Source organism: Lentilactobacillus kefiri, from assembly GCF_007989105.1.
Lineage (GTDB): Bacteria > Bacillota > Bacilli > Lactobacillales > Lactobacillaceae > Lentilactobacillus > Lentilactobacillus kefiri.
The window spans coordinates 1-57,671 of record NZ_BJVK01000001.1 but is presented as its reverse complement, the minus strand read 5'-3'; the positions used below and the strand labels follow the sequence as shown (position 1 = coordinate 57,671).

Genomic DNA, 57,671 nt, shown 5'->3' with positions numbered 1-57,671 from the left:
AGCAGGTTGATCTGGATCAGCCTTCAATTCCATGACTTCAGCTTCCAAAGCGATCATATCAAGTAATTCATCAATATTCTTACCGAATTTGGCAGAAATATTAACGAAGATTGTGTCACCACCAAGTTTTTCAGGAACCAAGCCATATTGCATCAATTGGTCGGTAACATGCTGTGGATTGGCATCCGGTTTATCAATCTTGTTGATCGCAACAATGATTGGTGTCTTGGCAGCTTTCGCATGGTTAATTGCTTCAATGGTTTGTGGCATGACACCATCATCAGCGGCAACAACCAAAATGGTAATGTCGGTAATGTTGGCACCACGGGCACGCATCTCAGTAAAGGCCGCATGTCCAGGAGTGTCCAAGAAGGTAATGACTTTGTCACCATGACGAACTTGATAAGCACCAATTGCTTGAGTAATTCCACCTGCTTCACCGGCAGTAATGTGTGAGTGACGCAAATGATCAAGCAAGGTTGTCTTACCATGGTCAACGTGTCCCATGATCGTCACAACTGGTGGCCGGGATACCAAATGATCGGTATTCTTCATTTCTTTTTCAAAAATCTTATCCAAGTTTGAAAGATCTTCATGGACTTTTTCTTTTGCTTCAATACCGTAATCGGCAGCTAAAATTTCAATCGTATCTTTATCAAGTGATTGGTTTTGGTTAACCATGACACCCAACATAAATAACTTCTTAACAATTTCAGCAGGCTCTCTGTGAAGCAGCTTTCCCAACTCTTGTGCATTCATGCCATCTTCATACTCAAGAACCTTTGGTAATGGACGATTCTTACGTTCAGGTGCACCATGATGCTCTACTTCACGTAATCGTTGATTCTTTTGCTTACGTTGCTTCTTGTTACGCTTCTTATTGGCTTTTCTTGAACCACCACGATTATTATTCCGGTTTAAGCTGCCGCCAAAACGACCGCTTCCCGTGTTGTGGTTTGAAAAACGGTTGGAGTTGTTATTCGAATGATTACTTGATGAATTGCTGCTTGTTGAGTGACTTGCAGCTGGACGTGAAGAAGCGTTATTCGAAGAGTGATTATTATGGTGTTCATTGTTTGAACTGTTATGGTTATTATTTGATTGATTCGAATTTCCTGAATGATTGAAATTATTCGAATGATTGTTATTAGAATGATTCCGTTGATTTGTTGAGTTGGTATTGTGAGCGGAATTCGTGTGATTGGTATTACTGTGATTTGCTGAATGATTGTTCTGGCTATTATGATTTTCAGAGTGATTGCTGTTGCTGCTGTTATTTGAATGAGCAGCTGGGCGACTCTGAGAATGATTTGCAGTCGTATGTTCAGCATGGTTTGAACTAGTTGTATGAGGTGTGTTTCCACCTGCATTGTGACTTGGCTTTGCGGCAGCATGCTGGCTGGCATTACTGTGGCCATTCGTCTGACTTGCAGATTTGCCACCCTTACTAAACATCGCTCTGATTTGACGCTCTTGATTTGCGTCTACTGTTGACATGTGATTTTTGATATCGAAGCCCTTTTTATTACCACGGTCAACGATTTGCTTACTGGAGACATTTAGTTCTTTAGCTAATTCATAAATTCGCTTTTTCCCCATATAATCACTCTCCTTTATTATTATCGGTTAATTCAACCAATTTTTTTGCCATACCCCGATCGGAAATCCCGATAATGGTTCGTTTCATTCCAATTGCATCACTAAGCACTGCTTTAGTGTAACTGGTATTTACGGGAATATGATAGTAATTCGACTTATCATTAAACTTTTTTTGAGTTGCTTTACCAGTATCCGTTGCAATAAACAGGAAGAAGATCTTACCGCTTCGAATTTCTGACAAGATCATGTCTTGTCCTGAAACAATTTTGCTGGCTCTGCGGGCTAAACCTAAGAAATTCAGAATAGCTTGATCATTGTCCATCTTCGAACAACTCTTTTCGGGCTTGCTTATGATCAACATAGGCAATTAAATCATCGTAAAAGTTGTCATCCAAAGTTGTTGAGAACACTTTTTCAAAAGTGTGTTCGGCTTTTGCTTTTTTTGCAATTTCAACATTAATTGAAATGTATGCGCCCCGACCTGATTTTTTACCGGTTTCATCAATCGACACATTGCCGTCTGAATCACGGACAATTCTAACTAACTCTTTTTTGGGTGCCATTTCACCAGTAACGATATCTTTACGCATTGGAATTTTTCTTTTTTTCAAAAAACCGCCTCCTAAAAATTAGTCGTTAGCATTCTCATCCGAATCATCAGTGTCCGGAGTATCCGGCTTAACATCTTGTTGTTCGTCAGTTGCCGAGTCATCAACATTTTCTGCGGAATCATCAGCTTGACTTTCGGTGTCTGAAGAATCGGCACTGTCATCGTCAGTCTCTGAAGCTGCCTTTTTATTGGCCAGAAATTCTTTTGCTTCGGTTTCTGATTTAATATCAATCTTAAAACCGGTCAATTTTGCAGCCAAACGAGCGTTTTGACCCTTCTTACCAATTGCCAATGACAGCTGATAATCAGGAACAATGACTGTACATGCACGATCGTTATCATCGTCGAAGATAACGTCAATTACTTCGGCAGGATTAAGTGAGTTGGCAATGTATGCTGCGTCGTCTTCATCCCATTCCACGATGTCCATGTTTTCGCCATGAAGTTCGTTAACAATCGTCTGAACTCGTTGACCTCTTGGACCAACTGCCGTACCGACGGGATCGATGTCGGAGTTGTTGGAACGAACCGCAACCTTGGCCCGATCGCCGGCTTCTCTGGCGATTGAAACAATTTCTACAGTACCATCATAAATCTCTGGAACTTCTTGTTCAAATAATCGTTTGAGCATCCCCGGAGCTGTCCGGCTAACGAAGACCTGTGGCCCCTTAGTCGCATTTTCAACCTTGGTAACGTAGACTTTGATTCGGTCTTGTGGTCGATAAACTTCATTCGGCATTTGATCCTTGGAACCCATAACAGCTTCCACTTTGCCTAAGTTGATGTAAACAAATCGGGTATCCTGACGCTCAACGGTACCAGTTACCAATTCATCCTCATACTTGGAGTATTCATCGAAAACATTTTCCCGTTCAGCTTCCCGAACCCGCTGCATAATAACTTGTTTAGCAGTTTGGGCAGCAATCCGACCAAAGTTCTTGGGGGTTACTTCAAACTTAATTTCATCGCCCAATTCGTAACCTTTGTTGATTTCAAGTGCCTGGTCCAATGATACTTGAAGTTGATCATCGGTGACATCGTCGACAACGGTTTTAACGGAATAAACGTGCATCTCGCCTTTTTTGTCATCAAATGAAACTTCGACGTTTTGGGCTTGACCGTAATTTCGCTTGTAAGCTGAAACTAATGCAGCTTCCAGGGCTTCGATTACAACTTCTTTTTTAATGCCCTTTTCTTCTTCAAGAGCGGATAACGCCCCTAAAAGTTCTTTACTCATTATTGTGTCTCCTTTACTAAAATTGAATTGCGAGCCGTGATTTGGCAATCAAATTTCGCGGTATTTCCAACGTATCATGCTTACCCCACTTATCATTTTGGAGGGTTAACACATCGTCGTCCAATGATTTCAATGTTCCTTCAAAAGTTTTGTTGCCATTTAAATTTTTATAGAGTGAAACATGAATATATTCACCGACTGCCTGTTTAAGTTCTTCATCATTTCTAAGTGGCCGTTCGGCACCTGGAGATGAAACTTCCAAAAAGTAGGCTTGCGGAATTGGATCAGGCTCCATGGCATCGAGCTTTTCACTCAACTCATCACTGACTAAAACACAGTCATCGATGGTAATGCCACCTTTTTTATCAATATATACCCGTAAATACCAGCTTTTATTTTCCTTTACAAATTCGACATCGAATAAGTAAAACGAATGTTTTTCTAAAATTGGTGCAACAACTTGTCTGACCGTTTCAACAACATTGCTCAAAGATAGGCCTCCTAAAATTTTCCATTAAAAAGAGCGAGCATCTCTGCTCACTCCCTTACAAGTTATTTAGTAAATTAACTATACCATATTGCTTAATATATTACAACCGTGATAAGTCTCAACAACCTTTTCATCGAAAGTCAGAGACTCATTACATCATATCAAACAAGCTTAATTGGTTCTCGTCGGGCAGCCCTTCCAGAACCTTGTTCTCGGTCATAAAGTCGATCAAAGTCTTGGATACTTTTCCACGTTTGGCCAAATCTTCTTTTGAAATAAATGGCTTATCCTCACGAGCTGCAACAATCTGCTTGGCAACGTTCAGTCCAAGTCCGGGAACGGAATTAAACGGTGCAATCAGGGTGTCACCATCAATCAGCCATTGACTGGCATCAGACTTATTCAAATCAACCATCTGGAATTTGAAGCCACGCTCCAGCATTTCGTTGGCGAGTTCCAAAACCGTTAACAGGTTTTTCTCCTTGGTAGATGCTTCCATTCCTTTATCATTAATTGCCCGCATGGCATTTTTAACAGCTTCTTTGCCGCGACACATTGAAACGATATCAAAGTCGTCAGCACGGACGGAGAAGTAAGAAGCGTAATAAACCATTGGGAAATAAACCTTGAAGTAGGCAATTCGAAGGGCCATTAAGATATAAGCAGCCGCATGGGCTCTAGGGAACATGTACTTGATTTTAAGACATGATTGAATATACCAGTCCGGAATCTTAGCTTTCTTCATTTCAGCCTGCCAGTCGTCGGGAATCCCTCGGCCATGACGAACACTTTCCATAATCTGGAAGGACAGTTCGGAATCAAGACCCCAATTGATCAAATCGGTCATGATGTTATCACGACATCCGATAACGTTGGCAATTGTTGCCGTCCCATTTTTAATCAACTCATCGGCATTTCCCATCCACACGTCGGTTCCATGTGACAATCCGGAAATCTGAAGCAGTTCTGAATAATTACTTGGATGAGTCTGTTCAAGCATCCCCCGGACAAATCTGGTACCAAATTCAGGTACCCCAAGGGTTCCAGTCTTTGATTGAATCTGATCTTCGGTAACACCCAATACTTTAGGACTGGAGAAAATCGACATGACACCCGGATCATCCATTGGAATGGTCTTTGGGTTAATGCCTGATAAATCTTGCAGCATCCGGATCATGGTTGGATCATCATGACCCAGAATATCAATTTTTAAAATATTATCATGGATCGAATGGAAGTCAAAGTGGGTTGTCTTCCAAGCAGCGTCCTGATCGTCAGCAGGATATTGAATGGGTGTGAAATCATAGATGTCCATATAATCTGGCACAACAATAATTCCGGCAGGATGTTGGCCGGTTGTCCGCTTAACACCTGTCGCACCCTTTGCCAGACGGTCTTCTTCTGCTTGACGGTATACTTGCCCCTTATCTCGTTCATAGGCCTTAACGTACCCGTAAGCGGTCTTGTCGGCAACGGTGCCAATTGTTCCGGCTCTGAATACGTTCTTTTCACCAAACAAAACCTTCGTGTAGTTATGGGCGATTGGCTGATAATCACCAGAGAAGTTCAAATCAATATCAGGCACTTTATTACCAGTGAATCCCAAGAAAGTTTCAAATGGGATATTATGGCCATCACCAATCATCTTTGTGCCACATTCCGGACACTTCTTATGAGGTAAATCATAGCCGGAGCTGTATTCACCTTTGGTAAAGAATTCGGTGTGCTGACACTTAGGACAGCGATAGTGTGGCGGTAATGGATTAACTTCGGTAATTCCGGTCAGAGTTGCAACCAGACTTGAACCAACAGAACCACGAGAACCTACCAAATACCCATCTTTGTTACTTTTGGCAACCAGCCGTTGGGCAATTAAATAAATAACTGAGAATCCGTTACCGATAATACTCTTTAACTCCGTCGCCAAACGGTCGGAAACAATCTTTGGCAGCGGATCACCATACCAGGCATGGGCGGTGTTCATTGTCCGAGTCTTAATTTCATCCTCGGCACCTTCCATCCGTGGTGTGTAGAGTTTATCCTTCAAAGGATGAACGTCGTCAATTTCATCGGCAATCTTGTTGGTGTTGGTAACAACAATTTCTTCAGCCTTTTCTTTGCCAAGGAATTCGAAGTCTCCCAGCATTTCATCAGTTGTCAGGAAATGTAAATCAGGTAGTTCCTGCCGGTTAAGTGGATTGGCACCACCTTGGGAATTAATTAAAATTTTACGATAAATATAATCCTGAGGATTGAGGTAATGAACGTCCCCCGTCGCAACAACGGGCTTTTTCAATTCATCACCAAGTTTAACCATGTTCGTTATGATTTTTTCCAGATTTTCATTATCGGCAATCAAGCCAGACTCAATTAACGGTGCATAAGCACGCTTGGGCTGAACTTCCAGATAATCATAGAAGCGCGCTTTTTGGCGAGCTTCATCCATTCCTTTTTGCATCATCGCAGTGAAAACTTCACCAGAGGAGCAAGCCGAACCAACGATAATTCCGTCACGGAACTTTTCCAGCTGGGTTCGTGGAACCCGTGGGACCCGATAGAAATAGTCAACGTTGGATAATGAAACGATCTTAAACATGTTTTTAAGGCCGGCCTGGGTCTTCGCCAATAAAATGGCATGAGATGGCCGAGCGTGCCGATAAGCATCGTTATCTGTCATGTGATCATTAAGTTCATCATGATAGACAATCCCATAACGATCTTCGGCATCCTTCAAGAATAAATAATTCAAATGTCCAGTGGTTTCAGCATCATAAATCGCTCTATGGTGATGTTCCAAGCTGACATCAAATTTCTTGGCAAGGGTGTTCAACCGATACCCTCTCAAGTTGGGATAAAGGAACCGGGCAAGCGTCAAAGTATCAATAATTGGATTTTGCATCTCGTGCATACCGTGACGAACATAACCAGTGTTCATGAATCCCATATCAAAGGTGACATTATGACCAACAACGATCGCATCGCCACAAAATTCACGGAATAGCTTAAAGACCTCTTCCTCGGATTTGGAACCATGAACCATTTCATCGGTGATAGAAGTCAGATTGGTTGTTCGGTCTGACAAATGAAAACCGGGGTCAATGAATTCCTCAAATTGGTCAATGACATTGCTGTTCTGCATTTTAACGGCAGAAAGTTCGATGACTCGATCGTAAATCGCAGACAAACCGGTTGTTTCAGTATCAAAGACAACGTACGTTGCATCCTTTAAAGGAATATGTTTGTCGTTATAAGTAATCGGCACCCCATCATCCACAAGATTGATTTCAACACCATAAAGCATCTTGATATCATTCTTTTCGCCGGCATGAAACGCATCGGGGAAGCCTTGAACACCTGCATGATCAGTAATGGCCAATGCTTTTTGGCCGAAACTTTTTGCCTGCTTGGCAAAATCAGCGATATTATTGGTGGCATCCATCTGACTCATCGTTGTGTGAAGATGAAGCTCAACTCGCTTTTTGTCTTCAGGTGCGGTATCTTTTCGGCTAACTTTTTTAATCGGATTAATGTCGTATGCATTCAAAGTTAATTCATGAGAATAGTTATCCTCTTGAACACTTCCGCGGACTTTAACCCAGTCGCCTTCATTGACACCCTCAAATAAGGCCTCTTCACCCTTGTTGGAGAACTTCTTAACCTGAATGGATGAAGTATAATCGGTAATTTTCAACATTAATAACTGGCGGCCGGAACGCAGTGAACGAATCTCTTTGTTAAAGACGTATCCGGAAACCACAACCGATCGCTCTTCTTCAACGATCTCTTCCATTTTCATAACTGGCAGATCGTCTTTTATTCGACGGCCAATCGTGGATTTACCGCCACCGTTTCCCCTCTTCGGGTGGGCTTTGGCATTTTCTTTGATGGCTTCGTTGGCCTTCTTAACCAACTGGGCGTTGGCGGCTTCGTTTTTCTTTTTTAATGCTTGAATATTTTGCTGTGATGAGCTTTCATCAACAATTGTGTGGATTGTAAAGTTCGGAAATCCTGCCCGTTGAAATGTGTCTTCAATTGGGCCTAAAGCAGTGTTGGTCATAAAATCTTTAACGATATCATTTTCAGCAATAAATTCCACCCGTGAGTCGACGATGGACGGATATTTATCCGCACAGAGTTCCTTCATCAGAGGAGAAGTTACCCCACTGTTGGGAACAACCCATTGCCAATACTGGCGGAGCAATTGCTCGGTGAATGTATTGTTGTCAGCCGTGATATTTAAAGAAACATCGGCAATCTCTTTGAAAGCAGACTCCAGCCGGGCATTAAAATCTTTAAACACTTCAAATGGCAAAATTCGAGGAAGTGAAATATCAAATTGCCATCGCTGACTTTGCTTATGAACTTCCAAGCGGTCAATTTTGGCACCTTGAAAATAAGGCAACTCCTTTGCCTGTGTCCATTGAAGCTGTTGAAGCAGCTTTTCAAATAATTGGCTTCGATCCAAACTCATTACAGTACCTCTTTTAAAAATAACGTTTTTACAACAACTGGCTGGACGCAAAACCCAAGTTTTGGTCCAACCAGTTTAGAAGCGACGAAAACATACGTCTATATTAATTAGTTACGACATCATTAGTCAAGATTCTTCAACATCTTTTTTATTGTTGCACTTACTTCATCAACTTTAGTTTCAACTGTTTCACCAGTTCGACGAACTTTGATTTCAACAATTCCGTCTTCAGCCTTTTTACCGATCGTTACTCTCAATGGAATTCCCATTAAATCAGAGTCGGCAAATTTAACTCCGGCACGTTCTTTACGATCGTCTACCAAGACTTGGAGGCCATCGTTGGTTAAAGTTGTTTCAATTTGAGTTGCCAAATCCATTTGAACAGCTTTCTTGGCATTTACCGGAATAATATGAACGTCAAATGGGGCAACGGCTTTTGGCCAAACCAAACCATTTTCATCGGCATTTTGCTCAGAAATGGCTGACAACAAACGACTGACTCCAATTCCATATGAACCCATGATAACTGGAACGGCACGACCGTTTTCATCAAGGACATTTGCCTTTAAACTCTTGGAATAACGGGTTCCCAGCTTAAAGATATGGGCAATTTCAATTCCACGAGTGAATTTCAAGGTTCCCTTGCCATCAGGAGACACTTCTCCCTCTTTGACAACAACAAAATCATCTACATCGTCAATTCTGAAATCTCTGCCTGAATTAACATTGACGTAATGGTAACCATCTTTATCAGCACCAACAACGCCATTCTTCATATTGGCAACTCGTTGGTCGGCAACAATTCTAACGTCCTCACCAACACCAACTGGACCAAGGGATCCAAAATCAGCGCCTAAGTATTTCTTTGCTTCGTCGTCAGTTGCCATATCAAGGAAATCGGCACCCAAGAAATTCTTGAGCTTAACGTCATTGACGTCATAATCTCCACGAACAAGGACCATAACCGGCTTCTTGTCGGCAATGTACAACATTGACTTGATTGTTTGAGTTTCAGGAACTTTCAAGAAATCAGCAACTTCAGCAATTGTCTTGGCATTTGGTGTTTCAACTTTCTTAAGTTCCTTCTCAGCCTCATCAGAGGGTTGGTCAGAAACCTTTGATTTTGCCATTTCCAAGTTTGCAAAGTAATCACTCTTGTCGGAATAAACAATTGTATCCTCACCGACAGCAGCCATTGCGGAGAATTCTTTTGAATCAGAACCTCCCATTGCGCCACCATTACCAATGATGACCCGGTACTTTAAACCAATTCGATCAAAAATATTCCGATATGCTTGTTCCATTGCTTTATACGTGGTATCCAAATCGTCTTCATTAGTTGCGAATGAATAAGCATCTTTCATGATAAATTCACGGCTTCGCAACAATCCATAGCGAGGACGGTTTTCATCTCGATACTTGTTTTGAATTTGGTACAAGACAAGTGGCAATTGCTTATATGATTTAATTGAATCACGAATCAAAGCAGTAAAAGTTTCTTCATGCGTTGGTCCCAAAATGAAATCAGTATCATGACGATTTTTAAATTTAAACAATTCGGGACCATATGTATCATAACGACCCGATTCTTTCCAAAGATCAGCAGGCAAAATATCAGGCATCAGCATTTCGTGAGCTGATGTTTTGACCATTTCCTGTCTGATAATGGCTTCGATCTTATTTAAAACACGAAAAGCCAGTGGCAGATATGCGTACATACCAGCTGAGACTTGGCGAATATAGCCGCCTCTAACCAACATTTTGTGACTAAGGGCTTCAGCGCCTTTAGGGGTTTCTTTCAACGTAGGGATCAACATCTGTGATTGCTTCATTTGTCAGGTTCTCCTTCAAAATTTACTTAATTAATGTAAAAAGTATCTCTCAATATCATTCCAGGTAACTAAAATCATCAGCAGCATCAAAAATGCAAAGCCAATCAATGTCACAATCGTTTCGGTTGTTTGAGAAACCGGCTTTCTTCGGATGGCTTCCAAAATATTCAAAATCAATTTACCACCATCAAGGCCTGGAATTGGAATCAAATTAATGATTGCCAGGTTAAGTGACAGGAATGCCAAGAAATTCAACACGCCGGCCAGACCCATCTTGGCTGCTTGTGACGTTGTGGCAAAGATGGCAACCGGACCACCCAAATCATTCAGACTAAAGTGACCACTCACCATACTCCAAAGCGCCGCAAATAACTGTTTGGCAACCGACCATGTCATGGTAAAACCGGAAAGAATTTTGGCTTTAAAACTTTTGTCCATGGTTTGTGTAATGCCAATAAATCCTGATGTTTGGCCACCAGACGTTTGGGCCTTTGGTTTCATAGACAGCGTCTTATCTTGTCCATCACGATCAACCTTCACCGAAATGTTCTTATTGGCTTTGGATCTGATTTGAACGGTCAAATCCTGCCAGTCGGTAATTTTATGACCGTCAACTTCAACAATTCGGTCACCGGACTTAACACCAGCTGTTTTAGCAACAGAGTCGGATGGCAATACATTCACCTTGTTGGTGTTGGAGGCAACGCCTCCTTGAACAAATCCTAATATTGTATATACCAAGATTGCCAAAATCAGGTTATTAAACACCCCGGCAACATTGGTTAACATTCTATGTGGTAATGATGCCGACTGGAATTGAACGTCCCGTGGTGCAATCTGCAGCTCAGTTCCATCCTTTTCAACAATTGTTGCGTCATGGTCTACCGGAAATGACTTAACTTGTGACTCATCACCGTTTTCATATCCTTTGATAGACAAATTGTCATCCAGATCGGTATCGGTAACGGTTAACGGAATCCCTTGGAACAGAGAATGCTTGTTGCTGGTATTAATCGAGGTAACAACGCCCTGATCATTTAACTGAAGTGTTACCGGCGTACCGGGCTTTAATTCATCTTCACCGTCGTCGGCCTCGCCTGCCATCCGGACATATCCGCCAAGTGGCAGCAGCCGCAAAGTAAAGGTGGTACTATTTTTTCGGTAATAAAAAACTTTGGGTCCCATTCCAACCGAAAACTCCCGGACTAAGATGCCCGAGTGTTTAGCAGTAATATAATGGCCAAACTCATGAAAGATCACAAGAATACCAAAAACGATGATGAAAACAATAATTGTAGTTATCAAGTGACTCTTTCCTCCTAAAAACTAAATAACGCCGACCAAATGAAGCATTGGCAAAACAAAGAGTAAACTGTCGAATCGGTCTAAAATTCCACCGTGTCCAGGGAGAATTTTGCCGGAATCTTTAACGCCGTAATAACGTTTCAAGGCCGATTCAATCAAATCGCCAAATTGACCAGCTATAGAGAGAATAATGGTAAATATGAACATTTGCAAAAGTGAATGCCCAGCGATTGGGTAAAAGGCAACAAAAATCGTACATAAGATTGTGGCTGCCAGTGAACCGCAAATGGATCCCTCCCAAGTCTTGTTGGGGCTAATTCTCGGCGCCAGCTTATGTTTGCCCAACATCCGACCAAAGATATAGGCACCACTATCAGTCACCCAAACAATAAACAGTGCGTACAGCAGAACAGTTAATCCGAGGCCTCGTGCAGCGATGAAATAATGAAATCCCATTCCAACGTACAGCATTCCCAATGTGATAACACCAGCATCATCGAATGTAAACAAGTTCCTGCTGAAAACCGTTTGAAGTAACAGCAGCAAAACAAAAATGAAGAACACAAAGTTTTGAGTAAGATGCCCTGGTAAAAAACTGGTCCATTTGGTAGGGAGAATTAGCGCACAGACTCCTAGATAAGCAATGATTGATTCTGGCGAAATTAATAACTTCTTTTTCATAACCAGAATTTCTGAAATTGCCACAATTCCAAGAGCTAAAGCCGCAATATCAATCCAAATTCCTCCCATGATAATGATTGGAATGAATATTAATAGTGCCACAATAGCTGTTATTACACGTTGTCTCAATTTGTTTCTCCCCTATTTACTAGTTTTAATCCCGCCAAATCGGCGGTCGCGATGCTGATACTCTAAAATCATTTTCTGAAAAACAGACTTGTCAAAATCAGGCCATAAAACATCGGTGAATACCAATTCACTATAAGCAATCTGCCACAACAAGAAATTGGAAATTCGTTCTTCACCGGAGGTTCGAATCAAAAGGTCCGGATCTGAAAGATCACCCAGAAAACCAGTCATCAAATTGTCAGAGATTGTTTGGTCATCAATCTTATCCACGTCGAGTTGCCCATCGGCAACCTGTTGACTAATTTTTTGAACTGCCATCCTGATGTCCAAACGACTACCATAATTTAACGCGAAGTTTAGAACCATTCCTGTGCATTGGGAGGTGTCCTTAATGGCATCGTTAACGGCTTTTTGCGTCTGAGCAGGCAATTGATCGATCAATCCCATGACTTTAACTTGCACATTGTTTTTAATCAAGTCTGGTACAAAATCGTTAAAGAACTTCACAGGTAATCCCATTAAATAGCTGACTTCATCGTGCGGCCGTTTCCAATTTTCGGTTGAAAACGCATAAAGGGTTAAGACTTTGACGCCTAAATCGCTGGCGACTTTGGTAATGGTCTTAACCGTCTCCATTCCACGCTTGTGTCCGGCAATTCTGGGCAAATGACGTTTCTGTGCCCAACGGCCATTTCCGTCCATAATGATTGCAACATGATCCGGAATGTTATTTTTATCCAGCTCATCTTCCAACCGTTGATTGTCTTGTGTGTTCTTAAACATTGTACACTCCTTAAATAAAGATTTTGGAACAACCGAACGCCAGATATCATCATCTGATACTCTGCGCATACCAAAATATCATTAAACACCAAATGGCTGGAACAAAACAAATGTTTTTTCCAGCCATAAAATGAAATTGATTACTAGTCAGACTCACCATTAGGACGTTCAACCATTCGCCATTCACCACGTTTGGCTTCGGCTAATGTGTTAAAGTACTTCAATAATTTGTTGGCGTCTTCCGGACTCTTTTGGCCCAATAGATTCAGTCCCTTACCAGTTGTTAATGGTTCAGACAAATCAGTAATTTCATTATCGTTTTCAATGGTTGCTTTTGAAAATGCAATAACCCAATCATTTTCAACCAATTGAGACACAATAAAGAATAAGTTAAAGCCGTCAGTTACATAAGCAGGCATTGCATACAATCCATCTTGAACGGGTTGTAAGTGGCCGCCGTTATAATCCAATACACCCAAATTATCTTCGGTTACCGGTTTATTGAGCTTGAATAACATCTTTCCAAATTCGTCAGTACCTGGTACAACTGCAACTTCATCATTATCTGCATTATTGTTATTGTTATTATTGTCTGCCATGATATTGTCCCTCTTTCTAACCATTCATAACTTCTTTTTCTTTATCGGATACAATTCCATCGACACCTTTAATAGAATCATCAGTTAATTTTTGAACTTGATCCTCATAACGATGCAATTCATCGTCGGTAATATCTTCGTTCTTATTGCTTCGCTTAAGCGTGTCCATTGCTTCTCGACGAACATTTCGAATGGCAACCTTACTCTTTTCACCGGTTGCTTTAACCTGCTTGGCAATTTCTTTACGACGGTCCTCAGTCAATGCAGGAACGGCCAAACGAATGGCAGTTCCTGCATTAGCTGGGCTAATGCCAAGATCTGCCTCGTAAATTGCTTTTTCAATGTCCTTAAGAGAACTCTTGTCGTAAGGGGTAATTAAAATAACTCGAGCTTCAGGAATACTGATTGAAGCAATCTGGTTTAATGGTGTTGGAGCACCATAATAATCAACCTTCACATCGGTCAGTAAACTGGCGTTTGCATGACCGGCACGGATACTGCCCATATCATGTTCCAGCACTTCACGAGTGTTCTTCATTTTTTCTTTTGCTTCACTTAAAACTGATTGTGCATCTGCCATAAATTATTTCTCCTTCACAGTTGTTCCGATATTCTCACCAGTAACGACTTTGCGAATGTTTCCAGGCTTGTTCAAGTTAAAGACAACCAATGGAATATGGTTATCCATTGACAATGAACTTGCTGTGGAATCCATAACTTTCAAGCCCTTTTCCAAAATATCCATATATGAAAGTGTATCAAATTTAACTGCATCTTTGTGGGTTCGTGGATCTGATGAATAAATGCCATCAACACCATTTTTAGCCATCAAAATTGCATCGGCACCGATTTCAGCAGCCCGTAATGCGGCTGTCGTGTCAGTTGAGAAATATGGATTACCGGTTCCGGCGGCAAAGATCACAACTCGTCCCTTTTCAAGATGGCGAACTGCCTTTCGTCGAATGTAAGGTTCAGCAATCTGACGCATTTCAATAGATGTTTGAACTCTTGTGGGAACTCCCAAATGTTCAAGGTTGTCCTGAAGGGCAAGACCATTCATTGTCGTTCCGAGCATTCCAATGTAGTCGGCTTGCGCACGTTCCATGCCCATTTCGGCACCGGCTTCACCACGCCACATATTACCACCGCCAACGACGATTCCGATCTGCACACCCAGTTTAAAAATATCCTTAATTTCTTGGGCGACGTCCTTAATTACAGGTGGATTGATACCAAAGCCTCGATCACCGGCTAATGCTTCTCCACTTAATTTTAAAATAATTCGATTGTACTTTACTTTAGACATCCAAGTGCCTCCCATAGTTAATCATTACTACAATTTTAGCATATTCCCATTGCAATCAACAAGAAAACAAGGATATTGAAGAATTCTTATCAAATATTCTTAACAACTTTTAAGGAGAATCGACAAAATTTCTTATAATCCAAATGCAATCACAAAAGAAGACCGGAACAAAACGGATTGTCTTGTTCTGGCCCTCAATTAAACTACTTTAATTGATCACGAACTTCGTCTTCAAAGCTTTCCTGCTTCTTTTCGATTCCTTCACCAACTTCGTAACGGACGAACTTGACGATTGAACCACCCTTTGAAGCAACGTACTTGGAAACAGTAACGTCTGGGTCTTTAACAAAGTCTTGATCTTCAAGGCAAATTTCTGCCAAGAACTTGTGCAAACGACCTTCAACCATCTTTTCAACAATCTTTTCTGGTTTACCTTCGTTAAGAGCTTCTTGAGTCAAAACTTCTTTTTCATGTGCCAAACGATCGGCAGGAACTTCGGCTTTGTTCAAGTATTCAGGATTAGTAGCTGCAACGTGCATTGCGATATCCTTTGCAGTTTCCTCATCGGCACCCTTTAATTGAACAAGAGAACCAATCAAACCACCATTATGGAGGTATGAACCAAATACTTCGTCGTCATTCTTTTCAATAACGGCAAAACGACGTAAAGTAACTTTTTCACCGGTAACTTGAGTTGTTTCAATCAAGTCATCCTTAACAGTGCCTTTGTCAGTCTTCAATGCTTGAGCAGCATCAACGTCGGCAGGTTTGTTAGTAACGATTGCATCACTAACGCGTTTAACAAGTTGCTTGAATGGGTCACTTGAAGCAACAAAGTCGGTTTCTGAGTTGATTTCAACAATTGCTGCAGTATTACCTTTAATAGCAATAGTGGTTAAACCATTAGCAGCAACGTGGTCGCTCTTCTTTTCAGCTTTGGCAACCCCTTTTTCACGCAATACTTCAATCGCCTTGTCAAAATCACCTTCGGTAGCAACAAGCGCCTTCTTAGCGTCCATCATGCCGACACCGGTCTTCTTACGTAAATCCATAACTTGAGATGCTGAAATTTTTGCCATCTTAGTGGCCTCCCTTTAATTGTGAATAAAAACTGACTCTACACCAAGGCCAAATTGGTCCAAAGCGATAGAGTCAGCCTAAGTGCTAATATTTATTTTTTAGAATCTTTGCTGCCTTTAACGGCGTTTGCAATATCTTCAATTGAATCTTCTTTTTTGGCTTTCTTGTCGCCATCTTTGCCTTCAAATGTCTTTTCGTTGACATCATCTTCACCCTGACGGCCTTCGATGATAGCGTCAGCCATCTTTGAAGTGATCAAACGAACGGCACGAATAGCATCATCGTTTGATGGGATAACAACATCGATTTGATCTGGGTCAGTGTTGGTATCAACCATAGCAACGATCGGAATGTTTAACTTCATTGCTTCGTGAACAGCAATTTGCTCTTTACGAGGGTCAACGATAAACATAACATCAGGAATCTTAGGCATATCTTCAATACCACCCAAGAATCGTTCCAACTTTTGTTCCTGCTTGATCAAAAGTGAAACTTCCTTCTTAGGAAGAATTTCAAAAGTGCCATCAGTTGACATCTTCTTAAGATCCTTCAAACGCTTAACACGTGATTGAATAGTTTCCCAGTTGGTTAAAGTACCACCAAGCCAACGGTTGTTGACGTAGTATTGGCCGGCACGGGTTGCTTCTTCAGCGATTGAATCCTGAGCCTGCTTCTTAGTACCAACGAACAAGACAACAGCGCCTTTAGCAGCTTCTTCTTTCATGAAGTTGTAGGCAACATCGATCAACTTAACAGTCTTTTGCAAGTCAATGATGTAAATACCATTACGTTCAGTAAAGATATATTGCTTCATCTTTGGGTTCCAACGACGAGTTTGGTGACCGAAATGTACTCCGGCTTCCAGTAATTGTTTCATAGAAATAACAGCCATGATATAGCCTCCGTATTGTTTTTTGTCCTCCCCAACGATCATCTGCTTTGAGAACCATCCCTGGCAACTCTCATTGCATCACGTTAGGTGTGTATTTAAAACACCTATAAAAGTATATAAGAAAAGCACCGGAAGCGCAAGCACAAATGTCTTTTTTCGGATTATTTTTGTCAAAATTGTTAAATTTTGAGAATCCATGTTAGAATGTTATTTCGTGGCGAGGAGGAATATATACATGATTAAAGCCATCGTTTTCGATGTCGACGATACTTTGTACGATATAAAGCCGTCATTTACTCAAGCTTTCGACGAAATATTTAATTTAAATATCAGTGAAGAACTAATGAATGAAATCTTCTCCAACTTCACCCAGCAGCGGCAGTTGGCCGTTGTTGAATCAAACTCCGACTCCGATCTGAAGTTATCCAAAGAAGAGATTGACTTTCACTCATTACATCATACATTTAAAAAGTTCGACCTCCCTGGTTTAACACAGGAAACTGCAAGTGCATTTACAAATGCCTTCATGTCTGCCAGCAATTCGATTCACCTTTTTGATGGACTGACAACCGTTTTTAATACCCTCACAACCAAGTTCAAGTTGGGAATTATCACGAACGGCAGTAACGATGTCCAGTTGGCAAAAATTATGAAATTAAAATTGCATCACTGGTTTAGCCGTGAACAAATTATTACATCAGAGGATGCCAAGGCCAAGAAACCTGATCCATTAATTTTTACTTTAATGAATCGGAAATTCAACTTACGTGGTAACGAGATGATGTACGTCGGCAGTTCCTACTTTGAAGATATTGTTCCTGCCAAGAAAGCCGGTTGGGAAACAGTTTGGTACAACAGCCATCAAAGTCCGATTGCCGATCCGCAAATCATTCCTGATCAAACTGTCACCACCCCGGATGAATTAAGAGATCTGTTGATGGATTTGGCAGCTCAGGTTGATTAACTAATTGATACAACAACAAAGAGGACTCAACTGAAATAATCAGTTGAGTCCTCTTTTAGTATTCAGAAAATATTGTTTTAAAGTTTTACCAACTTATCTGATTTACCGGTCTTAATTAATGATTTGTTTGCATCCATTGCAAAGTAAACCATGTTACGAACGGCACGTTTTGTGTAGAAGGCAATATGTGGGCTGACCAAAACGTTTTCACGCTTCATCAATCCTTTAAGTCTTTCGTCAGGGATCTTGTCAAAGCTGCCAAAGTCAGTGTTGAAAATACCAACTTCATCTTCATAAGTATCAATTGCAGCTCCACCGATCTTGCCTGAATCAAGACCACGAATCAAAGCATCAGTGTCAACAAGGGCACCACGAGCTGGATTAAGAAGGAAGACACCATCTTTCATTTGAGCGATGGTCTTGTCATTAATCATATGTTCGTTTTCTTTGGTTGCAGGTGCGTGTAATGAAATAACATCTGATTGAGCATAAAGTTCTTCAGGTGTATCAACATAGACGCCTTCCTTTTCAAGTTCTGGATTATGATAAATATCATAAGCAATAACTTTAGCACCAAAGCCTTTGTAAATGCGCATTGCAGCACGTCCGATACGGCCGGTTGCAAAGACACCAACAGTCATTTGGTTCAATTCATCAGCAATGTCTGGAGCCCAACGAAGGTCACCATTTGCTTGTTTACGGTCGAATGTGTTGGTCCGACGAAGTAATCTCATTAATTGAGTTACAGTAAATTCAGCAATTGCTTCTGGAGAATATGCGGGAACATTGGTAACTTGAATTCCGTTACGCTTTGCAGCGTCGACGTCAATGTTATCAACACCAACATTACGAAGTGAAAGGAACTTGATACCAAAGCTGCCTAACTTATCCAAAACAGCGGCAGTGTAAGGCTTTTGTTGATAGGTAACAACACCATCAGCACCTTTTGCTTGATCAACAGTTGATTCATCAAGTAATTCACCGGTTGAAGCAACTTCAACGTCGGGATTTTCTTCACTCCACTTATCTAAATAAGGTTTCTCATCGTCACGAATGCCATATGCAATAATTTTCACGAATATTACCTCCTAACAGAATACCTAAATTGTAACACTTTTTGATAATAATTTTCACTACTTTTCGTAGTTTGTTCAACAATTCACTCCATTTTAACGCCCTTTTCTGCCAGGCGATGGATCTTTTGTGCTCTGGTAAGCTGCTTAAATGCGTATTCCGCGCTCAGTGCATCGTGTTTGGTGGTATATTCCTGCTTGAATAATATTTTCACAGGAACGTGGGAACGGGTATATTTTGCACCCAGCCCTTTCACATGCTGGTGAAACCGTCTTTCAACATCCGTTGAGAATCCTGTATAAAGCGTATCGTCTTCGCATAATAAAACATACATATAATACCTATTTGTCTGTTCCATAAAGCATCTTCTTTACTTCATCAGTGTATTCATTGCCATCATACGTGATAATATCACGTTCGGCTTTCAACCCATTTGGCTTGCCGTCCTTGATTGCCTCAACCAAGACCATATTGGCGTTTTCACCCAATCGGGGTCTGACAAACTTTAGTCGTTTCGGCTCCAGCCGGTGCGTCCTTAACGCCACAAACAGATCAGTCAGCCGGTCAGGCCGGTAAACCATGAAAAGTTTGGCATTCATTTTCAACAAGCCGGCTGCGGAATTGACAATTTCATCCAAATTCGTCATGATTTCGTGCCTGGCAATTGCAAGATATTTGTTTGGGTTCTTTTCACTGGTTTCATAATTGACAAAATATGGTGGATTGCAGGCGACAATATCAACTGAATCCTTTTTAACATATTTGGATGCGTTTTTCAGATCGTCATTGACCACGTCGATTTGGGAACCCAACCCATTCAGTTCAATGCTTCGTTGAGCCATGTCTGCGAGCCTGGGCTGAATTTCGATCATGGTAATGTGAGCTGCCGTCTTTTCACTTAAAAACAGGCCAACCGCCCCATTGCCCGCACACATGTCAACGACTTGTTTTGTCTTGTGCCCCGTTGTTTGAACAAAATCAGCGAGGAGCACCGCATCAAGTGAAAAGGAGAAAACCTCTTTACTTTGAATTATTTGAATCCCTTTACTATATAATTGGTCGATTCTTTCATCGCCATGTAACTTTACTTGCATATCGCTATGTTCCTTCGTAATTAAGTTTGCCAAAACCTTCTATTTTAAGTTAATATAATTCTATCAGATAAGAAAGAAGGAAATGAATTGTTTTACTCATTCATGAGAGTCCTTGTCCGAATCTTAGTGTTCATCATCAACGGCAATGCCCGTTATGAACATAAGGAACGACTTCCAAAAGGTAATTATATCTTAGTTGGTCCCCATCGAACATGGTTTGACCCAATTTATTTTGCACTGGCAGGAAGTCCAAAAAAATTCAGTTTCATGGCCAAAAAAGAATTGTTTCAGAATCCAATCTTGCGTTGGATTTTATTACATGCAAATGCTTTTTCGGTAGACCGTAACAACCCCGGCCCATCGGCCATCAAAAAGCCTGTCAGAATCTTACGGAAACAAGATCTATCATTGATTCTCTTTCCGTCGGGAACCCGTCATTCCAGTCAACTCAAGAGCGGTGCGGCATTAATTGCGCAGCTGTCAGGCGTTCCGTTGGTTCCCGCAGTTTATCAGGGGCCACTCACCTTCAAACAGCTTTTCACAAGAAAACGGGTAACCGTTGCGTTCGGTGAACCAATTAAAATTGATCGAAAACAAAAGCTGACCGATGATTTTCAAAAACAGATTGAAACCGAAATGCAAAGTGCTTTTGACGCATTGGATTATGCGGTTAATCCCGACTTTAAGTACGTGGATGTCTCAAAAAAGAATAAATAATTTCAAAATAAAAAGCCTTAACAATTACTTGTTAGGACTTTTTATTTTGAAAACATTCTAGTTCTTACCACTTTGGTTTTGCATAGAATGCATCATTTGGTTCAATTTCTTTTGTGAAGGTTTTTGACCCATTTGTAGCATGAGTTGACGCAGTTGATCTTCGTTGAATGGTGGGTTTTCTTTCAGGTACTTTTCCATATACTTACGAGCACCGTAAAAACCACCAACCAAGCCTAAGATCAAGGCCAAAACAACAATTAAAATCCAAATCCAAGTTGCCAAGACAAGGCCTCCTTTATGATATCACTAAGTAATTCTACACAATAATTGAATAGAATTAAAGGGCTAATCGATAAATAGCCCTGTTAAGCGCACAAATCCGGTTGATTAGTCATCCCGAAGTCCCTTGTGGCGTTGAACTTCCTTGACCTTTGCAGGGGTAACTTCATTCCCCTCTTTGTCATAAACCTTCATCATTTCAATTTGCTTTTTAAAGTTTTCACGGAAATGGGCAACATATTTTTTACGTAATTTGGCTTGTTCCAGCTTCTCAACTTCGGTTAAACCCTCAGCTTTGGCTTTGTGGGCCAATTCATTGATTCTTGGGATGAGCTCTTTAAAGACATCATCGCCAATTTTAGATTGCAATTCTTTCTTTTCCTGTTCGTTCATTGAAATCCCTCCAATAATTTTTATTATAACGCATTTATTCAAAATAATGCGAACGTGTGTTTGAAAAGTTAACCGGGTTATGATACGATAAAGTCATTAAACAAGGACTTATGAGGTGTCTAAAATGTCAAAAAAGACGAATGATCCCCAAAGTAAACAATATCAAATATTACATTACATCTGGGAAAGAGTAAATGAACAAGGATATCCACCAACGGTTCGAGAAATTGGTGAAGCTGTTCATCTGTCCTCAACATCCACCGTACATGGTCATATTTCCCGCCTCGAGCGGAAGGGATACATTGTTAAAGATCCCTCAAAGCCACGGGCACTGGAAGTTACTGAAAGCGGACTGGATGTCTTGGGCATGCAGCCACAACAGAAACAAATTCCCGTCCTGGGAACTGTTACCGCTGGTGAGCCGATCCTGGCTGTTCAGGAAGCAACTGACTACTTCCCACTGCCACCTGCATTGGCACACAGTGATCAACCACTGTTCATGCTGCAAATTCGTGGTGAAAGTATGATCAACGCCGGGATCCTTGATGGTGACTACGTTGTTGTCCGAAAACAGTCAAGTGCCGACAATGGCGATATCGTCATCGCAATGACCGATGAAAACGAAGCAACCTGTAAACGGTTCTTCAAAGAAAGCGATCATTACCGACTCCAACCGGAAAATGATACCATGGCACCTATTATATTAACCAAAGTTAGTATTCTGGGGAAAGTTGTCAGTCTTTACAGAAGTGATATTTCATAATATGTTTACTGAATGTTTGACCAGCAGATTTGTTGGTCAAACTTTTTTTATGCCTGCTGATCTTTATAAACCAGCTGATCAGCCTTTCTACCGAGCAACACGAACCGGCTGTGATCATTGGCAGCATCAAATGTAACATTGCCACCGTTAATTGGCAAACCATCAGCATACATTTTTTCATATTCCGGAACTGAAAGTTTGATCCGATCAGATAAGACGCTATCAACTTGGCTGGCTAATCGGCGTGAATCCATTGTTTCAGCAATTGTAGCGCTATAAAACTCGCCCTGGGCACCCGAACCATAGCTGAAGAGCCCAATTCTGTCATTCGCATGCAGATCGGTGGAATTTGATAAAAGTGACAATAAGCTTAGATAAAGCGAACCGGTATATAAATTCCCGACATGGGCATTGTACTGCTTGGATTGATCAAAAGCTTTTAATAATTTTTGTGAATGCGGACTGTCATCAACGACTGTTCTCAAGGCTTTTAACCCCATCTTTGTAAATGGCAAGTGATAGACCAATGCTGAAAAATCGGTCAAAGAACGGCCAAATTTATCACAGTAATCTTTGAAAGTCTTATTGAAGAAATCAATGTAAATATCTGTCGAATAATGACCGTCGACAATGGCCTCCCGTTTATAAAATGGGCGCCAAAAGTCCATAATATTTTCAGAATGAAAGGCGCTTTGGTTATCCAAAACCAGAATTCTAGGATCAACGCTGAGCAACATTGCGATTGCACCACCACCCTGGGTCACTTCACCCGGCGTTTTAATCCCATATCTGGCAATGTCGGCTGCCAACACCAATACCTTACTGTCCGGGTGCATGGCGATGTGATCAGCTGCCATCTGGACGCCTGCCGTTCCACCATAACAAGCCTGTTTGATTTCAAACGAACGGGCACTGCTGGAAATGCCAAGCAGCGACTGCACGTAAATAGCTGCTGATTTGGAATTGTCGACACCGGTTTCAGTACCGAACACGACCATGTCAATTGACTGCTTGTCTTCATCAGTTAATATTTTCTCCGCCGCATTCGCCGCCATCGTCACAACGTCTTGGGTTGGTGGAATGACCGCTTGTTGTTTTTGGCCGATTCCGATCAGATATTTATTCGGATCTTCTCCTCGGGCGTTGGCCAAATCAACCATATCCAAATAATAATTTGAAGTAAAAAAGCCAATCTTGTCAATTCCAATTTTCATAATAATCTCCTTTAAGAAAGAATGAGACTGAATATTTGAAATCAATATCCAGTCTCATTATGTATGCAGCTTATTGTTAATGATTATTTATTCGTGAAATGAATTTGGTAAACATCATTACCATTCATTGACTGAATAACTAAACCTTCCATCAGTTCACCGGCGTATACAAAGCCTTCGTGTTGATGTCCGGTAGAGATAAATGTCCATTGAACGACTTGGTTGCCACTCATTGCGGAACCAAATACTCTGGCACCTGTTAACGTTCCAACTGAATTGTCAGATAGGACAACTTCTTGGTTCCCTAAATTTCCATTTACATTAATAGTTAACATTAAAATTCTCCTAGTTATTTCCTTTGTACAACATAATAATATAGCATAATTGCAATGCAAATGCGAATTAGTTATAGTAAGTTTAAATATAAATTAAAACATTTGGAGATGATTATTTTGAAGATTAATATCCATCGTTCAGCAACCAACAAAGTATTTGCCGGTGTCATCGGCGGCCTCTCTGAACACTTTCAATGGAATCCAACCCTGGCACGGGTTATCTTTGTCATCTTGGCATTCACCCCATTTTTCCCGGGGATCATTGCTTACCTAATTCTCTGGATTTTGATGAAAGACCCAGCGTAAATTTAGCTTCACGTCTTTCGCAGGGACTTTCGGCTCATCCAGTAAATGATTCCAAGGGCCCCGAAAAAGAACCCGAAGAACAGCAGGAAACATTCCAAAAAGAATGTGTCCGGCAGCATATTGATAACGGGATCCGAGCTTGGATCAAAAATCCAATCCTGATTTCTAAACAGAATCTCATGAAACGCGATAAAGACCTGTTCAAAATTAACGAACATTAATGCGACAATCACTAACGAAACTGTCACGATCACCTTAATCGGTGTGATCAACAGCCAAGTTAGTGATTTTTTATTTAGTTGATGAAGCAGATAACCACTGACAGGCACCAACACAATGCCCACAACGTTATTCAGCATAATCAGGCTTTTAACGTCGCGAAAATGTTGGAGCCCCTTATCTGAGCTGGCAAAGAAATGAAATTTCAATGACGAGACCCACGGCAGCTGCAGGTACTGAATGATTCTGACATAGTCCTGATGCATTTGCGAAGGTCGCAATCCAGTGGCTTTCGTCAATTTCAACGCGTGAATATTGATATCAAACAGCCAAATACTGTTAACCGTCAAAAAGATTGCCAACGCCAGGCAGGCCAGAAATATCATAACGCCATACATACTTTGTTTCCCAAGTAATTTCAATCTTAAAGCCGCCAATCATCCAGGGAATCAATTTGGTAAGTTGGTTGTATCGTTTCCTTAGCCACCTGCTCCTTGGTTGATAATCCGGTATAAACCAGCAGTGTATCGACGTCAGCATTAATCCCTGCCTTAATATCGGTGTTGTAGTTATCGCCAACCATCAAAACATCACTTTTTTCCAAACCAATTTTCTTAATCGCACTGTCAATAATCCGCGCCTTGGGTTTGCCAATCATGATTGGCTCGGTTTGAGTCGCATATTCAACAAACTTCACGACGGAACCGGCACCAGGCATCATTCCGCGCTCTTTGGGAATGTTTGTATCCGGATTGGTACCAATAAACGTTGAACCGCTTCGAACGGCTAATACGGCCTCTGAGAGCTTCTCGTAGGTTAAGTCGGAATCAAGTCCCACCACAACGTAGTCAGGATGGTCAGCATCCAAGCGATAATGATTTGCGAGAATCACTTGCTTCAAGCCGATTTCACCAACAATATAAACCGATGGTGACTCAACATGCTTATGTTCATTCATGAAATCGACAGTCGCCATTCCCGATGTATAAACGTTTTCAGGTTTTACATGGATGTCATGATTATCAGCAAGATTTTTGACCACGTCACGTGGCAGCTGAGTGGAATTGTTGGTTACAAACAAAAATGGGATTTCCGCCTGCTGCAGCCGTTCGATGAACCGCTTGGCAGCCGGGATCCGTTTTTTGCCGGCATAAACTGTTCCATCAAGATCGATGAAATATCCTTTATATTTTTTCATCAAGTCAATCCTTCTAATTAATTTTTACTCTCACGAATAATGAAATGGTGTTTTTCGGACTTTTCTTCGGCTTTGACCACCATGTGCTTGCGCTTTTCGATGGACGGCCTGTGAGAACTAACCTTTTTCTCTTCAAAAGCATGGTTTCGACGATTACGATGATTGGATCGATTGTGCGAGTTTCGCTTTCGATTCGAACGGTGATTGCTGCGATTATTCCGAGATTTTCGAATAACCGGCCGTGCCTCCAAGTTATGGATGACAAAGTAAGCAGCCCCAAAGTTGACATCTTCCAGAATATAATCGTTCAGTGAAGAGATGAACGGACCAGATGTTTCAGTTCGATCATCATTAAAGAATCCTCGTAGGCGCAACTTACCATATCCCCAGTCACCAATGATGTAATCATATTGGCTAAGAGCTGGATTGTAACGGCGAACAAACTCGTTAAAATCAAAACCATCAGTATGGTCGGTATCCAACTCATATTTATGATCATTGATCAAGAACTCGGTTTCTGAAACTTTGGTAATGCGTGCCAGCGGTTTACGCTTGGCATCCTGTTCCGCAACCAAATCGTCTAAAGTTTTTCTATCCACAATAGCCCTCCTTTCACTGTGTTAATGGGTAATGTTTGGCGAGGTAATCACCAAAAACATCCCGTAAATTTTCATCATACAAAATTTCATTATGGCCAATAATACTTAATGTTGGAAAGAATGGAATGAAAAGATAGTGGTCAGGCATTGCAACCTGATAAGTTTTGGCAGGTGAAACCAATTCTTCATGGAAGAATAGTTGGCCGGCATCCTGATCAAACCTCAGCCCTTCAAAATGCAGCTGGCCGAAGTACTTTCCACGAAAGCCCATTCCTTTTTGTGGGAACTTGGTCAAGAAGTTCTTATTCTTTTCCATTTCTTTAATCAGCCGCCAAAGGTTATATCCATCCAATGTGACCCGCATAACGTGCATGGCATGTGGGAGCATTTGATGCAGCTGATTGCGGTCGACAATTCCGGCTGGTAAATCGGTTAAAAATAAACCGGAACTCAAAATACCAGCTTTTGTGCCAGCCTTTTCCATTATCGCATGCAAGCCCTCATTTACCAACCGGGAATGACCAACTAAATTGGTTGTCATCGGCGTCTTAATCCGGGCCAGCTTATTGCGAGCCAGCAGCTTTTCACCGTGTTCTTCATATTCTTTAATTTCGGCATCATCCCCCGGCTCAACCGGTAGCGTCGATGTTTTGACAACTTCTGCCTTGCTGGAAACAATCTGGTGGGAATCATTAAGCTCCAAAGTAATCTCACCGATATAGTGTCCCCATTTTTCTGCGGCGGCCAATAAGGAATTATTAATTTTTTCACCGTGAACCAACAAATGATGGGTGTGGGCACCGATAATGACGTCCAGTTTCGGAAACTTTCTGGCCAGTATGCGGTCTGTCGGCAAGCCGAGATGAGAAAGCAGCACACAAACATCGTACTTACCTTCATTATCAGCTAAGATTTTTGGCAAAACATTTTCAGGCTTCAGGGGCTGCCATCCAAGGATCGGATACGTCAATAGATATGGCGCCGTCAGCCCAATCAACAGGACGCGAGTCTTTTGAGGCGTTGTGATAATTTTGCTTGGCTTTGACCATTTAGGCAGCAGTTTTGTCGTATTATCCAAAATGTTACCCAAAATAACATCAAAGTTGGCATCGTCATACAGCTCATCCAACTGTTCATGACTATTTGTCAGGCCTTCATTGTTCCCAATTGTAACCGCGTCATAGTGAACCTGGTTAAGCAGTTCAACGTTCGCCTTCCCATTTGTGACCTCGGTTAAGGGGTGAACGCGGTCAACCGCATCCCCCAAATCGACTGTGATCACAGAAGAATTGGGCTGTTTTTCCAACTCTGCTCGTCGATCGGTAATAAATTTTCGAATACGCGGCCAATTTTCAAAATGAGAATGTAAATCATTGGTGTGTAATATTGTTAATTTCTCAGTCATCAAACCATCCAATCCGTTTAATTAATGTCGTTTTGCGAAATCCGTGGCCTTTCCTTCAACCATTTCTTCAATTTCAGCTTGAGAAAATGGGGTTCCAAAAGGTGGCTTTTTCTTAAGATAATCAGTTTCCGGAGTATCAACACCAACATTGATGTTCTCCTTGATTGGGACCGCATAGTGATGAATGTGGCCGTGTAAATTGATAATCTGTTTGACAATTCCCATCATCATTGGGTAGTGGGTCATATAATACTGACGATGATTCATTTTAATCAGGACGCCGACATCGTGAAATTCAAATTTCTGATGATTGCCAACGGGGTGATTATGCTTTTCCAAATATTTGAATAAAGCCCGTGAATCATGGTTGCCTTTGATTAAAACCAGGCGGCCATTTAATTGATCCAATACCTCAAAGATTTTTTCCAAAGCAACTTTTTCTGGTCGGGTATGCAAAATTGCAATATCCCCCAGATGATAGACGACATCGTTTTCACCAACTCGGCGATTCCAATTTTTAATAATGGTTTCGTTCATGTCCTCCACTGTTAAAAATGGCCGTGGAGCAAATTCGCTCATTCCCAGCAAGCGTTCATGAAAAAAATGCGTGTCAGCAGTAAAAAATTGCATGAACAGGTCTTCTTTCGTACATAAGTTATATCATTAATGATACCACCCAAGACAAATTTAGTAATTAGAAAGTATTCTCAAACCAATAAGAAAGCCAGGACAATAACGCCCTGGCAATTGATCATTCTTCTTCTATGTCTTTAACTTTATCGGTCAGGCTTTTAAATACAAATAACCCAATCAGCCAGATAACCGACCCTACCAGCGCAATCAAAGTATCAGTTTTAAGTGTTAAGACGAATGCGACAAAGACCATAAAGATCAAAACAAAGTAGTCAGTCAACGGGAAAAGTGGCATCTTAAATTTCAGCTTTTTCTCCCTGCCAGCCTTTTGGATGCTTCTTCGATATTTCAAATGAGCCAACACAATCATTCCCCACACAAACAGGAAACAAGTCGTTGCAACACTGGAAATAAATGAGAAGACATCCCCAGGCATCATAATACTCAGCAAAACAATCACCGCAATCACGGCTGTTGAAAACAGAATTGCGTTAAAGGGAATCTGTCTCCGAGATAGTGAGCCAACTTTCTGACTGAATTTCGATTTACCGTTATACGTCAGGGAAAACAACATTCTCCCCGTTGTAAACAGTGAACTGTTACATGCTGAGATAGCAGCGGTTAAAACCACAAAGTTGATAATCACCGCGGCCGATCGAATTCCAACACCGGCAAACACCTGAACAAAGGGGCTTGAAGTTGGCGATACATGCTGCCATGGGAAAATACTCATTAAGGCAAGCAATGAACCGATATAAAACAAGAGCACCCGGGTTGGGACTTCATTGATACTCTTTGGAATTGTCACCAAGGGATCCTGGGTTTCAGAGGCAGTCATCCCGATCATTTCAATTCCGGCAAAACTAAAGAGGACCATTTGAAATGATAAAACAAACCCTTTTGCTCCGGTGGCGAAGAAACCACCGTCAACAACGTTCATAAGTGACGCATGACCATATGGCGTCTTGTAGTGAATTGCAACCAGGACAATTCCAATCAAAATCAGGGCAACGATGGCGACGATTTTAATAATTGCCAGCCAAAATTCAGTCTCCCCAAACGCCGATACAGCCACAATGTTAATGATGAACAAAATCAATAGCAGGACTAGCCCCGTTAGCCAGATTGGGATGTTTGGAAACCAAAACTGGACGTATAATCCCGAGGCAGTCACTTCTGCCATGGCAATTGCGATCCAACACATCCAATAAGTCCAGCCGATCACAAAGCCCATTTTTTCACCTAAATATTTTTTAATGAAAAACACAAATGAATTACTTTCTACATCGGACACTAACAATTCACCAAGTGCTCTCATCAGCAGAAAACACGCTAAGCCGGCAATTCCATATGCCAATATAATCGAGGGTCCAGCCAAATGAATTGATTGGCCGGCACCCAGAAACAATCCAGTTCCAATTGTTCCACCAAGTGCAATTAATTGAACATGTCGATTTTTGAGGCCCCGGGACAGTTGATTGTCGTCTTCTTGTTTTTCCACACTGTGCCTCCATTTCTATTTAATCTCATTGTCATGATTCTAAAACAATGGCCGTGATTTGTTATCACGGCCGTTGATTGTGTTATAGATTATCGATCAGAAATTACTTTTGGTCCTTACGTAATCTTTCAATGTCTCGAACGATCATTAATTCCTCATTGGTTGGAATCAACAATGTCTTAACAGTTGAACCGGCAGCGGATAAATCACGTTCTTCGCCGCGAATATTATTCTTTTCAGGATCAACCTTAATACCAAAGTAACCCAACTTGTCAGTAACTTCCTGACGAATCATAATATCATTTTCACCAATTCCGGCGGTAAATACCAAAGCATCAATGCCACCCATTTCGGCAATGTAACTACCAATGTAACGAATGATTCGATTCTTGAAGATTTCACGGGCAAGCATTGCTCGGTGGTTGGTCTTCATAACGCCTTCAATTTCACGCATATCTGCAGAAACACCAGATACACCGACAAGACCTGACTTATGGTTCAAAATATCAACCATTTCATCCATGTCTTTAATGCCGGCCTTTTGCATGACATATTGTAATGCTGAAGGATCAACATCACCAGAACGAGTTGCCATTGTAATTCCGGCAACTGGTGAGAAGCCCATTGAAGTATCAAATGACTTGCCGTCTTTAATCGCGTCGATTGAAGCACCGGCACCCAAATGAAGAACAATTAACTTCAAGTCTTTTAATGGTTTGCCCAATAAAGCAGCTGCCCGAGCAGAAACATAACGGTAGCTGGTTCCGTGAGCACCATACTTACGAACTTGATACTTTTGGTAATATTCGTAAGGCAAACTGTACATGTAGTTGACTTCAGGAAGTGTGGTATGGAATGAAGTATCAAATACAGCGACACTAATCGTGTTAGGGAGAATCTTCTTGAACGCCTTGATTCCAAGTAATGCAGCAGGTTCATGAAGTGGTGCAAACTCAGTTAATGATTCAATCTTCTTGATAACATCATCATCGATGACAACTGAATCAGGAAAGAGTTCACCTCCGGCAACGATTCGGTGACCAACACCGGTAATTTCGTTGTAGTCCTTAATGATATCCAGGCTTAACAGTTTATCAAGAACAAGTTGAATAGCTTGTTCGTGGTTGTCAATATCTTCAGTATCTTTGAACTTTTTACCGTCGCCGTACTTGATAGAAACTTCTGATGCACCCAAACCAATTCTATCAATAGCACCGCTTGAAAGAACCTTTTCTTCGGGCATTTGGAACAATTTGTACTTCAAAGTAGAACTACCAGCGTTAATTGCAATTGATTTTCCCATAATAAGTAATGCTCCTCTGTTTTTTTAAAATACTAGATAAACAATTTTATAATAAATCCTCTTGTTCCCAATCATCAATTTCGGTTAGGAACTTGGTAAAGGCTTGTTGATCCTTAAATGATGGAAATTCTCCCAACATAACCGGATCAACCTGTTTGGCACCATTGCCGGAATTTTGCAGAATTAAAATGGCCTTTTGAGCGGCACTGTTTTGGAACAGTTCCTTCGGCAAATTCAGTAATCCCTGCAAATAAACTTTTCCCTGCATCCATTTAAGCAACTGTTTGGCTTCAGTCGTCTGAAACAGCTCACTTGGTACCAGAAAGAATCCAAAGCCGCCTTTTTTAACGTGCTTCATGCCAAACTCAATCAGCAAATGATGAACATAGGAATGTCCGGATTCGGAATGGGTCTCGAATCCTTTTGCATTTGCGTCAATCGGATAATAGCCGATCGGTAAGTCACTCACGACTGCATCGACAACGGGTGCCAAAACATTTTGAATGGCGTCCTCATGGAACAGCTCCGCATGAATTTTTTGCAGTTCAACGGAATCGGCTGCCAATTCAAACATCGCATCGTCATTTTCAATTCCGGAAATTGTTGGGGTAACCCCAATACTTGTCTCAAGTTGGTGGTAAATCGCCGTTAAAAGATTTGCGGTTCCCATAGCCGGATCAAGAATGGTTAATTCCTTTTTGCTGTGGAAAATTCCGGAAATGATGTAACCAATAACATTCGCAATTGTGTCCGGAGTTATTTGATAATTTGCTTGAATCTTATCAATTCTAATGGCCTTTAAAAATGCCATCTGAATTCCTTTACGAATCGTTTCGGCAGTATATTGATCGGCATCAAAGTCTGCATAAATATTAGTCAGCTTTTTTGCATCAGCTGAAGTCAATCCTTCAAAATCGTTATCATCACTCTGCATAAATGAGAGTGTATCGATTAACGAATCCAAATACGATTGATCTTCAGCTTTTTGAATTAGCTCAGATGAACTGTCCAAGATGCTAAAAAGCTGTTCGATCTTTCCTTCAGCCAGAACTCTCAACTCCTTTATCCAATAGTTGAACACTATTAAATACTACCAGATAAGTTGTTAATAATTCAAGTTAGATTGTCATTTTAAAACAAAAAGCAGCCACTATTCGTGACCACTTGTGCGTTTGAAATGAACATGTTTGTGGTGCTTTGCCTGAACCACTCGTTGACGCATCATTCGTTCCTGCTCAGTGATTTGCTGAATCGATCCCAGCTCTTGCTTGTATGCTGCAAGCTGAAAAATTAAGCAGGACAACAAAACACCGACAAAAATAACAGCCACCACTGTTAATGAGCCATTTTTATATTTATCGTTTTTTGAACGGTATTTTTGAATACGATGAACACTTCTGACCATTTTCAAATGTGACATCAGTCCGCAAACACCCCCTGTCTTTGCACCATCTCACTTGGCGGATATTGGGCAGCAACGGCATGTGGCCCTTGTATGAACCGGTTAATCGAATCATATCTTGATACTGCTCAACTTTGTACGGTTTATGATTTGTTCGACTATATAAAAGGCACCGGTTAAAATCACATTTTTGAATTTCAAATTCATATCGATCCGATTCCAGCAGACTTAAGTACGAATGAAAGTGAATGACATTCTGGCTGTTTACATTTCGGGTACAGGAAATCATCACCGTAATCATGCAAATTGCCAAGACGCTGATAACAACGCTGACCAGTCCTTCAATCAACAGATAGCCGGGCTTGCTTCGATGATCATTTTTCCATGATTTCAGCTTCATATCTTGCCCTCTCAGAAATCATCACCTGTTCACTGGCGTCGATCTTTTGATTCATTTGGTGAATCGCTTGAATATAAAACAAACTAAACGTGCAGATAATGGTTAGGCCGATCAATGAATCAACGATTGTAAAAGCCGGTACTTTAGTTTTTCTCAACGTGATAACCACTCCATCCCATCTGAACTTTCTGATAATATTTCACCCGGTTGTTTTGATCCAACCAGATAACCGTTGTTGGCGCCGAAAAACCGTCCTGATAAGCATAAAGATTTCTAACACGACTGACATGCATGGTGTTTGGAATTTTAAGGATTTCTACTTTATGGTTTTCATCGGTTGTCGGTTTCAGATACGAGGGTGCGAAAATAATTTTCTCGTCCTGAATGACAATGCGATATGAAATGTCATTGGCCTTGGCATTTAAAGTCATCCGAGTCCAGGTGCTTTGAAAAGAGTGCCAAAAAATTGTTTCGCTGGCATTTCCAGACTGGACAACTTTGATCAGCATAAGATTAATCATCAACACACCGATGACCACACCCAAATAGACAATTAGTTCAACAACAGTAAACCCGGTTCTACTTTTTAACTTCATTATGACTAATTTTTAATCCTTCATCTTTAGCCTGCTTAATCTGTTTGGCCGTCAAATAGCCGCCCTTTGCCAACTCCGGAAAGCTCACGGTCTTGGCCATTGGATGTTGACTGAAGTAGGCATCGATTTGGGCTTGGACAACTTCAGTCATTGCCGAAGAATGAACCGATTGCGCATGCTTTCTTTGATTTGAAAGATTTGGAATAATAATGAGAATCAGCAACGAGATAATAAATAGGACAATTGTCATTTCAATTAATGTAAAACCACTTCGCATCTTTTTAACCTGTTTTTTCATTTCAATACATTCCCTTCACTGAGTTATAAATTGGTATTAACAGTTGAAAATAGGTTGAAACAATCGTAATGCCAATGACGATAAACATTGCCGGCTGAATGAATCCGATCATCTTGTCGGTCGCAAGAATCATCTCGTCAAACATTAGCCGCGAATAGGCCGTCATTGAATTGGCCATTTCTGGAATCGTATTGCCGGAGCTCATGAATTTAACGATTTCATTTGGAATAAAATTATGTCGATCCACCAGGCCTTTGAACGATCGGCCTTCAAGTAACGTTGTGTGAAGTTTTTCTCCGAGCAAATGAATCAGAGAACCCGATTTAAATTCGGATAATATCGCATAAATTTCCTGAACACTGAGCCCATTTTTCAATAGCGTCGCCAAATTACTGGCCAAATAGTAGGCAATGTACTTTCTGACAAGTTTGCCGACAAATGGAAGCTTCACAATCATTTGAGCTTGAGTAATTGCATCTTTTCGGCTCCAGCAAATAACGGCGCCGATTAAACTGACGACAACTGGCACCGGCAGCCATTTGAGAATCCTGAGATACCCAGTCGATTGATAGTCCGCGCCGACATTCGGCATAAGCTCGCGAATCTGTGGAAAAACGTATAGTCGAATCATCAAAATAAGGACGCCTAGAATACAACAGAGAAATAACGGATAGATCAGCATCGCCTTAATCTTCTTTAATTGCTTTAATCGCAGCCGGTCAAACTTTGCCAACTCATTTAAAATCTCGCTTAGTTGACCGTGCTTTTCAGCAATCAGCAACTGATGATACGCTTGGGTTTCAATCAATGGCCGAACGCCTTCAGAAAAATCATTTCCACTTTTCAGAGAAGCAATGATTCTTCCAACTCCGCGGGCCAACTGATGATCAGTTTCGGCGATAAACTTCAATGCTTCAGTTAAGGAAAATCCGATCGACAATAGGTTTGCCAATGAATCAAAAAAAGCTGCCTGAATTTGGACCGGCCATTTTTTAACCGAGTTCGAATCGTTTTGCAGTTTCGGGTGTAACCAGCTTGTTTTCAACAGCTGTTGATAATCCATCCTGCCATTCACTCCAGTCATAAGATTTAAGATTTTCAAGTTCGAACAATTCATGCGCCATCAGCATGGCTCTTTGGCCACCATCAACGGTTGGAATTAAGCGTTGATAGGCAATTCCCGTCAGGGCTTGAGAAATAAAAGCGTCACTGATTCCAAGCTGCTTGAGCCTTTCAATGACTCCCAACGGATCTTGAGCATGAACTGTTGTATATACCAAATGTCCGCTCAGTGCGGCCTTAATTGCAGCTGAAGCGGTCATTGAATCGCGAATTTCACCGACAATAAAGACGTCCGGCCGATGACGCAACCCCACCTTAATCAGGTCAGTGTAATCCATCCCCGCATCATGATTGACCTGTAACTGCAGAAAACGGGGTTCTTTAATTTCAATTGGATCTTCGATGGTCATCACAAACTGGTCTGTCACCAGCTGTTTGACCAAATTGTAAATGGTCGTGGTCTTCCCTGAACCGGTTAAACCTGAAAAAACGATCAATCCCCGTTTACGACTCATTTCAGAAATGAACTGAATCTGGCCTTCATTAAAAAAGGCGGTCTGAACATCATCCAAGTGGTAAATAATCCGGATGACCAGTGATTCCAATCCATTAAAATTTCCCACGGAAGAAAGTCTTAAAAAGTATCGTTCATCCCCACGCGACCAATCCATCGATCCAATTTGCGGCCGCCGTTGTTCGCTTAATGCCATATCGGCAATGTATTTGCAATAATTCATCATTCGCCTTGCCTGCAGATAACTTAGCCGTTTCCAAGTGGTTACTTGGTGTTGATTTCGGATTTTTACCAAATACCCATCATTATCGGGCAAAAAGTAAATATCACTTGCCCGTTTATTAACAGCGTCGGTTAAAAGCAGATTGACATGTTGACTCATTTCCATTAATTTCACCTCACGCATATTACATACGAAGGGAAACTGGTCTTTTATTTTTTTAGACAAAAAAAGATGACTAATCAAAAGATTAGTCATCTCACTTAAAGGATTATTAATTTATTCCTCTGGTAATTTAGCTGCTTCATAAACGTCTTGAACATCGTCATTTTCTTCAAGTTCGTCAATTAAGCCGGTGTATTGAGGAATTTTGTCTTCGGGAACATCGGTTGTGTTCTCAGGGAACAAACGAACTTCAGCAGTATCAGTATCGTAACCCTTCTTTTGCAAAGCATCACGAACTGTGTCCATTGACTTAGGGTCAGTGAAGATTTCGTATGCGTCATCACTGGTCTTCATGTCATCGGCACCTGCGTCAAGTGCGTCCATCAACATTGTATCTTCATCGGTATCGAGACCATCACGAAGAATAACAATGTAGCCTTTACGATCAAACATATATGATACTGATCCGCTGGTTCCAAGAGTTCCACCATGATGAGTAAATGCTGAACGAATTGCAGCAGCAGTTCGGTTCTTGTTATCCGTCAAAGCTGAAACCATGATGGCTGTACCACCAGGACCATAACCCTCATAAGTAATTTCTTCGAATTTGGCTCCACCAATACCTGAGGCCTTATCGATTGCACGTTGAACGTTGTCCTTAGGCATGTTGGCAGCCCGTGCTTTTTCCATCACTAGACGTAATTGAGGATTATTTTCTGGATCAGGATCACCTTTTTTAGCGGCTTGATACAAGTCACGTGATATTTTTTGGAAGATCTTTCCACGTTTAGCATCCTGAGCGTTTTTACGCCCTTGAATGTTATGCCATTTTGAATGTCCTGACATAATAACTCCTCTTTTCTAAAATTTATTAGCTGATTATAAACATACGACAACATTTTACCAGATACGACCACCTGTTTCAAGAAAGCATAGCCATTATCTGTCTGATTCCTAAAAAATATTGAGTAGACAAAATGAGTGTCCCTGTCTGGGATCACTCATCATCATTCTAATGAGGCTTTTTATTTAGTTGATTCGCGCTTCATCAAACCATAAGGCAACAAAACGTCCTTTTCATCAACTGGCTCGTTATGCATCAACTTGGTAAGCAGACGCATTGCAACGGCACCAATATCATACAAAGGCTGAGTAATGGATGACATCTTTGGTCGAACCATTTCGGTCAACTTCGTATCATTACTGGTAATAATTTCAAAGTCGTCAGGCACCTTTACGCCGGCATCCGACATCCCATTCATAATTCCAGCTGCCAATTCATCATCAGTTACCATTGCTGCAGTGGCGTTAACTGACATCAGTGCAGGTTGAAGCAAAGTTCCGGTCTTGTATGTATCATCCGTTTCGAAGACCAGCTTGTCGTCATAAGGAATTCCCGCACTCTTCAAGGCCTGTTTGTAACCCTTCAGGCGGAACTGACCATTAATGGCTTGTTCCAAAGGTCCACATACAAATGCAACCCGCTTGTTACCGCGATCAATCAGGTTCTTAACCTCTTCTTGAACAGCGGCGGTATAGTCGATATTAACTCGGGCATAGATGTTCTGCTCATCAACTGAACCGGCAAAAACGATTGGGGTCTTGGTCCGTTTAAACTCTTCTCGGAGTTTATCGGTAATCTCATTACCCATGAAAATAATGCCGTCCACTTGTTTTGACAGCAAAGTGTTAAGAACATTAACTTCTTTTTCACCATTTGAATCAGAGTTGGTCAAGATAATATTGTACTTGTACATTGTAGCAACATCATCAATTCCACGTGCCAATGAAGCAAAGTACATGTTGGTCACATCAGGAACGATTACACCGACAGTTGTCGTTTTCTTACTTGCCAAACCTCTGGCAACAGCGTTAGGTCTGTAATCCAGTTTTTCAATAACATCCAGAACTTTTTTCCGAGTTGCCGGCTTTACATTGGCATTTCCATTGACTACTCGAGAAACGGTTGCCATCGAGACACTAGCTTCTCTGGCAACATCATAAATTGTGATTGTTTGTTTGTCCATAAAGATAGCCCTTTCTTTCTCGTTAGAATATGTTTTCATCGATTTTCAAAACATCATCTAATATACCAAATAAAAAGGTTTTCAGCAAATTGAAAACGTTTTCAGTTAAATCATAAACTAAGATTGCTGAAAATTCAAGTGAAAACGGAACTTTACGGCGATAATCGTAAATAAATTCAAAATAATTTGATATGATATACTGTTTTTAAATAATAAGGAGTGATTCCATGAATAAGATAGAAAAAATCCAAAACTGGCTGGCTGAAAATGGCCAAGACATTGCTTTGGTAACCGATCCTAAGACAATTCAGTACCTCACCACTTTTTACAGCGATCCAGTTGAACGAGTGCTCATGATGGTTATTTTTAAAGACCACGAGCCCTTCATTTTTGGCCCTGCGTTGGAAACGGAAGCTATCAAGGATACTGGATGGACTTCTCCGGTTTACGGCTACCTGGACCATGAAGATCCATGGGTCATGATTGCCGATCGCGTCCACGAACGCAATACAGCTGACACTCATTTTGCAATTGAGAAAAATCAGCTGTCAGTTACTCGTTTGGAAGCTTTACAACAAGTATTTCCAAATGCGGACTTTTCAGCTAATTTAACACCATTTGTTGAACAAATGCGCTTAATCAAGTCTGATGACGAAATTGAAAAATTAAAGATTGCCGGAAAATGGGATGATTTTGCCTTACAAAAAGGCTTCGAAGCCGTCAAAGTTGGTAAAACCGAAGATCAAATTGCTGCTGACCTGCAGTACGCTTTGATGCAAAACGGCATCATGGAATTAAGTTTCCCTTCATTGGTTCAAGCAGGTGCGCACGCAGCTGAACCGCATGGCGCAACCAGTGAAAACAAGGTTCAAAACAACCAGCTTGTTCTGTTTGATTTGGGGACTGTCTGGGATGGCTACATTAGTGATGCTTCAAGAACAATTGCCGTGGGTAAACCTGATGAAAAATCGATGGATATCTACAAGGTTTGTCTGGAAGCTCAGTTGTCTGCTCAAGCTGCTGCCAAGCCCGGCGTCACCGCAGAGGAGCTTGATAAAGTTGCTCGAGACGTCATTTCAAAAGCCGGCTATGGCGAATACTTCATTCACCGACTTGGTCATGGAATGGGCATGAGTGAACATGAATTTCCATCCATTATGGCCGGAAACAAGATGGAGCTCCAGCCAGGCATGTGCTTCTCAATTGAACCTGGAATTTATATTCCAAACGTTGCCGGAGTTCGAATTGAAGATTGTGTTCACATTACAGAAAATGGCTGTGAGCCATTCACGCACACAACCAAAGAATTACGATATATTGAACAATAAGGCAAAATAAAAAAGCAACCGTAACGGTTGCCTTTTTTATTTATTGTCATCACTGTCATCAGTGATCGGAATTTCATTTTGACTGTCGTCATCTTTATGTGGCTGTGGATCAAGATCATCGGCAGAACTTGGAATGCCACTGTCTTGGAAAGCATCCTTGGCATCAACAACGATATCGTCTTGATCATCCTGATCATCAACATCATCATCAGACTGCTTTGATGTAAATCCCTTTGCTTTATCGGCAAATTGAGATTTGGCATCACTAACAGTGCCCTTGGTGTTTTCCATTTCATCATGAATGACGTCTTTCAAATCGCTCACAGCGTCGTTGGCGTAGAATGCGTAGTCAACTGCCCGATCACGTAACTCATCGGCCTTATCCCGTGCATTCCGCTTGATTTCGGCTTTCTTTGCTTCATCCAACTTTTGATATGCTGCATACAAACCGGCCCCTAATGCACCGGCAAATAAACCTAACGCTAATTTTTTACCCATTATAATCATCCTTTCAAATCATTACTTCGTGGTCTTTTGTGAATTGTGTCGGTTGCGGTACATGTTCCACGCACCCTTGCCAAATTTTCCGGCAAGACCTCCGGAAACACCCTTCTTCCCAGTGTTCTTTACTCGCTTGGTCAGATTTTGGGTTGCGCTGTTTAAGCTTGAAACACTTTCACCTAAATCAGCTGCAGCTTGGAATACGGGTGTCACAATATTCAACTTTTCGTCAACATCTTTAACCAAATCATTGGAAGTTGACATAATTTTATCAGTTTGCTTGGCAATGACATCTACGTTACTGGTCATTGTCCTAATTGTTGAATTTACTTCTGAGATAGTTCTGCTTACCTTTAGTAAAAATAGTCCGATAAAGATTACCAAAAGCAAAAATGCAATTGCGGCGATCAGGCCGGCGATTTGTCCAGCTGTCATCATTCTTCCTCCTTGTGCAACATTTACTTAAGAATAGCATTCCAACAATGGTTTGACAATGAAAATGAACGGGGAATGGTTTCTTTTACCCACCCAATTTGCTAAGATAATGGTATATACAAAGTGAGGAATCGCGATGATAAATAACTTGAATTTGATAACTTTAGGAATCAACTGGCAAAAATATTTTCATATGGTCGATTGGGACCGCTTGGCAATGACGATCTTGGAAAAGGTGGTCCTGTTAATCCTGTTTACCATCCTCTTTTTAGTCTTTAAGCGGATTGGTAAAGGCGTCATCAACCACTTTTTCAAACGTTACCGGATGAAATACCAAAATACGGTTGCTGAAAAGCGAATTAAAACGTTCCACACGTTGACGATCAATATTTTGAACTATTGCTTATGGTTCTTCTGGATCTACTCCATCCTGTCAACAATCGGGGTTCCTGTTGGGACGCTGGTGGCATCTGCCGGAATCTTCAGTTTAGCGATCGGTCTTGGCGCCCAGGGATTTGTGACCGACATTGTGAGTGGCTTCTTTATCCTATTGGAAAAGGAAATTGAAGTCGGTGAATATGTTCAAATTGGCACAATCAAAGGAACGGTAACTGCTGTTGGGATTCGAACAACCCAAGTGGTCGGCGATGACGGAACGTTAAACTTCATCCCCAACCGGACAATTACCACAATTGCCAACATGTCCAGAAATAACATGACGGCCATGATTCAAGTTGGAATCTTCCCGCAAACCCCCGTCGAAAAAGTGACCGAAATTATTCGAAAAGTCAATGATAAAGAGGTTCCCAACTACCCCGATATTGTTGGCAAACCCAAGATTTTAGGGACCATCAGCCTGCCGAATGGCAAGTTGGTTATCCAAGTCAACATTACAACTAAAAATGGCAGCCAATACGAAGTTTCCCACAACTTTTTGGCATTTTATCTTGCCGAGATTAATCGTGCTGGAATCGAACTTCCATCAAGTCCAACGCTGGTTTCCGGACAGGCTCATTCATGATTTTGAATATTATTTTATATGTAAAAACGGATGTGGCAATCATTGTCACATCCGTTTTTGATTAAAAGCTTTATCTATTAATAATCCCTTTTGTTCCTTGAACTTTCGCCTTTTTAGTTTCACTGGTCGATTTATGGTTATAAACCGGCAATGCAATGTAGTGTTTATTGAAATTATGCGCAAGAAAATTAATTTCTTTGAAAAGCTCACGACGGGTAATAATTCCCTTAAAGTGATTGTCCGAATCAACAAACACCAGAAAGTTCTCATCAACGAGGTAACGCATAATTGCCTCCAGATTGTCCCGCTCATAAATGGTTGGCACATCTTTTTGCATTATTTGTTTAACTTTAACCGATTCCAATGGCCGACTGGTGATTCCAGTATCTTGAAGCATCAGTTCTGTGATCATTGGTAAAGAAACCAGTCCTTTGAAATGATTATCATTATCCAGAACCGGAATCTTGGCGTATTTAACCTTTGTCAGAACCATAAAAACATGTTGGAGATTATTATCCTGATTAACGGTCGCAACCAGGTCGGCGGGAATCAAAATATTCCGCTTGCTTTCTCTCATGACAGTTTCAATCGGTTTATCGATCATGTAAAAGTAGACTCCTTTTCTGCTAGTAGGTAAAACGTCGAGCTAATTTTTTCACTGGTTGAAAATCACGATTGTAAAACTGAACCGTATATTGATGCTGATCCGATTCAATGATTGCGTAAGTTCCACCAATGACTGCGAACTCCCCTCGAGGCTGAGAAATACTTCCCGGATTGACAAACAGCATGCCATCGTCAAAAGTCGTGCCCACCTGGTGAGTATGGCCAAACAAAACCACGTTGGCAGCCAAACTGCAAGCATATAATTCGAGGTTCAACAAACCACCGTTGACATTTTGATGATGACCATGGGTAACTAATATTGTTTGGCCGTCAATTGTTTCAACGTCATGATCAGGAAAAGCAGCTAAATCCATATTGCCTTGAACAATGTGAAGTTTGGCAACCAATGGATCATCAATTGATAATTCGGAATCTCCACAATGAAAGATGCCGTCTACTTTGCCGTCATAGCGATCAACCAATTGTTGGACAATTTTTTCGATCCCCGTGACTATCACTTACCGCAACGATTTTCATTAATCCCACAGCTCCAATAATTGACTCAATAAGTTTCGAATGGCATTACCACGATGACTAATCATATTTTTATCATGAGTCGTCATTTCGGCAAGCGTCTTTTGCTGAGCCGGAACATAAAATAACGGATCATAGCCAAAATTATCATTACCACGACGGGCTCTTAAAATTTGGCCGTCGATTCTTCCTGAGGAGACAACTCTGTCACCCTCTGGAGTTAAATATACCAAGACAGATTCAAAATAGGCAGACCGATCCTGCTTATTTTGCATTTCCTTAAGTAATTTATTGTTATTGGCATCATCATCGTGATCCCCTGCGTAACGAGCAGAGTGAACTCCCGGTTGGCCATTTAATGCGTTGACAACCAACCCGGAATCATCAGCAATCACTGCCTGATGGGTAAAATTCATAATGCCAGTTGCTTTCAATGTGGCATTTTCCTCAAATGTGGTCCCAGTTTCGTCAATCTTAGGGACATTGTCGAAATGTTTCAGTGATTTGATCGTAACGCCAGTGTTTTTAAACGCGTCTTCAAACTCAATGACTTTATGCACGTTCTGTGACGCAATCACAATTGAATCAGGTCTTTTCATGTTATCAAACTCCTTTAAATGTCTAACTGAACTGCAGAAATAGGTGTTCCAAGCAGCTTATCGGCAATCTTTGAAAAATCAACCGGGTTACCGGTTGTATAAAATTTTCGTTCGGAATGACTCTGATTATCTGTCAAAGCCTGATGGGATTTCAAATATGCCAACACTTGTTGAGCGGTCGCAATTCCCGGATCCACGAGGGTCACGTCATTTCCAACAACGTTTTTAATTTCTTGACGTAAAATCGGAAAATGGGTGCATCCCATAACCAAGGTATCAATTGGTTTATCCATGAACCATGCCAGTCGATTATTAACGGCAACTTGAGCCTCCACCGTTCCGGCCAAGCCCTGCTCAACCATGGTGACAAATTCGGGACAGCCCAATGAGGAGACGACCGCATTGGGATTGTGGGCCTTGATCAATCGTTCATAATCTCCCGATCGAACGGTACCATTTGTGGCAATCACCCCAATTTGATCTGACTTTGATGCCTCAACTGCCATTTCAGCACCAGGTTCAATTACCCCAATGACCGGAATCGGCAGAATCTTTTTTAAATATTCATACGCAGCTGCAGTTGCGGTGTTGCAAGCAATCACAAACATTTTAACGTTTTGCTCAACCATATAATCCGCAATTCGTTTAGTTAATTTTTTAACAGTTTCAGAACTCTTTTGCCCGTATGGTAAATTGGCCTGATCCCCAATAAAGATGTACGATTCATTTGGGAGGATTTTAGTAATTTCTTTTAAGACGGTAAGTCCGCCGACCCCCGAGTCCATAACGCCAATTGGCCGATTATCCAACAGAATTCCTTCTTCCCTTGTTTCAATAACATTATTATCTTGCAAACGAATCTTATGTTCAACTTAAAACAAGATTAATGATTATATTGTATAATTAATTTATTACATTTTGCATTGATGGAGATTAAAAAATGGATAACGAAGTATACAAAAGTTTTATGAATAATGACACGATGAAAAGCCTTCTGGGACAGGAATTGATTCGTGATTCACTGATCCCTGAGATTTTAGGCAAAGACTCCCACGAAATTTCGTATTGGGCTGGCAAGCATTTGGCAAGAAACCATCGCTTGGCAACTTATGAAGATTTGGAAACTTTCTTCAAGCAATTCAAATTTGGGGACCTTAAGCTTCTTAAACGGTCAGGCAACCAAATTAATTGGCAGCTTGGCGGAGAAATTGTTGCCCAGAGATTGAAGGCTTACGATGATCCCGACTTTTATTTGGAATCCGGATTTATTGCCCAGAGCTGTCAGTACATCCTGAATCAGCAGGCCGAAGCAGAGCTTGAAAAAGCCAATGTCAACAAAGGCTTTGTCTTACTGAGCACTTATTTGAGTCCTGACAAGCCAAATGACGGTCAGGAAGCTTCCTCAATTTTCCAAATTGTGGAACCGGATGAGGATGCCAAATCAGAAAACGAAACAAAATAACGTTCCAGATGCCCCACCACGGATTTTGTGGTGGGGTTTTATTGTCTTTTCGCGGCCACAAAAAAACGAGCCACCGCAGAACGGTAAAGCTCGTAAACGACCGTTTAAAATCAAATCATTGATGTGATTTATCCAGCGTACTGATCCAAAACTTTCTTCACTTGAGCTTTTGGATGATATCCAACAATGGTATCAACCACTTTACCATCTTTTTTAACCAACAAAGTTGGAATGCTCATGATCCCAAATTTGGCCAGGGTCTTAGGATTCTTATCAGCATCCATCTTAGTGAACTTAACGTTGTCCATTTCTTCTGCCAACTCTTCAATAACAGGCGTCTGCATACGGCAAGGACCACACCAGGTTGCCCAAACATCGGTCAAAGTAACACCTTCGGCAGTATCTTTTTCAAAAGTTTGATCTGTAGTTTCTTTAAGCATATTAAAAACACTCCAATCCTTTAATAGTTTAATACTAACAATTTTTTAGCAAAAAGCAAACAAGTTGCACACAATCATTCTCATTTTAATTTAACGACGGTTGAGCCGTCGCCACCGGCATTTGGTGCCGAATAGCCAAAGCTTTTAACCCGTGGATTACGCTTCAAATACTCGGTAACCCCTTTTCGCAAAGCCCCGGTTCCTTTACCATGAATAATCGTGACTGAAGGATAACCGGCAAGCAGAGCTGAATCAATGTAACGATCAACTTCCGTCATTGCTTCTTCGTAGCGATGGCCACGGAGATCCAGTGTTGGTGACATACCGGCCGAATGGGTTCTGGAAACATGGGCTTGATACTGACTCTTATCCTGTTTGGCTGGCTTGGATTTTTCAAGATCGGATTCTTCGATTTGCATCTTCAAAATCCCAATTTGAACATCCCAGGTATGATTTTTATCTTTTCGGAGTAACGTCCCCTGTTGGCCATAAGATTTAACCAACACGTCGTCTCCAGGATGAAAATCATGCTTGGCTTTTTCTTTCTTCAAGACTTTGTTCTTCGTCAGGTTGGGAGCTGTTTCCAGCTTGTTCAAAGCCCCTTTGGCATCAATCAACTCGTTTTCCTTGACGGCAACCTTGCCAATTTGAGCTTGTTTTTTATGCAGATCGTCGATAATTTGGTCGGCTTTTTTCTTTGCTTCTTCAACCACTTGATTGGCCTTTTCTTTGGCTTGCTCAGTTAGGCGGTCTTTTTGATTTTCATACTTTGTAAATTTATCCTGTAATTCATTATGAAGCTTGGTAGCGTCTTTTAATTGACCACCAAGTTCGTCAGCTTCATCGTGAGCCCGCTTAGTTTGCGTTGTAAGCTCTTCAATCATGTTGTTGATGTCTTGGTTCTCCGTGTCGGTAAATGACCGTGCCTGGTCAATAATGTCCTTTGACATCCCCAATTTGCTGGCGATGTTCAACGCATTACTTTGACCGGGAATTCCAAGTAGGAATCGGTATGTCGGCCGAAGGGTATCAACATCAAATTCCATGGAAGCATTAATGATTCCCGGACGGTTGTATGCAAAGGCTTTTAATTCGGGATAGTGGGTGGTGGCAATCAATTCACAGCCAACTTTGTGGAAGGCATCAATAATTGCCATCGCCAGGGCTGCCCCTTCTTTAGGATCAGTTCCGGCACCCAGCTCATCTAAAAGGACCAGGCTCTTGGAACTAATTTGTTTGAGAATAGTGATGATGTTGTCCATATGTGACGAAAATGTACTCAAATTGGCTTCGATGGATTGTTCATCACCGATATCGGCGAATACATTATCGAAAACCCCAATTTGGGAATCTTCATTGGCCGTAATGAACAGACCGGACTGTCCCATTAACTGAAGCAGGCCGACCGTTTTGATCGTAATTGTTTTACCACCGGTATTGGGTCCGGTCACAATAATGGTGTTGTACTTATCGCCAATCTCAATATCATTGGCAACCACTTTATCCTTGGGAATTAAAGGATGGCGGGCCTTTCGCAAATTAATAATATTCTCTTTGGAAACTTTGGGAAGGACACTGCCAGTGGCATGAACAAATTTTGCCTTGGCGTTCACAAAGTCCAATTGGCCAACCAAATCCATATTCGCAAGCAGCTCATCCCGATGTGGTCGGATCAGGTCTGTCAGTTCACCCAAGATTCGGCGGACTTCAGCCCGCTCGGCCAATTGGTCTCGTCTCAACTGGTTGTTCATTTCAACCACGTTGCTTGGCTCAACATACAGTGTTTGACCGGAAGCACTTTGGTCATGAATAATCCCGCCAAACCGTTGCTTGTACTCTGATTTGATTGGCAGAACAAACCGGCCGTCACGAACGGTAATAATCGGTTCTGACAAGTATTTGGCATCAGATCCTTTAATGAATTTGCCCATTTTGGATCGGATGTTACTTTGAGTCGCAACAATTGTCCGTCGAATTGAGCGTAATTCAGATGACGCGCCGTCTAATATCCGGCCGTCATCGTCAACAGATGCCACCATTCGTTTGGTTACTTCGGGCATCAAGGTCAATCGATTAATGATTGCCGGCACCGACTTCAAATGAACCTCTTCATCTTCCAAATCATGAAAGAATTCGGTTACAACCTGAACCACCCGTAGAAGCTTGGTGATGTGAGAAAGTTCAGTCCCGCTGAGTGAGGCATTTTCAATTCTCAGTCGCTTCATGTAAGGAGAGATTTCAGTTAATTTGGGAATTGGGATCTCACCTTTAAGCCGAACAATGTCCGCACCATCAGAAGTTTGCTCAAGCCGTTGATTAACGGCTTCAAATGACGAACTGGGTCTCAGGTTGTGAACAATTTCTCGTCCCCGATCAGTTGTCAGGTATTTAGCCAACTGTTCTTTAATTTTGCCATATTCTAATGTTTCTAAAACTTTTTCGTTCATACATTAACCTCACTAGAATGCTGATTCCAAATCTGAATCATTTTATCTGAGAGAATCGGCGTTTTCTTAACAATCCATTGAGAAACCGGAGATTGCTGGTATTGGTCCTGAATACTTTGACTCGGAAGGATCAACAAGAAATTCAATACAATAAAAATAAACAAATATTTGATGATGAAGTCGGCAGCTCCACCAAGCAGTGAATTCAACTGATGAATAATTGGCAGCCTTGTTAATGGCGATAACAAATTGCTTAAGCCGCGGACAATGCGCCAAACAATCCCAAATAACAAAACAAATATAACCCATTTCACAATGACTTGGGCAGTTTCATTATCACTTCCTTGAAAAATGGCGTTGTTGATGACATCTGCAATTGGCGATGTGCCGATAATACTGACAAAAGTTGCCAAGACAAAGCCGATTAAACTGAGTACTTCCGCCACAAATCCTTTCGACAGACCGTGCAGAAAGCCAAATATTAAAATCAATATGATTCCAATGCTAAAAACCATTTAATGAGCCTCTTTATTGTTGACCTTTTCTTCGATTTCAAACTGTTTGGAAATGGCGTTAAACGCAATTAATATTGCCCGCTGCTCTTCAGTGGAACTGGGCATTGCTTCATGGAGCTGCTTTAACTGTTCGTTAAGCAGATCAGTTACTGCCTGCATGTGTTCCGTAGTTCCTTTACCGATCAGGACATAATCCTTACCGCCAATGGTTGCTTTAAAGCGTTGTTTTTCGTTATTTGACATTACATCACATCCTAATTTATTTCAATTAAAAAGGACTGAGACTAAACAACTGCTTCGCCTCAATCCTTTCATCATAATGACAATCTGTTAATTACTTTTGATCTTTGCTGTCATCATCCTGATCGTCGCCATCTTTACCCAAGAAAGTATTCAAAACTGATTCGATCATATCCCATTCCTTATCAGTTTCGATAGCTTGGAGTTCGCCGCCTTGGGGATCGCTTGGATCGTCACCCTTGGGCAATGCGTATGCTTGGATTTCGACTTCTTCGTCTTCACCCTTGCCATCCGGATAAATCAAAATGTATGAACGATCAAAGTCTTCTGACTTGAAAGTAAATAATACATCGTATAATGTTTCGTCGCCGTTTTCATCGACTAATGTAATTTGTTGTTGTACTGGTTCTTGATCTGCCATAATTGTTTACCTCGCTATATTTTAGTTAATTTACCTTTACGATCCAAATAATTCTGAAGTATCAAACCAGCGGCCAGTTTATCAATCACTTTTTTCCGCTTTGCTCTGGAAATATCTGCTTCTTCAGTCAACATTCGCTGTGCTTCGACAGTTGTCAGTCGTTCATCTTCATAATCGACAGGCAAGTGAAACTTGTCTTCAAGTCGTTTGCCATACTGTTCGGAAGCATCAACCCGGGGTCCCAAAGTATTATTCATGTTCTTCGGAAGCCCGACAACAAAACCATCGACCTGATATTTTTTGACCAACTCGGCAACTCTGTCTAAGCCAAATTCCTTGTTGTCCTCGTCAATCTGAATTATTTCGACCCCTTGTGAGGTCCAGCCTAACAAGTCGCTAACAGCAACTCCGACGGTTTTTGAGCCGACATCTAAACCCATTAATCTCATTTTTCACCCTTTTTAGTTTCTTTTGAATGATTATCAGTTGGATGATTATCCAAGTAGAAACGAACTAATTCTTCAATTATTTCATCACGTTCATGTCTGCGGATAAGATTCCGGGCATCAAGATTACGTGGAATGTATGCAGGATCTCCGGAAATCAAATAACCAACAATTTGGTTATATGGGTTATAGCCCTTTTCCTCGAGAGCTGCATAAACAGTCAATAATGTTTCACGAACGTCCTTTGGCTGATCTTCATTAAAATTAAAAAACATGGTTTTATCTAAAGAACTCATACGATTCACCTCTATGACATAAGGTCATTTGTATTAATTTTAACTGATTATAACTGAAACTACAATCAACTATGCCAATGTAACGGACATGTAACCGTGGTGTAATAATTACTTATTGGTTAACCAATCAACGGCAGCACTCATTGCCTTATCAAGTCCGGCAGGATCTTTACCACCGGCTTGGGCCATGTTTGGACGGCCGCCACCGCCACCTTTAATATTACCGGCGATCGACTTAATTAAGTCACCAGCTTTAATACCTGACTTAATCTTATCATCTGTCACGGCAACAACCAGGTTGGCTTTTTCACCGCTGCCGGTTCCAAGTACCAAGACATCGGACAACTTCTTGGAACGCCAAGTATCAGCTAATTGACGCAGCTGATCCATTCCGGCATCCTTAATGACCCCTGTAATAATTGTATACTTACCGGCAGTCTTTTTGTCAGCAAAAACATCTTGGGCTTGTTGACCAGCCAATTTGGCTTCCAAAGATTGTTGCTTTTGCTGTAAGTCTTTGATTTCAGCTTGTAATTGACTTACCCGCTTAGGCGTATCTTTAATTTGAGTCACTTTCATATCGCTGGCAATCTGCTTTAGTTCTTTTTCATGATCATTTAACATCTTGAAAGCGTCTTTTCCAGTGACCGCTTCAATTCGACGAACCCCGGCGCCAACACCTGATTCGGAAACAATCTTGAACAAGCCAATATCTCTGGTGTTGGTAACGTGGGTTCCACCACAAAATTCAACTGAGAAATCACCAACGCTGACAACTCGAACCTTGTCGCCATATTTTTCACTGAATAAGGCAATTGCGCCCATCTTCTTACCAGTCTTTGGATCGGTAACGATGGTTTTAACGTCAATTTCATTAAAGATTTGCCGATTGACCATGTCCTCAACCTTTTGCAGATCGGCATCGGTTACTTGGCCAAAGTGGTTAAAGTCAAAGCGCAGGTAATTTGGTTCAACCAATGAACCAGCTTGTTGGGTATGACCACCCAAGACATTTCTAAGTGATTGGTCAAGCAAATGAGTGGCAGTATGGTTCTTTTCAACCCGGCTGTGGAATAATTTGTCAACGACCAAATGATATGTTTTACCCTTTTCAAGGGGTTCTTGTGTCTTCAAAGTATGCAGGTTTTGACCATTTGGTGCGTGTTGGACGTCGACAACATCGGCAACTTTATCACCCTGTTCATCAAGGACGATTCCCCGATCAGCAACTTGGCCACCCATCTCAGCGTAGAACGGTGTCTTGTCAAAAATTGCTTCGACGGTTCCACCTTTGGAGGTGTCAACCAATTTTTCGTTTTCAACGATCGCTACCAGCTTGGCGTTATCAACATCCAAGGTGTCATAACCAACATATTCACTGTGATCTTTAATTTCAATTAACAAATCGCGTTGAACACCCATTGACTTGGCGCCGCTTCGAGCTTTTCGAGCACGATCCTTTTGCTTTTGCATTTCAGCTTTAAATCCAGCCTTGTCAACCGTCAAGCCAGCGTCACTGGCTTCTTCTTGAGTTAATTCAACTGGGAAGCCGTAAGTATCATAGAGTTTAAATGCTGTTGGACCATCGATCACAGTTTGGTGATTGGCTTTTGCGTCTTTAACAACCTGACGAAACAGCTTCAGACCATCGGCCAATGTTTCGTTGAAACGATCTTCTTCAGAACGAACAACTTTGGCAATGTAATCTTTTTGCTTAAGGACATCAGGATAATAAGACTTCAGGGTTTCACCAACAACTGGCACTAACTTGTATAAGAAAGCTTCGTTAATCCCAAGACGTTGGCCGTTCACGATCGCACGACGGATCAATCGACGGATAACATATCCCCGACCGACGTTTGATGGTAAAGCACCATCACCAATGGCAACGGTGATTGCCCGTGAATGATCGGCAATAATTCTAAATGCCTCATTATCACGTTTGTTGGCTTCATACTTCTTGTTGTCACTTAATTTCTCAGTCTCGTGAATCATTGGCAGGAACAAGTCGGTTTCGAAATTAGTCCGGGCATGCTGAAAGATTGATACAACCCGTTCAAGTCCCATTCCAGTATCAATGTTTTTCCGAGGAAGTGGTTCATAAGTATCTTGAGGGGTGTGGTTGAATTGTGAGAACACGATGTTCCATACTTCAAGCCAGCGGTCATTTTCACCACCAGGATAATTTTCAGGGTCATCATCAGCTAAATTGTCAAAGTCCTTACCACGATCGTAGAAAATTTCTGAATCAGGGCCCGATGGACCTTGGCCGATATCCCAGAAGTTATCCTCAATATCGACAATATGATCGGGCGCAACACCGACTTGCTCCCAAAATTTCTTAGCATCTGTATCTTTAGGGTAAACAGTCATGTAAAGTTTATCTTTATCCCATCCAAACCACTTTGGAGAGGTGAGTAATTCAAACGCCCAGGTAATGGCTTCTTTTTTGAAATAATCTCCAACAGAGAAGTTCCCCAACATTTCAAACAAAGTGTGATGTCGAGGTGTTTTACCAACGTTTTCAATATCGTTGGTCCGGATACTTTTCTGTGAACTGGTCATCCGTGGATTCTTTGGAACAACCGTCCCGTCAAAGTATTTTTTCATGGTCGCAACACCGGAATTGATCCACAGTAAAGTTGGGTCATCAACTGGAATTAGTGAAGCACTTGGTTCAATTGTGTGCCCTTTTTCCTGGAAAAAATCTAAGAACATTTGTCGCACTTGACTACTGCTTAACTCTTTCATACTAATTTCTCCCTTGACAAAATTAAAACACCGTTGCTCACAGAGACGCCCATTGACGCGGTACCACTCTGATTGCAACGATGTTTATCGTTAACCACTTGATCTCTATAACGTAGAGTTGCGTTTTACAATTAAAATTTTAAGAGAGCACTATTCAACTTAAATCACTTTTTCCACCAACCAAAGTGTCTCTGAAAAATAAATTTGAATAGCATATTCTTAACACATTCAAAGTATACTTTTTTGTGAATATGGTGTCAATACGGACTTATCTATAACGTGACGAACTATTCTTTCGCTGCTTTCGCTTTGATCTGGCTTCTTCACGTTTAGCAACCCGTCGATCCACCTCATCCTTACGGGCAATTGTGTTCTTAATGCGGCGTTTGTAGCCTGGTTTGATATGCTTCTTTTTCTTTTTAATCATACCAATCATGGTTGGATCAAGCTTATCGTGCTTCTTTCGGTGGGTCTTTCGTCGATTTCGATCATACGAGTCAACAATTTCGCCATTTTTAAGTGCTTTAGGCTTGAAATGAATGCCCATGTCTTCCAGTTCTTCAACTGCTTTTTCCTCATCAGGAGAATACAGGGTAATTGAAGTTCCGGACATTCCGTTTCGGCCAGTCCGGCCGACACGATGAATGAAGAATTCCAAATCCTCGGTTGGGATATCATCGTTAATGACATCGGAAACCCCTTGGATATCAATTCCACGAGCAGCTAAATCAGTTGCAACCACAAATTGAAAATCGAGGTTCTTGACTCTTCTCATGACCTGCTTACGTTCACGTGGCTTCATCCCACCATGAATCATCGCAACATTTAAGCCCTGACCTTTTAAGTAGTTGGTTAATTCTTCAACCCGCTTCCGGGTATTCGCAAAAATGAGCACCAAATATGGCTCACCAATTGTCAGCAGCTTGTAAATAAGCTGGTTCTTATCCTGACCCTTGGTTGAAATCAGCCAATTATCAATGGTTGGACTAATAATTGTTGAAACAGGAATTTCTTCAATAAATGGATTAACCATACATTTTTTAAGAAAAATATTGATCTTTTGTGGAATAGTTGCTGAAAAGACCATCATTTGGACATGTTTACCAAAGCTGGCAGCAATATGATCGACAACGTCCAAGAATCCCATATCAAGTGTCATATCTGCTTCGTCAATGACTAACTGAGAAGCTGTATGAACATCCAAGCCACCATTTTGAATCAAATCCCAGATTCTTCCAGGGGTTCCAATCACTAATTGGGGTTGCTCATGCTTGATTTTCTTTTCCTGGCGAACTTTGTCGGTTCCGCCAACGTAATGACCAATCGAAATCGGCTGATCGCAATGTTTGGCGATTTGTTTGGCAGCATCAATAATTTGATATGCCAGCTCACGACTGGGTGTCGTAATCACCGCTTGGACTTCGTCTTTATCCGGATCCAGCTGATTAAAGATTGGCAGCAAAAACGCGTGGGTTTTACCGCTACCGGTTGCTGACTGGCCAACCACGTCTCTTCCCTGCATGATGACGGGAATCACTTTTTCCTGAACCGGAGTCGGTTTGCTGAAATTTAGCTCCTTGACTGCATCCAGTAAAAAAGGTTTTAAATTAAATTCTGAAAAATTACTCATATATTCTCCTACTTGTTTTTAGCAACAAGATCGTTTAAATCTTTAACAAAATCTTTGATATGGTCTTCATCTTCGACAACCGCCCCACTGGCAAGTGGGTGGCCGCCACCACCATATTGTTTGGCAAGTTCATTAATCTCAGGACCTTTGGAACGCAAACGGATTCGGAATGAACCGTCCTTTTGTTCGACAAAGATTGCCCAAGCGACAACCTGTTTGATTTTTCCAGGAAGTGGCACAACAGCAGATGTCGATTCATCACCTAATTTGAATGGCTCGAGTACTTTGTTGGAAAGTACCAGGTACGCAGCACCGCTATCCAAAATATTTAAATTCTCGTATACATATGCCGACAACCGGGCAAGTGGAATGTCAATTTCGTCTTCAATCTTATTGACTTCACTCGTTGAGAAATCATAGGTTGCCAATTTGGATGCAACTTCCAATGTATGTGAGGATGTTGAAGGATACATAAATCTACCTGTATCACCGACAATGCCGGCGTAAAGCAAACGGGCACCCTCTGCTGGTAAAGTTAACTGATCTTTATTGGCATCAAAAAAGTCGTAAATCAATTCTGAAGTACTTGATGATTCCGGTTCAACCCACATGATGTCACCAAATTGGTCGTCATTAGGATGGTGATCAATCTTGATAAGTTCCTTGCCAGTGGTATATCTTTCATCATCAACTCGAGGTTGATTTGCAGTATCCACAACGATGACCAATGCGTCCTTATACTGGTCATCGGCAATTTGGTCAGTGGTTCCCAACCAGGCAAAACTGTCGTATTGTTTACCGGCACATAGAACCGTTTTGTCAGGAAATGAAGCTTTGATTAACTGAGCCAACCCCATCTGTGAACCAATTGCATCCGGATCCGGTCGCTTATGCCGATGAATAATAATTGTTTTAAATTTCTTTATTTCGTTAAGTATTTGATCTTGTATTGCCATATTTATTGCTCCATTACTTTATTGTTGAACACTTCAGTATACATTAATTCGTGAATAAGATAAACCGCTACATCCAAAACGATTAATTAAACAGCGGTAAAACAATATTCTCATAACTGAGATCATCCAGGTTGGTGATGGTAATGCCCAACAGTCGAACACCTTTGGTAATGTCAGGCATATCAATCAACAAATCATTTGCCAACCCAAAATATTCCTCGGCATTATTTTTGATGTAATTATCAAAGGTTGCCCGCTTGGTAAACGTGGAAAAGTCGGCGTATCGAATTTTGAGGACCAGCGTCTTACCGTGCTTCTTTTTATCATCCATCGCTTTGACCACCATGGCAGCAATCTTTTGCAGCGCGTCATCAACTTGGGTCTGATTATCAATTGCCGGACCAAATGTCCGCTCTTTACCGATGGACTTTCGAACTCTTTGATATTCGACCGGCCGGTTGTCGACACCACGGGCCCGTTCGTAAAGGACATACCCAAACTTACCAAAGTGTTTTATTAAATCCATCTGGGACCATTGAAGCAGGTCTTGACCATTGTTAATATTTAAATCATGCATCTTGGGAACCGTCTTTTTGCCGACTCCCCGAAATTTCTCGATCGGCAGCTTCTCCAGAAACTCAAGCGCATCCCGCTTTTCAATAACAGTGATTCCCACCGGTTTTGCGTAGTCAGATGCCTCTTTAGCCAAAAATTTGTTATAAGAAACGCCAACCGAACAGGTGAGATGAGTCGCTTGCCATATTTCGTTTTGAATCATTCTGGCAACCTGAATGGGATCAGTAATGTGCTTTTTGTTATTGGATACATCTAAATAAGCTTCATCCAAGGCGACGTATTCAATAATCTCGGTATACTCATGAAAAATTTCATGAATCTGATTGGAGACCGACCGGTATAAATCGAATCCCGAAAAACGAAAAACGGCATTTGGACATAGCTCCAGAGCTTTCATGGCACTCATTGCTGAGTGAACACCATATTTTCGGGCTTTATAATTGGCCGTTGCAACCACACCTCTGCCGCCAGTCTTGCGTGGATCTTTTGCCACAATCAACGGCTTTGACTTCAGTCTGGGATCCTTGCGCTCTTCAATTGAGGCATAGAATGCATCCATATCAACATGAATAATATTTCTATCTTGTGTGTTCATCAGTATCACTCTTAATCAAACGTATGTTCTTATGTGGGTCAAAAAAATGGTCGGGATGAAATTAAATCATCTTCCCAACCGCAAACTTAAACTATTTTTCTTCAGACTTTGATTCGCCCTTGTCTGAGTCAGAATTTTCAGTTGCATTCTGATCATTATCGGTTGAAGCAGAATCATCTTTGCTGTCATCGGCTGCTTTGTCGTTAGCATCTGCGTTGTTGTCAGCTGCAGGAGCAGTAACAGCAGGCTGCTTAACTGATGCAATTGCGCTCAAATCAAACACCAAGTAGATGCCGTCACAATCTAATGTAACAGTCTTTTCAGCTTCGTTGATTTCGTCAACAACACCGTGAAGACGACCAATGGTAATAACCTGGTCACCTTCCTTGATCTTTGAAAGTTGTTCACGACGCTTTTGTTGTTGCTTTCTCTGAGGACGGATCATCAAGAAATACATAACCGCAAACAGGACAACAATCATCAAAATTGAGTAATAAGATTGATTCAATATTTTTCACCCACACTTTCCATAAGAATACTTTACCAAATAAGGCTTGAATAGTCTATAGCTAAAAGTTTTTCGGGTTCGGTTTGTTATAACCGTACTGTTCAAACACTTCAGCGCGCAGATCCAACAGGTTGTCATCCATGATTGCCTGCTGGACACGTTTCATCAAATGAATCAAATAGTATAAATTGTGGTAGCTGCACAGCCTTAGCCCAAATGTTTCATCGGTTTTCACTAAATGTCTGATATAAGCCCGCGTATAGTTGCGACAGGTATAACAGTTGCATTGATCATCCAAAGGAGTGAAGTCACGGGCGTACTTGGCGTTCTTTACAACTAATCGGCCATGTGAAGTCATGACCGTTCCGTTTCTGGCGATTCGGGTTGGCAAGACACAGTCAAACATGTCAATTCCCCGAATAACACCGTCAATTAACGAATCAGTTGCGCCGACCCCCATCAGGTAGCGGGGCTTGTTTTCAGGCAGCAGTGGACTGGTGGATTCCAAGATCCGATTCATTTCCTGCTTGGATTCACCAACTGATAATCCCCCGATTGAATATCCAGGGAAATCAAGGCTCACCAAATCTTTAGCAGATTGCTTTCGTAAATCTTCAAATCCAGCGCCTTGAACAATCCCAAACAGTCCCTGCCAATCCGGGTTCTTGTGAGCTTTCAAACCACGTTCGGCCCATCGGCTGGTTCGTTCAACCGATTTTTTTACATAATCATAAGACTCAAAGAATGGTGGACATTCGTCCAGACTCATCATAATATCCGGTCCAAGGTCATTTTCGATTTGAATGGCTTTTTCCGGTGATAAGAACATCTTTGAACCGTTGATTTCATTTTTGAAGGTGACCCCTTCTTCAGTGATATCCCGGTTTTTGGCAAGAGAAAAGACTTGGAATCCACCAGAGTCGGTCAGAATCCCCTTATTCCAATTCATGAATTTATGAAGTCCGCCGGCTTCTTTAACAATATCTTCACCGGGTCTCAGCCAGAGGTGATAAGTGTTTGCCAGGATAATTGTCGCGCCCATGTCATCCAGTTCTTCCGGAGCAAGGGTTTTAACCGTTGCCTGGGTACCAACCGGCATAAACATTGGCGTCCGGAAAGTTCCGTGGGGCGTTGTAATCTCACCTAAACGGGCCCCAGTGTGCTTTTCTTTTTTAATCAAGCGATACGTAATCGCTGGTTGCATATAATGAATCCTCCTAATGAATGTACATCGCATCACCAAAGCTGAAGAAGCGGTACTTCTCATCAATGGCGTGCTGATAGGCGTTTAAAATGTTGTCGCGACCGGTGAAAGATGCCACCAACATCACAAGCGTTGATTTTGGCAAATGGAAATTGGTAATAAATGAATCCACAACCTTCCACTGATACCCCGGCTTAATAAAGATGTCGGTCCAACCGGAATCAGGGCGAATTTCACCATCAAATTTGGTTCCTACCGTTTCCAAGGTTCGAATCGAAGTTGTCCCAGTGGCAACAATTTTGCCGCCATTTTGACGAACTTCATTCAATGTCTTGGCAGACTCCTCGGATAACCGATAAAATTCGCTGTGCATTTTGTGATCTTCAATATTTTCTTCATCGACCGGACGGAAAGTGCCCAGGCCAACATGAAGGGTCAGATAAACTAGGGTCTGTCTGGAAACTA

At 41.4% G+C, this 57,671-nt stretch carries 65 protein-coding genes and 1 pseudogene (1 of these 66 running past the window's edge); 7 read left to right on the top strand and 59 right to left on the bottom strand.

All coding sequences use genetic code 11. The annotated features are described in order from the left end of the window. The 15 genes from infB to rpsB all read right to left on the bottom strand — a co-directional run. On the bottom strand, positions 1 to 1,599 hold the 5' portion of the coding sequence (gene infB / locus LKE01_RS00330; protein WP_056982602.1) for a translation initiation factor IF-2. It extends 972 nt beyond the left edge of the window; 1,599 of the gene's 2,571 nt are visible here — the first part of the coding sequence; the start codon lies at positions 1,597 to 1,599; the stop codon falls past the left edge of the window. Positions 1,600 to 1,603: 4 nt separating this feature from the next. Continuing rightward, a complete protein-coding gene (locus tag LKE01_RS00325; protein ID WP_054768977.1) occupies positions 1,604 to 1,921 on the bottom strand; it encodes a L7Ae/L30e/S12e/Gadd45 family ribosomal protein in 318 nt (105 codons plus the stop codon). Further along, positions 1,911 to 2,210, bottom strand: a complete 300-nt coding sequence (gene rnpM, locus LKE01_RS00320) for an RNase P modulator RnpM (protein ID WP_056982601.1) — start codon at positions 2,208 to 2,210, stop codon at positions 1,911 to 1,913. Before rnpM ends, LKE01_RS00325 begins: the two co-directional genes overlap by 11 nt. An 18-nt stretch (positions 2,211 to 2,228) precedes the next feature. After that, positions 2,229 to 3,446 (bottom strand): transcription termination factor NusA, encoded by a 1,218-nt coding sequence (gene nusA / locus LKE01_RS00315; protein WP_056982599.1) that lies wholly within the window; start codon positions 3,444 to 3,446, stop codon positions 2,229 to 2,231. Between the two features lie 16 nt (positions 3,447 to 3,462). Further along, positions 3,463 to 3,936, bottom strand: a complete 474-nt coding sequence (gene rimP, locus LKE01_RS00310; RefSeq protein ID WP_056982596.1) for a ribosome maturation factor RimP — start codon at positions 3,934 to 3,936, stop codon at positions 3,463 to 3,465. A 151-nt stretch (positions 3,937 to 4,087) separates the two neighbouring features. Continuing rightward, entirely contained in the window at positions 4,088 to 8,407 is a 4,320-nt protein-coding gene (locus tag LKE01_RS00305) for a PolC-type DNA polymerase III (RefSeq protein ID WP_056982594.1), read from the bottom strand. 122 nt (positions 8,408 to 8,529) lie between these two features. Next, positions 8,530 to 10,239: a proline--tRNA ligase gene (locus tag LKE01_RS00300; RefSeq protein WP_056982592.1), complete on the bottom strand. Its 1,710-nt coding sequence runs from the start codon at positions 10,237 to 10,239 to the stop codon at positions 8,530 to 8,532. 30 nt (positions 10,240 to 10,269) lie between these two features. Then, positions 10,270 to 11,544, bottom strand: a complete 1,275-nt coding sequence (gene rseP / locus LKE01_RS00295) for an RIP metalloprotease RseP (protein WP_056982591.1) — start codon at positions 11,542 to 11,544, stop codon at positions 10,270 to 10,272. Between the two features lie 21 nt (positions 11,545 to 11,565). After that, the gene (locus LKE01_RS00290; RefSeq protein ID WP_056982588.1) at positions 11,566 to 12,354 is read right to left on the bottom strand and encodes a phosphatidate cytidylyltransferase; all 789 of its coding nucleotides are present in this window, start codon (positions 12,352 to 12,354) and stop codon (positions 11,566 to 11,568) included. Between the two features lie 12 nt (positions 12,355 to 12,366). Continuing rightward, positions 12,367 to 13,137 carry an undecaprenyl pyrophosphate synthase gene (gene uppS, locus LKE01_RS00285; protein ID WP_054768978.1) on the bottom strand — a complete coding sequence of 257 codons (771 nt, stop codon included), beginning with the start codon at positions 13,135 to 13,137 and terminating at the stop codon, positions 12,367 to 12,369. Positions 13,138 to 13,280: 143 nt separating this feature from the next. Further along, a complete protein-coding gene (locus LKE01_RS00280; protein ID WP_054768979.1) occupies positions 13,281 to 13,736 on the bottom strand; it encodes a hypothetical protein in 456 nt (151 codons plus the stop codon). Positions 13,737 to 13,752: 16 nt separating this feature from the next. Next, on the bottom strand, positions 13,753 to 14,316 hold the full coding sequence (gene frr / locus LKE01_RS00275) for a ribosome recycling factor (RefSeq protein WP_056982586.1): 564 nt from the start codon (positions 14,314 to 14,316) through the stop codon (positions 13,753 to 13,755). Positions 14,317 to 14,319: 3 nt separating this feature from the next. Next, positions 14,320 to 15,042 carry a UMP kinase gene (gene pyrH, locus LKE01_RS00270; protein ID WP_054768981.1) on the bottom strand — a complete coding sequence of 241 codons (723 nt, stop codon included), beginning with the start codon at positions 15,040 to 15,042 and terminating at the stop codon, positions 14,320 to 14,322. Positions 15,043 to 15,245: 203 nt separating this feature from the next. Beyond that, positions 15,246 to 16,121, bottom strand: coding sequence for a translation elongation factor Ts (gene tsf / locus LKE01_RS00265; protein WP_054768982.1), 876 nt, complete (start codon positions 16,119 to 16,121; stop codon positions 15,246 to 15,248). Between the two features lie 92 nt (positions 16,122 to 16,213). Then, positions 16,214 to 17,014 carry a 30S ribosomal protein S2 gene (gene rpsB, locus LKE01_RS00260; RefSeq protein WP_056982585.1) on the bottom strand — a complete coding sequence of 267 codons (801 nt, stop codon included), beginning with the start codon at positions 17,012 to 17,014 and terminating at the stop codon, positions 16,214 to 16,216. Positions 17,015 to 17,249: 235 nt separating this feature from the next. Between rpsB and LKE01_RS00255 the strand changes: the two genes are divergently transcribed. Next, positions 17,250 to 17,978 carry an HAD family hydrolase gene (locus tag LKE01_RS00255; RefSeq protein ID WP_056982584.1) on the top strand — a complete coding sequence of 243 codons (729 nt, stop codon included), beginning with the start codon at positions 17,250 to 17,252 and terminating at the stop codon, positions 17,976 to 17,978. Positions 17,979 to 18,055: 77 nt separating this feature from the next. On the opposite strand, the gene LKE01_RS00250 is transcribed toward LKE01_RS00255, so the two are convergent. The 3 genes from LKE01_RS00250 to LKE01_RS00240 all read right to left on the bottom strand — a co-directional run bounded on the left by LKE01_RS00250 (position 18,056) and on the right by LKE01_RS00240 (position 20,146). Beyond that, positions 18,056 to 19,054, bottom strand: coding sequence for a D-2-hydroxyacid dehydrogenase (locus tag LKE01_RS00250; protein WP_054768984.1), 999 nt, complete (start codon positions 19,052 to 19,054; stop codon positions 18,056 to 18,058). Between the two features lie 83 nt (positions 19,055 to 19,137). Then, a complete protein-coding gene (locus LKE01_RS00245; RefSeq protein ID WP_054768985.1) occupies positions 19,138 to 19,410 on the bottom strand; it encodes a GIY-YIG nuclease family protein in 273 nt (90 codons plus the stop codon). Continuing rightward, complete coding sequence (locus LKE01_RS00240) at positions 19,394 to 20,146, bottom strand: tRNA1(Val) (adenine(37)-N6)-methyltransferase (protein WP_054768986.1); 753 nt, start codon at positions 20,144 to 20,146, stop codon at positions 19,394 to 19,396. Before LKE01_RS00240 ends, LKE01_RS00245 begins: the two co-directional genes overlap by 17 nt. 87 nt (positions 20,147 to 20,233) lie before the next feature. Here LKE01_RS00240 and LKE01_RS00235 point away from each other — a divergent pair, with 87 nt between their 5' ends. Beyond that, complete coding sequence (locus tag LKE01_RS00235) at positions 20,234 to 20,863, top strand: lysophospholipid acyltransferase family protein (RefSeq protein ID WP_056982582.1); 630 nt, start codon at positions 20,234 to 20,236, stop codon at positions 20,861 to 20,863. Positions 20,864 to 20,920: 57 nt separating this feature from the next. Here the strand turns inward: LKE01_RS00235 and LKE01_RS00230 are convergent, their stop codons facing one another. Both LKE01_RS00230 and LKE01_RS00225 read right to left on the bottom strand, forming a co-directional pair. Further along, a complete protein-coding gene (locus tag LKE01_RS00230; protein WP_056982580.1) occupies positions 20,921 to 21,145 on the bottom strand; it encodes a YneF family protein in 225 nt (74 codons plus the stop codon). A gap of 105 nt (positions 21,146 to 21,250) precedes the next feature. Then, entirely contained in the window at positions 21,251 to 21,535 is a 285-nt protein-coding gene (locus LKE01_RS00225) for a DUF896 domain-containing protein (RefSeq protein WP_056982577.1), read from the bottom strand. Positions 21,536 to 21,659: 124 nt separating this feature from the next. On the opposite strand from LKE01_RS00225, the gene lexA reads away from it, so the two are divergent. Next, positions 21,660 to 22,298 (top strand): transcriptional repressor LexA, encoded by a 639-nt coding sequence (lexA, locus tag LKE01_RS00220; RefSeq protein ID WP_054768987.1) that lies wholly within the window; start codon positions 21,660 to 21,662, stop codon positions 22,296 to 22,298. A gap of 47 nt (positions 22,299 to 22,345) precedes the next feature. Here the strand turns inward: lexA and LKE01_RS00215 are convergent, their stop codons facing one another. Both LKE01_RS00215 and LKE01_RS00210 read right to left on the bottom strand, forming a co-directional pair. Further along, a complete protein-coding gene (locus LKE01_RS00215; RefSeq protein WP_056982575.1) occupies positions 22,346 to 23,512 on the bottom strand; it encodes a hydroxymethylglutaryl-CoA synthase in 1,167 nt (388 codons plus the stop codon). Between the two features lie 83 nt (positions 23,513 to 23,595). Beyond that, positions 23,596 to 23,847, bottom strand: coding sequence for a hypothetical protein (locus LKE01_RS00210; RefSeq protein WP_054768988.1), 252 nt, complete (start codon positions 23,845 to 23,847; stop codon positions 23,596 to 23,598). Positions 23,848 to 23,964: 117 nt separating this feature from the next. On the opposite strand from LKE01_RS00210, the gene LKE01_RS00205 reads away from it, so the two are divergent. Further along, positions 23,965 to 24,153, top strand: a complete 189-nt coding sequence (locus LKE01_RS00205) for a PspC domain-containing protein (RefSeq protein ID WP_054768989.1) — start codon at positions 23,965 to 23,967, stop codon at positions 24,151 to 24,153. 8 nt (positions 24,154 to 24,161) lie between these two features. On the opposite strand, the gene LKE01_RS00200 is transcribed toward LKE01_RS00205, so the two are convergent. The 17 genes from LKE01_RS00200 to ccpA form a co-directional block, all read right to left on the bottom strand. Further along, positions 24,162 to 24,794, bottom strand: coding sequence for a TIGR01906 family membrane protein (locus LKE01_RS00200; RefSeq protein ID WP_225364639.1), 633 nt, complete (start codon positions 24,792 to 24,794; stop codon positions 24,162 to 24,164). A 2-nt stretch (positions 24,795 to 24,796) separates the two neighbouring features. After that, positions 24,797 to 25,570 (bottom strand): TIGR01457 family HAD-type hydrolase, encoded by a 774-nt coding sequence (locus tag LKE01_RS00195; RefSeq protein WP_056982573.1) that lies wholly within the window; start codon positions 25,568 to 25,570, stop codon positions 24,797 to 24,799. A gap of 17 nt (positions 25,571 to 25,587) precedes the next feature. Then, positions 25,588 to 26,169, bottom strand: coding sequence for a YutD family protein (locus LKE01_RS00190; RefSeq protein WP_054768990.1), 582 nt, complete (start codon positions 26,167 to 26,169; stop codon positions 25,588 to 25,590). A gap of 13 nt (positions 26,170 to 26,182) precedes the next feature. Then, entirely contained in the window at positions 26,183 to 27,574 is a 1,392-nt protein-coding gene (locus tag LKE01_RS00185; RefSeq protein ID WP_056982571.1) for a bifunctional metallophosphatase/5'-nucleotidase, read from the bottom strand. 21 nt (positions 27,575 to 27,595) lie between these two features. Beyond that, the gene (locus LKE01_RS00180; RefSeq protein ID WP_056982569.1) at positions 27,596 to 28,204 is read right to left on the bottom strand and encodes a metallophosphoesterase family protein; all 609 of its coding nucleotides are present in this window, start codon (positions 28,202 to 28,204) and stop codon (positions 27,596 to 27,598) included. Positions 28,205 to 28,325: 121 nt separating this feature from the next. Further along, entirely contained in the window at positions 28,326 to 29,708 is a 1,383-nt protein-coding gene (locus LKE01_RS00175; RefSeq protein ID WP_056982567.1) for an amino acid permease, read from the bottom strand. A gap of 103 nt (positions 29,709 to 29,811) precedes the next feature. Further along, a complete protein-coding gene (locus tag LKE01_RS00170; RefSeq protein WP_056982566.1) occupies positions 29,812 to 31,011 on the bottom strand; it encodes an acetate/propionate family kinase in 1,200 nt (399 codons plus the stop codon). A 46-nt stretch (positions 31,012 to 31,057) separates the two neighbouring features. Then, positions 31,058 to 32,068, bottom strand: a complete 1,011-nt coding sequence (locus tag LKE01_RS00165) for a class I SAM-dependent methyltransferase (protein ID WP_056982564.1) — start codon at positions 32,066 to 32,068, stop codon at positions 31,058 to 31,060. Positions 32,069 to 32,161: 93 nt separating this feature from the next. After that, positions 32,162 to 32,431, bottom strand: a complete 270-nt coding sequence (locus tag LKE01_RS00160) for a hypothetical protein (RefSeq protein ID WP_056982562.1) — start codon at positions 32,429 to 32,431, stop codon at positions 32,162 to 32,164. After that, positions 32,367 to 32,702 carry a ComGF family competence protein gene (locus tag LKE01_RS00155; RefSeq protein ID WP_225364640.1) on the bottom strand — a complete coding sequence of 112 codons (336 nt, stop codon included), beginning with the start codon at positions 32,700 to 32,702 and terminating at the stop codon, positions 32,367 to 32,369. Before LKE01_RS00155 ends, LKE01_RS00160 begins: the two co-directional genes overlap by 65 nt. A gap of 85 nt (positions 32,703 to 32,787) precedes the next feature. Beyond that, on the bottom strand, positions 32,788 to 32,970 hold the full coding sequence (locus tag LKE01_RS00150; RefSeq protein WP_056982560.1) for a hypothetical protein: 183 nt from the start codon (positions 32,968 to 32,970) through the stop codon (positions 32,788 to 32,790). Further along, positions 32,957 to 33,409: a pilus assembly FimT family protein gene (locus LKE01_RS00145; protein ID WP_056982558.1), complete on the bottom strand. Its 453-nt coding sequence runs from the start codon at positions 33,407 to 33,409 to the stop codon at positions 32,957 to 32,959. The genes LKE01_RS00150 and LKE01_RS00145 overlap by 14 nt, the downstream gene beginning before the upstream one ends. Next, positions 33,393 to 33,707, bottom strand: a complete 315-nt coding sequence (gene comGC, locus LKE01_RS00140; RefSeq protein WP_054768993.1) for a competence type IV pilus major pilin ComGC — start codon at positions 33,705 to 33,707, stop codon at positions 33,393 to 33,395. The genes LKE01_RS00145 and comGC overlap by 17 nt, the downstream gene beginning before the upstream one ends. 1 nt (position 33,708) lies before the next feature. Further along, a complete protein-coding gene (locus LKE01_RS00135; protein ID WP_056982557.1) occupies positions 33,709 to 34,770 on the bottom strand; it encodes a type II secretion system F family protein in 1,062 nt (353 codons plus the stop codon). Further along, complete coding sequence (gene comGA, locus LKE01_RS00130) at positions 34,700 to 35,671, bottom strand: competence type IV pilus ATPase ComGA (protein WP_056982555.1); 972 nt, start codon at positions 35,669 to 35,671, stop codon at positions 34,700 to 34,702. The genes LKE01_RS00135 and comGA overlap by 71 nt, the downstream gene beginning before the upstream one ends. 111 nt (positions 35,672 to 35,782) lie before the next feature. Further along, positions 35,783 to 36,514 (bottom strand): YebC/PmpR family DNA-binding transcriptional regulator, encoded by a 732-nt coding sequence (locus LKE01_RS00125; RefSeq protein WP_056982553.1) that lies wholly within the window; start codon positions 36,512 to 36,514, stop codon positions 35,783 to 35,785. A 179-nt stretch (positions 36,515 to 36,693) separates the two neighbouring features. Continuing rightward, entirely contained in the window at positions 36,694 to 37,695 is a 1,002-nt protein-coding gene (gene ccpA, locus LKE01_RS00120) for a catabolite control protein A (protein WP_056982551.1), read from the bottom strand. Between the two features lie 227 nt (positions 37,696 to 37,922). Between ccpA and LKE01_RS00115 the strand changes: the two genes are divergently transcribed. Further along, entirely contained in the window at positions 37,923 to 39,023 is a 1,101-nt protein-coding gene (locus LKE01_RS00115) for a M24 family metallopeptidase (protein WP_056982549.1), read from the top strand. 36 nt (positions 39,024 to 39,059) lie between these two features. On the opposite strand, the gene LKE01_RS00110 is transcribed toward LKE01_RS00115, so the two are convergent. Together LKE01_RS00110 and LKE01_RS00105 are read right to left on the bottom strand one after the other, a co-directional pair. Then, a complete protein-coding gene (locus LKE01_RS00110) occupies positions 39,060 to 39,521 on the bottom strand; it encodes a YtxH domain-containing protein (RefSeq protein ID WP_054768994.1) in 462 nt (153 codons plus the stop codon). A gap of 21 nt (positions 39,522 to 39,542) precedes the next feature. Continuing rightward, entirely contained in the window at positions 39,543 to 39,959 is a 417-nt protein-coding gene (locus LKE01_RS00105) for a DUF948 domain-containing protein (protein ID WP_056982546.1), read from the bottom strand. Between the two features lie 136 nt (positions 39,960 to 40,095). Between LKE01_RS00105 and LKE01_RS00100 the strand changes: the two genes are divergently transcribed. Beyond that, positions 40,096 to 40,980, top strand: coding sequence for a mechanosensitive ion channel family protein (locus tag LKE01_RS00100; protein ID WP_054768995.1), 885 nt, complete (start codon positions 40,096 to 40,098; stop codon positions 40,978 to 40,980). A gap of 70 nt (positions 40,981 to 41,050) precedes the next feature. Here LKE01_RS00100 and cbpB read toward each other — a convergent pair whose 3' ends face one another. From cbpB to murI, 4 genes and pseudogenes are all read right to left on the bottom strand, one after another. Next, the gene (cbpB, locus tag LKE01_RS00095; protein ID WP_054768996.1) at positions 41,051 to 41,584 is read right to left on the bottom strand and encodes a cyclic-di-AMP-binding protein CbpB; all 534 of its coding nucleotides are present in this window, start codon (positions 41,582 to 41,584) and stop codon (positions 41,051 to 41,053) included. A gap of 22 nt (positions 41,585 to 41,606) precedes the next feature. Then, positions 41,607 to 42,123, bottom strand: a pseudogene (locus LKE01_RS00090) (metallophosphoesterase). Continuing rightward, entirely contained in the window at positions 42,123 to 42,719 is a 597-nt protein-coding gene (locus LKE01_RS00085; protein ID WP_056982544.1) for an XTP/dITP diphosphatase, read from the bottom strand. The pseudogene LKE01_RS00090 and the gene LKE01_RS00085 overlap by 1 nt, the downstream one beginning before the upstream one ends. Before the next feature lie 14 nt (positions 42,720 to 42,733). Next, positions 42,734 to 43,504 (bottom strand): glutamate racemase, encoded by a 771-nt coding sequence (gene murI, locus LKE01_RS00080; RefSeq protein WP_056982625.1) that lies wholly within the window; start codon positions 43,502 to 43,504, stop codon positions 42,734 to 42,736. Between the two features lie 155 nt (positions 43,505 to 43,659). Here murI and LKE01_RS00075 point away from each other — a divergent pair, with 155 nt between their 5' ends. Next, positions 43,660 to 44,181, top strand: a complete 522-nt coding sequence (locus LKE01_RS00075; protein ID WP_056982542.1) for a DUF2507 domain-containing protein — start codon at positions 43,660 to 43,662, stop codon at positions 44,179 to 44,181. A gap of 128 nt (positions 44,182 to 44,309) precedes the next feature. On the opposite strand, the gene trxA is transcribed toward LKE01_RS00075, so the two are convergent. The 14 genes from trxA to LKE01_RS00005 all read right to left on the bottom strand — a co-directional run. Continuing rightward, positions 44,310 to 44,621, bottom strand: a complete 312-nt coding sequence (trxA, locus tag LKE01_RS00070) for a thioredoxin (protein WP_056982541.1) — start codon at positions 44,619 to 44,621, stop codon at positions 44,310 to 44,312. A gap of 80 nt (positions 44,622 to 44,701) precedes the next feature. After that, on the bottom strand, positions 44,702 to 47,068 hold the full coding sequence (locus LKE01_RS00065) for an endonuclease MutS2 (RefSeq protein ID WP_056982539.1): 2,367 nt from the start codon (positions 47,066 to 47,068) through the stop codon (positions 44,702 to 44,704). Then, positions 47,065 to 47,583, bottom strand: coding sequence for a CvpA family protein (locus LKE01_RS00060; protein ID WP_054768997.1), 519 nt, complete (start codon positions 47,581 to 47,583; stop codon positions 47,065 to 47,067). Before LKE01_RS00060 ends, LKE01_RS00065 begins: the two co-directional genes overlap by 4 nt. Continuing rightward, the gene (locus LKE01_RS00055; protein WP_054768998.1) at positions 47,584 to 47,826 is read right to left on the bottom strand and encodes a cell division protein ZapA; all 243 of its coding nucleotides are present in this window, start codon (positions 47,824 to 47,826) and stop codon (positions 47,584 to 47,586) included. 91 nt (positions 47,827 to 47,917) lie between these two features. Next, complete coding sequence (locus LKE01_RS00050; protein WP_054768999.1) at positions 47,918 to 48,244, bottom strand: DUF1292 domain-containing protein; 327 nt, start codon at positions 48,242 to 48,244, stop codon at positions 47,918 to 47,920. Between the two features lie 14 nt (positions 48,245 to 48,258). Then, positions 48,259 to 48,693: a Holliday junction resolvase RuvX gene (ruvX, locus tag LKE01_RS00045; RefSeq protein WP_056982537.1), complete on the bottom strand. Its 435-nt coding sequence runs from the start codon at positions 48,691 to 48,693 to the stop codon at positions 48,259 to 48,261. Beyond that, a complete protein-coding gene (locus LKE01_RS00040) occupies positions 48,690 to 48,986 on the bottom strand; it encodes an IreB family regulatory phosphoprotein (RefSeq protein WP_054769000.1) in 297 nt (98 codons plus the stop codon). The genes ruvX and LKE01_RS00040 overlap by 4 nt, the downstream gene beginning before the upstream one ends. A 108-nt stretch (positions 48,987 to 49,094) precedes the next feature. Next, positions 49,095 to 51,737: an alanine--tRNA ligase gene (alaS, locus tag LKE01_RS00035; protein ID WP_056982535.1), complete on the bottom strand. Its 2,643-nt coding sequence runs from the start codon at positions 51,735 to 51,737 to the stop codon at positions 49,095 to 49,097. A gap of 268 nt (positions 51,738 to 52,005) precedes the next feature. Further along, positions 52,006 to 53,367: a DEAD/DEAH box helicase gene (locus LKE01_RS00030; RefSeq protein WP_056982533.1), complete on the bottom strand. Its 1,362-nt coding sequence runs from the start codon at positions 53,365 to 53,367 to the stop codon at positions 52,006 to 52,008. An 8-nt stretch (positions 53,368 to 53,375) separates the two neighbouring features. Then, positions 53,376 to 54,323 carry a DHH family phosphoesterase gene (locus tag LKE01_RS00025; protein ID WP_054769001.1) on the bottom strand — a complete coding sequence of 316 codons (948 nt, stop codon included), beginning with the start codon at positions 54,321 to 54,323 and terminating at the stop codon, positions 53,376 to 53,378. An 82-nt stretch (positions 54,324 to 54,405) separates the two neighbouring features. Further along, entirely contained in the window at positions 54,406 to 55,494 is a 1,089-nt protein-coding gene (gene dinB / locus LKE01_RS00020) for a DNA polymerase IV (RefSeq protein WP_056982530.1), read from the bottom strand. A 91-nt stretch (positions 55,495 to 55,585) separates the two neighbouring features. Further along, entirely contained in the window at positions 55,586 to 55,975 is a 390-nt protein-coding gene (gene yajC / locus LKE01_RS00015; protein WP_054769003.1) for a preprotein translocase subunit YajC, read from the bottom strand. 88 nt (positions 55,976 to 56,063) lie between these two features. Further along, positions 56,064 to 57,206 (bottom strand): tRNA guanosine(34) transglycosylase Tgt, encoded by a 1,143-nt coding sequence (gene tgt / locus LKE01_RS00010; RefSeq protein WP_056982528.1) that lies wholly within the window; start codon positions 57,204 to 57,206, stop codon positions 56,064 to 56,066. A 13-nt stretch (positions 57,207 to 57,219) separates the two neighbouring features. After that, positions 57,220 to 57,671: S-adenosylmethionine:tRNA ribosyltransferase-isomerase (locus LKE01_RS00005; protein WP_186806015.1), on the bottom strand; the 452-nt coding region annotated here is incomplete at its 5' end.

Coding starts and splice junctions, on each gene's coding strand:
- tsf (WP_054768982.1), bottom strand. CDS start 16,121: ATGGCAAAAATTTCAGCATCTCAAGTTATGGATTTACGTAAGAAGACC.
- alaS (WP_056982535.1), bottom strand. CDS start 51,737: ATGAAAGAGTTAAGCAGTAGTCAAGTGCGACAAATGTTCTTAGATTTT.
- LKE01_RS00125 (WP_056982553.1), bottom strand. CDS start 36,514: ATGTCAGGACATTCAAAATGGCATAACATTCAAGGGCGTAAAAACGCT.
- LKE01_RS00115 (WP_056982549.1), top strand. CDS start 37,923: ATGAATAAGATAGAAAAAATCCAAAACTGGCTGGCTGAAAATGGCCAA.
- LKE01_RS00155 (WP_225364640.1), bottom strand. CDS start 32,702: ATGATTTCCTGTACCCGAAATGTAAACAGCCAGAATGTCATTCACTTT.
- LKE01_RS00185 (WP_056982571.1), bottom strand. CDS start 27,574: ATGACTGAGAAATTAACAATATTACACACCAATGATTTACATTCTCAT.
- nusA (WP_056982599.1), bottom strand. CDS start 3,446: ATGAGTAAAGAACTTTTAGGGGCGTTATCCGCTCTTGAAGAAGAAAAG.
- LKE01_RS00060 (WP_054768997.1), bottom strand. CDS start 47,583: ATGGTTTTTAGCATTGGAATCATATTGATTTTAATATTTGGCTTTCTG.
- LKE01_RS00065 (WP_056982539.1), bottom strand. CDS start 47,068: ATGAACGAAAAAGTTTTAGAAACATTAGAATATGGCAAAATTAAAGAA.
- ruvX (WP_056982537.1), bottom strand. CDS start 48,693: ATGAGATTAATGGGTTTAGATGTCGGCTCAAAAACCGTCGGAGTTGCT.
- LKE01_RS00025 (WP_054769001.1), bottom strand. CDS start 54,323: ATGGCAATACAAGATCAAATACTTAACGAAATAAAGAAATTTAAAACA.
- LKE01_RS00040 (WP_054769000.1), bottom strand. CDS start 48,986: ATGAGTTCTTTAGATAAAACCATGTTTTTTAATTTTAATGAAGATCAG.
- LKE01_RS00215 (WP_056982575.1), bottom strand. CDS start 23,512: ATGAAAATTGGAATTGACAAGATTGGCTTTTTTACTTCAAATTATTAT.
- LKE01_RS00245 (WP_054768985.1), bottom strand. CDS start 19,410: ATGGAACAGACAAATAGGTATTATATGTATGTTTTATTATGCGAAGAC.
- LKE01_RS00325 (WP_054768977.1), bottom strand. CDS start 1,921: ATGGACAATGATCAAGCTATTCTGAATTTCTTAGGTTTAGCCCGCAGA.
- cbpB (WP_054768996.1), bottom strand. CDS start 41,584: ATGATCGATAAACCGATTGAAACTGTCATGAGAGAAAGCAAGCGGAAT.
- LKE01_RS00075 (WP_056982542.1), top strand. CDS start 43,660: ATGGATAACGAAGTATACAAAAGTTTTATGAATAATGACACGATGAAA.
- uppS (WP_054768978.1), bottom strand. CDS start 13,137: ATGTTTAAGAACACACAAGACAATCAACGGTTGGAAGATGAGCTGGAT.
- LKE01_RS00085 (WP_056982544.1), bottom strand. CDS start 42,719: ATGAAAAGACCTGATTCAATTGTGATTGCGTCACAGAACGTGCATAAA.
- comGA (WP_056982555.1), bottom strand. CDS start 35,671: ATGGAAATGAGTCAACATGTCAATCTGCTTTTAACCGACGCTGTTAAT.
- LKE01_RS00180 (WP_056982569.1), bottom strand. CDS start 28,204: ATGCAATTTTTTACTGCTGACACGCATTTTTTTCATGAACGCTTGCTG.
- LKE01_RS00145 (WP_056982558.1), bottom strand. CDS start 33,409: ATGAAGTTAAAAAGTAGAACCGGGTTTACTGTTGTTGAACTAATTGTC.
- LKE01_RS00110 (WP_054768994.1), bottom strand. CDS start 39,521: ATGGGTAAAAAATTAGCGTTAGGTTTATTTGCCGGTGCATTAGGGGCC.
- LKE01_RS00170 (WP_056982566.1), bottom strand. CDS start 31,011: ATGGGAAAATCAATTGCAATTAACGCTGGTAGTTCTACTTTGAAGTAC.
- LKE01_RS00055 (WP_054768998.1), bottom strand. CDS start 47,826: ATGTCAAATAACGAAAAACAACGCTTTAAAGCAACCATTGGCGGTAAG.
- LKE01_RS00105 (WP_056982546.1), bottom strand. CDS start 39,959: ATGACAGCTGGACAAATCGCCGGCCTGATCGCCGCAATTGCATTTTTG.
- LKE01_RS00300 (WP_056982592.1), bottom strand. CDS start 10,239: ATGAAGCAATCACAGATGTTGATCCCTACGTTGAAAGAAACCCCTAAA.
- ccpA (WP_056982551.1), bottom strand. CDS start 37,695: ATGGACAAACAAACAATCACAATTTATGATGTTGCCAGAGAAGCTAGT.
- rpsB (WP_056982585.1), bottom strand. CDS start 17,014: ATGGCTGTTATTTCTATGAAACAATTACTGGAAGCCGGAGTACATTTC.
- LKE01_RS00305 (WP_056982594.1), bottom strand. CDS start 8,407: ATGAGTTTGGATCGAAGCCAATTATTTGAAAAGCTGCTTCAACAGCTT.
- LKE01_RS00280 (WP_054768979.1), bottom strand. CDS start 13,736: ATGGCAGACAATAATAACAATAACAATAATGCAGATAATGATGAAGTT.
- LKE01_RS00050 (WP_054768999.1), bottom strand. CDS start 48,244: ATGGCAGATCAAGAACCAGTACAACAACAAATTACATTAGTCGATGAA.
- frr (WP_056982586.1), bottom strand. CDS start 14,316: ATGGCAGATGCACAATCAGTTTTAAGTGAAGCAAAAGAAAAAATGAAG.
- tgt (WP_056982528.1), bottom strand. CDS start 57,206: ATGCAACCAGCGATTACGTATCGCTTGATTAAAAAAGAAAAGCACACT.
- lexA (WP_054768987.1), top strand. CDS start 21,660: ATGTCAAAAAAGACGAATGATCCCCAAAGTAAACAATATCAAATATTA.
- LKE01_RS00210 (WP_054768988.1), bottom strand. CDS start 23,847: ATGTTAACTATTAATGTAAATGGAAATTTAGGGAACCAAGAAGTTGTC.
- LKE01_RS00255 (WP_056982584.1), top strand. CDS start 17,250: ATGATTAAAGCCATCGTTTTCGATGTCGACGATACTTTGTACGATATA.
- yajC (WP_054769003.1), bottom strand. CDS start 55,975: ATGATTGTTGTCCTGTTTGCGGTTATGTATTTCTTGATGATCCGTCCT.
- trxA (WP_056982541.1), bottom strand. CDS start 44,621: ATGCTTAAAGAAACTACAGATCAAACTTTTGAAAAAGATACTGCCGAA.
- LKE01_RS00240 (WP_054768986.1), bottom strand. CDS start 20,146: ATGCAAGTAAAGTTACATGGCGATGAAAGAATCGACCAATTATATAGT.
- LKE01_RS00135 (WP_056982557.1), bottom strand. CDS start 34,770: ATGGATTATCAACAGCTGTTGAAAACAAGCTGGTTACACCCGAAACTG.
- pyrH (WP_054768981.1), bottom strand. CDS start 15,042: ATGTCTAAAGTAAAGTACAATCGAATTATTTTAAAATTAAGTGGAGAA.
- dinB (WP_056982530.1), bottom strand. CDS start 55,494: ATGAACACACAAGATAGAAATATTATTCATGTTGATATGGATGCATTC.
- LKE01_RS00195 (WP_056982573.1), bottom strand. CDS start 25,570: ATGAAAAAATATAAAGGATATTTCATCGATCTTGATGGAACAGTTTAT.
- LKE01_RS00030 (WP_056982533.1), bottom strand. CDS start 53,367: ATGAGTAATTTTTCAGAATTTAATTTAAAACCTTTTTTACTGGATGCA.
- murI (WP_056982625.1), bottom strand. CDS start 43,504: ATGGACTCGGGGGTCGGCGGACTTACCGTCTTAAAAGAAATTACTAAA.
- LKE01_RS00160 (WP_056982562.1), bottom strand. CDS start 32,431: ATGTCACATTTGAAAATGGTCAGAAGTGTTCATCGTATTCAAAAATAC.
- comGC (WP_054768993.1), bottom strand. CDS start 33,707: ATGAAAAAACAGGTTAAAAAGATGCGAAGTGGTTTTACATTAATTGAA.
- LKE01_RS00225 (WP_056982577.1), bottom strand. CDS start 21,535: ATGAACGAACAGGAAAAGAAAGAATTGCAATCTAAAATTGGCGATGAT.
- LKE01_RS00100 (WP_054768995.1), top strand. CDS start 40,096: ATGATAAATAACTTGAATTTGATAACTTTAGGAATCAACTGGCAAAAA.